Source organism: Lentzea rhizosphaerae (assembly GCF_042649515.1).
GTDB lineage: Bacteria > Actinomycetota > Actinomycetes > Mycobacteriales > Pseudonocardiaceae > Lentzea > Lentzea aerocolonigenes.
The window spans coordinates 112,981-170,651 of the sequence record NZ_JBHRZI010000003.1; the positions used below are offsets into that span (position 1 = coordinate 112,981).

At 68.9% G+C, this 57,671-nt stretch carries 46 protein-coding genes (2 of these 46 only partly in view); 28 read left to right on the plus strand and 18 right to left on the minus strand.

Annotated features, from left to right (window positions below; translation table 11 throughout):
• Positions 1-25, minus strand: the start of a protein-coding gene (locus ACFOWZ_RS01030) for a TetR/AcrR family transcriptional regulator (protein WP_382367226.1). The gene continues 659 nt to the left of window position 1, outside the view; only the first 25 of its 684 coding nucleotides appear in the window; the start codon lies at positions 23-25; its stop codon lies beyond the left edge, outside the window.
• A 61-nt stretch (positions 26-86) separates the two neighbouring features.
• Between ACFOWZ_RS01030 and ACFOWZ_RS01035 the strand changes: the two genes are divergently transcribed.
• Together ACFOWZ_RS01035 and ACFOWZ_RS01040 are read left to right on the plus strand one after the other, a co-directional pair.
• Positions 87-974 carry an AurF N-oxygenase family protein gene (locus ACFOWZ_RS01035; RefSeq protein WP_382367228.1) on the plus strand — a complete coding sequence of 296 codons (888 nt, stop codon included), beginning with the start codon at positions 87-89 and terminating at the stop codon, positions 972-974.
• Positions 947-1,729, plus strand: coding sequence for an alpha/beta fold hydrolase (locus tag ACFOWZ_RS01040; RefSeq protein WP_382367230.1), 783 nt, complete (start codon positions 947-949; stop codon positions 1,727-1,729). Before ACFOWZ_RS01035 ends, ACFOWZ_RS01040 begins: the two co-directional genes overlap by 28 nt.
• Positions 1,730-2,014: 285 nt before the next feature.
• Here the strand turns inward: ACFOWZ_RS01040 and ACFOWZ_RS01045 are convergent, their stop codons facing one another.
• The gene (locus ACFOWZ_RS01045; protein ID WP_030472736.1) at positions 2,015-2,644 is read right to left on the minus strand and encodes a TetR/AcrR family transcriptional regulator; all 630 of its coding nucleotides are present in this window, start codon (positions 2,642-2,644) and stop codon (positions 2,015-2,017) included.
• Positions 2,645-2,771: 127 nt separating this feature from the next.
• Here ACFOWZ_RS01045 and ACFOWZ_RS01050 point away from each other — a divergent pair, with 127 nt between their 5' ends.
• The 11 genes from ACFOWZ_RS01050 to ACFOWZ_RS01100 all read left to right on the plus strand — a co-directional run bounded on the left by ACFOWZ_RS01050 (position 2,772) and on the right by ACFOWZ_RS01100 (position 16,514).
• Positions 2,772-3,725 carry an alpha/beta fold hydrolase gene (locus tag ACFOWZ_RS01050; protein ID WP_382367232.1) on the plus strand — a complete coding sequence of 318 codons (954 nt, stop codon included), beginning with the start codon at positions 2,772-2,774 and terminating at the stop codon, positions 3,723-3,725.
• A gap of 40 nt (positions 3,726-3,765) precedes the next feature.
• Complete coding sequence (locus tag ACFOWZ_RS01055) at positions 3,766-4,758, plus strand: DUF3152 domain-containing protein (protein ID WP_382367234.1); 993 nt, start codon at positions 3,766-3,768, stop codon at positions 4,756-4,758.
• An 82-nt stretch (positions 4,759-4,840) separates the two neighbouring features.
• Positions 4,841-6,013, plus strand: coding sequence for an adenylyltransferase/sulfurtransferase MoeZ (gene moeZ, locus ACFOWZ_RS01060; protein ID WP_382367236.1), 1,173 nt, complete (start codon positions 4,841-4,843; stop codon positions 6,011-6,013).
• A 143-nt stretch (positions 6,014-6,156) separates the two neighbouring features.
• Entirely contained in the window at positions 6,157-6,954 is a 798-nt protein-coding gene (locus ACFOWZ_RS01065; RefSeq protein ID WP_382367238.1) for a TIGR02569 family protein, read from the plus strand.
• A 105-nt stretch (positions 6,955-7,059) separates the two neighbouring features.
• Positions 7,060-8,982, plus strand: coding sequence for a molybdopterin oxidoreductase family protein (locus ACFOWZ_RS01070; RefSeq protein WP_382367240.1), 1,923 nt, complete (start codon positions 7,060-7,062; stop codon positions 8,980-8,982).
• Complete coding sequence (locus ACFOWZ_RS01075; protein WP_382367242.1) at positions 8,979-10,481, plus strand: FAD-dependent oxidoreductase; 1,503 nt, start codon at positions 8,979-8,981, stop codon at positions 10,479-10,481. The genes ACFOWZ_RS01070 and ACFOWZ_RS01075 overlap by 4 nt, the downstream gene beginning before the upstream one ends.
• A gap of 100 nt (positions 10,482-10,581) precedes the next feature.
• On the plus strand, positions 10,582-11,886 hold the full coding sequence (locus tag ACFOWZ_RS01080) for an MFS transporter (protein ID WP_382367244.1): 1,305 nt from the start codon (positions 10,582-10,584) through the stop codon (positions 11,884-11,886).
• 113 nt (positions 11,887-11,999) lie between these two features.
• Positions 12,000-14,456 (plus strand): nitrite reductase large subunit NirB, encoded by a 2,457-nt coding sequence (gene nirB, locus ACFOWZ_RS01085; RefSeq protein ID WP_382367246.1) that lies wholly within the window; start codon positions 12,000-12,002, stop codon positions 14,454-14,456.
• A complete protein-coding gene (gene nirD / locus ACFOWZ_RS01090; RefSeq protein WP_030472727.1) occupies positions 14,453-14,767 on the plus strand; it encodes a nitrite reductase small subunit NirD in 315 nt (104 codons plus the stop codon). The genes nirB and nirD overlap by 4 nt, the downstream gene beginning before the upstream one ends.
• A complete protein-coding gene (locus ACFOWZ_RS01095) occupies positions 14,764-15,858 on the plus strand; it encodes a uroporphyrinogen-III synthase (RefSeq protein WP_382367248.1) in 1,095 nt (364 codons plus the stop codon). The genes nirD and ACFOWZ_RS01095 overlap by 4 nt, the downstream gene beginning before the upstream one ends.
• Complete coding sequence (locus tag ACFOWZ_RS01100; RefSeq protein ID WP_382367250.1) at positions 15,855-16,514, plus strand: sirohydrochlorin chelatase; 660 nt, start codon at positions 15,855-15,857, stop codon at positions 16,512-16,514. The genes ACFOWZ_RS01095 and ACFOWZ_RS01100 overlap by 4 nt, the downstream gene beginning before the upstream one ends.
• 377 nt (positions 16,515-16,891) lie before the next feature.
• Here ACFOWZ_RS01100 and ACFOWZ_RS01105 read toward each other — a convergent pair whose 3' ends face one another.
• From ACFOWZ_RS01105 to ACFOWZ_RS01115, 3 genes are read right to left on the minus strand one after another with little or no spacing between them, the layout of a single operon-like run.
• A complete protein-coding gene (locus tag ACFOWZ_RS01105; protein ID WP_382367252.1) occupies positions 16,892-17,209 on the minus strand; it encodes an MGMT family protein in 318 nt (105 codons plus the stop codon).
• A gap of 13 nt (positions 17,210-17,222) precedes the next feature.
• Positions 17,223-18,212 carry an alpha/beta hydrolase gene (locus tag ACFOWZ_RS01110; RefSeq protein ID WP_382367254.1) on the minus strand — a complete coding sequence of 330 codons (990 nt, stop codon included), beginning with the start codon at positions 18,210-18,212 and terminating at the stop codon, positions 17,223-17,225.
• An 18-nt stretch (positions 18,213-18,230) separates the two neighbouring features.
• Positions 18,231-19,544: a cytochrome P450 gene (locus tag ACFOWZ_RS01115; RefSeq protein WP_382367256.1), complete on the minus strand. Its 1,314-nt coding sequence runs from the start codon at positions 19,542-19,544 to the stop codon at positions 18,231-18,233.
• Positions 19,545-19,724: 180 nt separating this feature from the next.
• On the opposite strand from ACFOWZ_RS01115, the gene ACFOWZ_RS01120 reads away from it, so the two are divergent.
• Complete coding sequence (locus ACFOWZ_RS01120; RefSeq protein WP_382367258.1) at positions 19,725-20,543, plus strand: SAM-dependent methyltransferase; 819 nt, start codon at positions 19,725-19,727, stop codon at positions 20,541-20,543.
• A gap of 102 nt (positions 20,544-20,645) precedes the next feature.
• Positions 20,646-22,727: a putative bifunctional diguanylate cyclase/phosphodiesterase gene (locus ACFOWZ_RS01125; protein ID WP_382367260.1), complete on the plus strand. Its 2,082-nt coding sequence runs from the start codon at positions 20,646-20,648 to the stop codon at positions 22,725-22,727.
• Here ACFOWZ_RS01125 and ACFOWZ_RS01130 read toward each other — a convergent pair.
• Positions 22,724-23,719 carry an alpha/beta hydrolase gene (locus tag ACFOWZ_RS01130; RefSeq protein WP_382367262.1) on the minus strand — a complete coding sequence of 332 codons (996 nt, stop codon included), beginning with the start codon at positions 23,717-23,719 and terminating at the stop codon, positions 22,724-22,726. The two genes, ACFOWZ_RS01125 and ACFOWZ_RS01130, sit on opposite strands and share 4 nt — an antisense overlap.
• A 17-nt stretch (positions 23,720-23,736) precedes the next feature.
• Positions 23,737-25,050, minus strand: coding sequence for a cytochrome P450 (locus ACFOWZ_RS01135; RefSeq protein WP_382367264.1), 1,314 nt, complete (start codon positions 25,048-25,050; stop codon positions 23,737-23,739).
• 162 nt (positions 25,051-25,212) lie between these two features.
• Between ACFOWZ_RS01135 and ACFOWZ_RS01140 the strand changes: the two genes are divergently transcribed.
• Entirely contained in the window at positions 25,213-26,028 is an 816-nt protein-coding gene (locus ACFOWZ_RS01140; RefSeq protein ID WP_382367266.1) for an SAM-dependent methyltransferase, read from the plus strand.
• A 222-nt stretch (positions 26,029-26,250) separates the two neighbouring features.
• Positions 26,251-28,239, plus strand: a complete 1,989-nt coding sequence (locus tag ACFOWZ_RS01145) for a putative bifunctional diguanylate cyclase/phosphodiesterase (protein WP_382367268.1) — start codon at positions 26,251-26,253, stop codon at positions 28,237-28,239.
• Between the two features lie 241 nt (positions 28,240-28,480).
• Here ACFOWZ_RS01145 and ACFOWZ_RS01150 read toward each other — a convergent pair whose 3' ends face one another.
• Both ACFOWZ_RS01150 and ACFOWZ_RS01155 read right to left on the minus strand, forming a co-directional pair.
• Positions 28,481-29,476, minus strand: coding sequence for an alpha/beta hydrolase (locus ACFOWZ_RS01150; RefSeq protein ID WP_382367270.1), 996 nt, complete (start codon positions 29,474-29,476; stop codon positions 28,481-28,483).
• Between the two features lie 17 nt (positions 29,477-29,493).
• Entirely contained in the window at positions 29,494-30,804 is a 1,311-nt protein-coding gene (locus ACFOWZ_RS01155) for a cytochrome P450 (protein WP_382367272.1), read from the minus strand.
• Positions 30,805-30,966: 162 nt separating this feature from the next.
• Between ACFOWZ_RS01155 and ACFOWZ_RS01160 the strand changes: the two genes are divergently transcribed.
• Both ACFOWZ_RS01160 and ACFOWZ_RS01165 read left to right on the plus strand, forming a co-directional pair.
• Complete coding sequence (locus ACFOWZ_RS01160) at positions 30,967-31,779, plus strand: SAM-dependent methyltransferase (RefSeq protein WP_382367274.1); 813 nt, start codon at positions 30,967-30,969, stop codon at positions 31,777-31,779.
• A 105-nt stretch (positions 31,780-31,884) separates the two neighbouring features.
• Positions 31,885-33,999, plus strand: a complete 2,115-nt coding sequence (locus ACFOWZ_RS01165) for a putative bifunctional diguanylate cyclase/phosphodiesterase (RefSeq protein WP_382367276.1) — start codon at positions 31,885-31,887, stop codon at positions 33,997-33,999.
• A gap of 43 nt (positions 34,000-34,042) precedes the next feature.
• On the opposite strand, the gene ACFOWZ_RS01170 is transcribed toward ACFOWZ_RS01165, so the two are convergent.
• The gene (locus ACFOWZ_RS01170; protein ID WP_382367278.1) at positions 34,043-34,990 is read right to left on the minus strand and encodes a chitinase; all 948 of its coding nucleotides are present in this window, start codon (positions 34,988-34,990) and stop codon (positions 34,043-34,045) included.
• A 168-nt stretch (positions 34,991-35,158) separates the two neighbouring features.
• Here ACFOWZ_RS01170 and ACFOWZ_RS01175 point away from each other — a divergent pair, with 168 nt between their 5' ends.
• Both ACFOWZ_RS01175 and ACFOWZ_RS01180 read left to right on the plus strand, forming a co-directional pair.
• Positions 35,159-38,299: an ATP-dependent helicase gene (locus tag ACFOWZ_RS01175; protein ID WP_382367280.1), complete on the plus strand. Its 3,141-nt coding sequence runs from the start codon at positions 35,159-35,161 to the stop codon at positions 38,297-38,299.
• Between the two features lie 415 nt (positions 38,300-38,714).
• A complete protein-coding gene (locus ACFOWZ_RS01180; protein ID WP_382367282.1) occupies positions 38,715-42,068 on the plus strand; it encodes an ATP-dependent helicase in 3,354 nt (1,117 codons plus the stop codon).
• A 356-nt stretch (positions 42,069-42,424) separates the two neighbouring features.
• Here the strand turns inward: ACFOWZ_RS01180 and ACFOWZ_RS01185 are convergent, their stop codons facing one another.
• The gene (locus ACFOWZ_RS01185) at positions 42,425-42,964 is read right to left on the minus strand and encodes a hypothetical protein (RefSeq protein WP_382367284.1); all 540 of its coding nucleotides are present in this window, start codon (positions 42,962-42,964) and stop codon (positions 42,425-42,427) included.
• 77 nt (positions 42,965-43,041) lie between these two features.
• Complete coding sequence (locus tag ACFOWZ_RS01190) at positions 43,042-43,422, minus strand: DoxX family protein (RefSeq protein ID WP_382367286.1); 381 nt, start codon at positions 43,420-43,422, stop codon at positions 43,042-43,044.
• A 62-nt stretch (positions 43,423-43,484) separates the two neighbouring features.
• Here ACFOWZ_RS01190 and ACFOWZ_RS01195 point away from each other — a divergent pair, with 62 nt between their 5' ends.
• Positions 43,485-44,894 carry a M20/M25/M40 family metallo-hydrolase gene (locus tag ACFOWZ_RS01195; RefSeq protein ID WP_382367288.1) on the plus strand — a complete coding sequence of 470 codons (1,410 nt, stop codon included), beginning with the start codon at positions 43,485-43,487 and terminating at the stop codon, positions 44,892-44,894.
• On the plus strand, positions 44,891-45,931 hold the full coding sequence (locus tag ACFOWZ_RS01200) for a potassium channel family protein (RefSeq protein ID WP_382367290.1): 1,041 nt from the start codon (positions 44,891-44,893) through the stop codon (positions 45,929-45,931). The genes ACFOWZ_RS01195 and ACFOWZ_RS01200 overlap by 4 nt, the downstream gene beginning before the upstream one ends.
• Before the next feature lie 66 nt (positions 45,932-45,997).
• Here ACFOWZ_RS01200 and ACFOWZ_RS01205 read toward each other — a convergent pair whose 3' ends face one another.
• The 3 genes from ACFOWZ_RS01205 to ACFOWZ_RS01215 form a co-directional block, all read right to left on the minus strand.
• Complete coding sequence (locus ACFOWZ_RS01205; protein WP_382367292.1) at positions 45,998-46,519, minus strand: RICIN domain-containing protein; 522 nt, start codon at positions 46,517-46,519, stop codon at positions 45,998-46,000.
• Between the two features lie 243 nt (positions 46,520-46,762).
• Positions 46,763-47,215 carry a hypothetical protein gene (locus ACFOWZ_RS01210; RefSeq protein ID WP_382367294.1) on the minus strand — a complete coding sequence of 151 codons (453 nt, stop codon included), beginning with the start codon at positions 47,213-47,215 and terminating at the stop codon, positions 46,763-46,765.
• A 43-nt stretch (positions 47,216-47,258) separates the two neighbouring features.
• Positions 47,259-47,828 (minus strand): hypothetical protein, encoded by a 570-nt coding sequence (locus ACFOWZ_RS01215; protein WP_382367296.1) that lies wholly within the window; start codon positions 47,826-47,828, stop codon positions 47,259-47,261.
• 79 nt (positions 47,829-47,907) lie between these two features.
• On the opposite strand from ACFOWZ_RS01215, the gene ACFOWZ_RS01220 reads away from it, so the two are divergent.
• Positions 47,908-48,576, plus strand: a complete 669-nt coding sequence (locus tag ACFOWZ_RS01220) for a response regulator transcription factor (RefSeq protein ID WP_382367298.1) — start codon at positions 47,908-47,910, stop codon at positions 48,574-48,576.
• Positions 48,573-49,829 (plus strand): sensor histidine kinase, encoded by a 1,257-nt coding sequence (locus tag ACFOWZ_RS01225; RefSeq protein ID WP_382367300.1) that lies wholly within the window; start codon positions 48,573-48,575, stop codon positions 49,827-49,829. The genes ACFOWZ_RS01220 and ACFOWZ_RS01225 overlap by 4 nt, the downstream gene beginning before the upstream one ends.
• Before the next feature lie 24 nt (positions 49,830-49,853).
• On the opposite strand, the gene ACFOWZ_RS01230 is transcribed toward ACFOWZ_RS01225, so the two are convergent.
• The 3 genes from ACFOWZ_RS01230 to ACFOWZ_RS01240 form a co-directional block, all read right to left on the minus strand.
• On the minus strand, positions 49,854-50,747 hold the full coding sequence (locus ACFOWZ_RS01230; RefSeq protein ID WP_382367302.1) for a neutral zinc metallopeptidase: 894 nt from the start codon (positions 50,745-50,747) through the stop codon (positions 49,854-49,856).
• A 12-nt stretch (positions 50,748-50,759) separates the two neighbouring features.
• Positions 50,760-51,989, minus strand: coding sequence for a neutral zinc metallopeptidase (locus ACFOWZ_RS01235; protein WP_382367304.1), 1,230 nt, complete (start codon positions 51,987-51,989; stop codon positions 50,760-50,762).
• A gap of 128 nt (positions 51,990-52,117) precedes the next feature.
• Positions 52,118-53,209 carry a neutral zinc metallopeptidase gene (locus tag ACFOWZ_RS01240; protein WP_382367306.1) on the minus strand — a complete coding sequence of 364 codons (1,092 nt, stop codon included), beginning with the start codon at positions 53,207-53,209 and terminating at the stop codon, positions 52,118-52,120.
• A 252-nt stretch (positions 53,210-53,461) separates the two neighbouring features.
• Here ACFOWZ_RS01240 and ACFOWZ_RS01245 point away from each other — a divergent pair, with 252 nt between their 5' ends.
• The 3 genes in view from ACFOWZ_RS01245 to ACFOWZ_RS01255 are tightly spaced (at most 10 nt apart) and all read left to right on the plus strand, a layout consistent with a single transcriptional unit that may run on beyond the window.
• The gene (locus tag ACFOWZ_RS01245; protein ID WP_382367308.1) at positions 53,462-55,090 is read left to right on the plus strand and encodes a DUF2207 domain-containing protein; all 1,629 of its coding nucleotides are present in this window, start codon (positions 53,462-53,464) and stop codon (positions 55,088-55,090) included.
• A 10-nt stretch (positions 55,091-55,100) separates the two neighbouring features.
• A complete protein-coding gene (locus tag ACFOWZ_RS01250; protein ID WP_382367310.1) occupies positions 55,101-56,384 on the plus strand; it encodes a M16 family metallopeptidase in 1,284 nt (427 codons plus the stop codon).
• Positions 56,381-57,671, plus strand: the 5' portion of a protein-coding gene (locus ACFOWZ_RS01255) for a M16 family metallopeptidase (RefSeq protein WP_382367312.1). Its footprint extends 116 nt past the window's final position; only the first 1,291 of its 1,407 coding nucleotides appear in the window; it begins with the start codon at positions 56,381-56,383; the stop codon falls past the right edge of the window. Before ACFOWZ_RS01250 ends, ACFOWZ_RS01255 begins: the two co-directional genes overlap by 4 nt.

Consider the following 57,671-nt stretch of genomic DNA (forward strand, 5'->3'; position numbering starts at 1 on the left):
CCGGCCCCTTGACAGTGCGTGCCATGTGACGCACGCTACCAGAAGTAACCGTTACCTCAAGTAACACTTACCGGGGAGGGCAACCGATGAGGGTCGCCGATCGGGAGAAGACAGCGGAGAGGCTGCTCAAGTCGTCCGCCGAGAAGTTCTACGACCCCGAGGTGGACATCGACTGGTCCGCACCTCTGGTGGACGGGCTCTTCTACATCCCTGAACAGCGCATTTCGCTCTACGGCACGCCTCTCTACGACTCGTTGACGCACGAGCAGCGCATCGAGCTGTCCAAGCACGAGCTGGCCTCGATCGCGTCGGTCGGGCTGTGGTTCGAGCTGCTGCTCATGCAGATGCTGGTCAAGGTCGTCTACAACACGGACCCGACCTCGCGGCACGCCCAGTACGCGCTGACCGAGGTCGCCGACGAGTGCCGGCACTCGACGATGTTCGCGCGGCTCGTGGAGCGGATCGGGTGCCCGCCGTACGGGCCGGTTCGGTCGACCCACCGGTTGGGGAAGCTGCTGCCGACGATCGGGTACGGGCCCGCGATGTACGGCTCGATCCTGGTCGCTGAGGAGATCCTCGACCGGTTGCAGCGCGAGGCGATGAACGACGACACGATCCAGCCGATCGTGCGGATGGTGAACCGGATCCACGTGCTGGAGGAGGCTCGGCACGTGCGGTTCGCGCGTGAGGAGCTGGTGCGGGGGATGGCAGACCTTCGTGGTTTCGAGCTGCCGTATCAGAAGTGGCTGATCGGGTACGTGTCGATGATGATCACTCGGACGATCATCAATCCGGCGGTGTACGCGGCTGTGGGGCTTGATGTTCGGGAGGCTCGGCGGCAGGCGTTGGCCAATCCGCGGTTTCAGGAGACCATTCGCTGGTCTGGGGAACGGATCATGTCGTTCCTCGAGGAGGCTGGACTTGTCGGGAAGCCGGGGATGCGGTCGTGGCGTCGTTCGTTCTTGATCGGCTGAACGTTGTCGAGTCGGGGGATTCGTCGTCTGGTGTGACCGCGGTTCTGTTGCACGGGTGGACGATGGATCTGACGACCTGGGACCGGGTGGCTTCGGCGTTGCCCGGGCGGGTGGTTCGGTACGACGTGCGTGGGCACGGGAGGTCTGCTGGGGGTACCGGGACCATTTCCGAGCTGGCTGACGACTTGGCGGCGGTGCTGGAGGAGCGCGTCCCTACCGGGCGGATCGTGCTGGCCGGGCATTCCCTGGGTGGCATGACGATCATGGCGCTCGCCGAGCAGCGGCCTGAGTTGTTCTCGCGGGTTTCTGGGGTGGCGTTGATTGCCACTTCGTGTGGGGACCTGCCTGGGCAGAGTGGGGTGGAGCGGCTTGCTGGGCGGTGGTTGGGGAGGCGGGCGAAGGTCGGGTTCGGGCGGGTGATTGCGCCCGGGTTGCGGGTGACGTTCGGGCGTCGGGCTCGGTGGCGCGATGTTCGAGCGGCTGCGGCGATGGCTGGGAACACGTGTGGTTCGGCGTTTGTGGGGATTCGGGAGGAGTTGACGCTGCATCAGCGGCGGGAGGCGTTGGCGGTTTTGGCCGACGTTCCTACCGTTGTGATGGCTGGGTCTTGGGACGTTTTGACGCCTATGAAGCATGCTCGGGTGTTGGCGGAGGCGTTGCCTTCTGCGGAGTTCGTTATTTATCCGAAGGCTGGGCACATGTTGCCGTTGGAGCGGGCTGAGGATGTTGCTCGGCGGGTGGCTTCGTTGATGTGAGGGCCGCCTGTCGGCGGGGCGTGGTTGCGTCGCCGTGTTTGGTGCCGGTTTAAGGATTGGGGGCTCTGCCCTTACCCCGCCAATCTGATCAAAGACCGGCCAGCGCCATGCGCGGGTTGATGGCACGCCTGTTGCGTTGGGCGGCTTGCGGTTGCGTGGGTGGTGCGGTTCGGGCGGTGTGACGGGACCACACCGCCGGAACCTTCGCTTCAAGCCAAGACGGCCCTGCTTCGCCTTCGCGTCGGCTCGCCTTCGGCCTCGCCTTGAGGGGCGGGGCGGGCGTGGTCAGTGCTGCAGTGGGAAGCCGCCGCCGATGCCTCGCCATGCGAGGTTCGAGATCAGGGCTACTGCGTCTTCCTTCGGCACTCGGCGGTTGTCTGCCAGCCATGAGCGCGCGGTCACCTGGGAGAGGCCTACCAGGCCCACTGCGAGCAGGCGGGCGCGTTCCTCGTCCAGGCCCGCGTCCGCGGTGATGGTTTCGGTGATCGCGTCCACGGAGTCCGTGGTGGCGCGCTCGACGGCCTGCTGGACGGCCGGTTCGGAGCGCAGGTCGGATTCGAAGACCATGCGGAAGGCTTGGCCCTCGCCGTCCACGAAGTCGTAGAAGGCGGCTACTGCGGCGCGGACTCGGAGTTTGTTGTCCGTTGTCGAGCCGATCGCCGTGCGAACTCGGCCCACGAGCTCGTCCACATGGGACTCGAGGAGGGCCATGTAGAGCTCTAGTTTGCCGGGGAAGTGTTGGTAGAGCACCGGTTTGGACACGCCTGCTCGTTCGGCGATCTCGTCCATCGCTGCGGCGTGGTAGCCGTTCGTGACGAACACGTCCTGCGCCGCTGCCAGCAGTTGCGCGCGGCGGGCGGTGCGCGGCAGTCGAACGCCCCTTCCTGCGGGTGCGCTCTGCGCCGTCTCCGTCATGGTGCCTCCAGCACGAGTGTTCCGGCCGTCGGAGAGGGGTTGCCAGACCGCGGCGTGAGCGCAACCTTACTCGCTGGTAGCCCACATCCGGGAACCATCTGGTCGTTCTTTCCCGCATCCTGGTCTGGTGAGCACGCTGAACCCCGCCCCGCTGTCCACGGTCGCGCTCCCACCGCTGGACAAGTCGCAGACGCCGTGGCCTGGTGAATTCTGCCGGATTGACGATCATGAGGTGCACGTCCGGGTCACGCCAGGGGACGGGCCGCCTGCTGTGTTCGTGCACGGGCTTGGTGGGTCGGCTACCAACTGGACGGATCTGTCTGCACAGCTCAGGGAGCACGTGAGCGGGTACTCGATCGACCTGCCAGGGTTCGGGCGGTCGGAGCCGATTGCGGGTTACGACTTCAGCTTGGCCACGCATGCGCGGACGGTCGTCAAGTACCTCGAGACGCTCGGGGAGCCTGTCCACCTGTTCGGGAACTCGATGGGTGGGGCGATCTCCGTCATCGCGGCCGCAACCAGGCCTGATCTGGTTCGGACGCTCACGTTGGTGAGCCCGGCGGTGCCCGATCTGAGGCCTCGGCTGGACCGGATGTCGGATCCTCGGATGGCGCTTGCCGTGTTGCCGGTCATCGGGTCGAAGGTGCGGCGGGAGCTCGCCAAGCTGACTGCGCACGAGCGGACCAAACAGATGCTGGAGCTGTGCTTTGCCGATCCGAGCGTGGTGCCTGATCACCGGATCGAGGAGTCGATCAAGGAGAACGAGGAACGCGCGCGGCAGAGGTGGGCCGGGCACGCGCTCAACCGCAGCACCTTTGGGCTCATGCAGAGTTGGCTGACGCCTGGGCCCAAGTCGTTGTGGAGGCTGTTGCCGCTGGTCAAGGCGCCCACGCTGGTGGTGTGGGGGGAGAACGACAGGCTCGTCAGCGTTCGGAAGGGGCCACGGACGGTGCGGTTGCTCCCGAAGGGGCGACTGCTTGTACTTCCTCGGACCGGGCACGTCGCCCAGATGGAGCGGCCCGCGACCGTTGCGCGGGCCGTGCTGGGCATGTGGGAGGCGGTCGATCGACACACATGGTGATGAACGACGGCCATACGGGGGATGTGGGACCCTGGGCAACGTGAATCGCGCCCCCGAGCGAGGACGTCCTGTTCCGCCTGCTGACCGCTACCGTCGCGGCGAGCGCCGGACCAGCGCCGAGCCGCTCGCGGCCGCCTGGGAGCCGGAAGGCACCGCGCAGCTCAGACGCCCCCGCAGGCGCGGTGGTGTGAAGAAGCTCGTCTCCAACTACGGGTGGCGGATCTACGCGATCCCGGTGCTGCTCGTGCTGACCGCCCTCGTGGTCCTCGACACGGTGCAGCCGAAGACGCCCGCGCTGGGAGGCGCAGGCACGACGGTGGTCGAGACGCCGGGCAGCACGCCCGAGGCGCCGCCGTCCGAGGTGCAGGGGCAGAAGCCCAAGCTCGACGTTCCCACCGCCGAGCTGCCGGCCGGACCGGCGTTCTCCGAGAACGGTGTCGGCACCTGGCGGGCGATCGCGGGCGGCGGGAACAGGGTGGGCGAGGGGAACGCGCGGACGTTCCGCAAGTACGCCATCGCCATCGAGGACGGCGTGCAGCCCGGTGACTACAACAACGACGACGTGGCGTTCGCGCGGACCGTCGAGGGGATCCTGTCCGACCCGCGCAGCTGGATCGGCACCAAGCAGGTCGCGCTGCAGCGGGTCGAGGCGAACCAGAACCCGGACTTCACCGTCAGCCTGACCACGACGAAGACGACGCACACGATCTGCGGCCGGGAGATCCCGTTCGAGACGTCGTGCTACGACAAGCCGACCAAGAGGGTCGTAATCAACGTCGCCCGCTGGGTGCGCGGGGCCATGGCGTACGGGTCCGACATCACCGGCTACCGGACCTACGTGATCAACCACGAGGTCGGCCACGCGCTGGGCAACAACCACGCCGCGTGCCCGGACAACGACGCGCCGGCGCCGGTGATGATGCAGCAGACGTTCGGTGTGGCGAACGACTTCGTGTCGAAGCTCAACGCCGGTCAGGACGTCGTGCCCGCCGACGGCAAGATCTGCAAGACCAACCCGTTTCCCGCTGGCTGAGACGGCTTTCCAAGAAGGAAGAGTCGAGGCAGGGTAGACGTTGTCTCGGATACAGAGGCATGCAGTCGTCGAGGAGGAGCAAATGGCGCTTCCGCCGCTCGTTGAGCCAGCCGCGGAGCTGACCAAGGAAGAAGTCGCGCGGTACAGCCGTCACCTGATCATCCCGGACGTCGGGGTGGACGGGCAGAAGCGGTTGAAGAACGCGAAGGTGCTCGTCGTCGGCGCGGGCGGCCTGGGCAGCCCGGCACTGCTGTACCTGGCCGCGGCCGGGGTCGGCACGCTCGGCGTCGTCGACTTCGACGTCGTGGACGAGTCGAACCTGCAGCGTCAGGTCATCCACGGCCAGTCCGACGTCGGCCGCCCCAAGGCGGAGTCCGCGCGGGACTCGGTCGCCGAGATCAATCCGTTCGTCAAGGTCGTGCTGCACCAGACGCACCTCAACTCCGAGAACGCGCTGGACATCTTCCGCGACTACGACCTGATCCTCGACGGCACCGACAACTTCGCCACGCGGTACCTGGTGAACGACGCCGCGGTGCTGCTGGGCAAGCCGTACGTCTGGGGCTCGATCTTCCGGTTCGAGGGCCAGGTCAGCGTCTTCTGGGAGGACGCCCCGAACGGCCAGGGCCTCAACTACCGCGACCTCTACCCGGAGCCGCCGCCTCCCGGCATGGTCCCCTCCTGCGCCGAGGGCGGCGTGCTGGGCGTGCTGTGCGCGTCGATCGGCTCGATCATGGTCACCGAGGCGATCAAGCTGCTCACGGGCATCGGCGACCCGCTGCTGGGCCGCCTGATGGTCTACGACGCGCTGGAGATGTCGTACCGGACCATCAAGATCCGCAAGGACCCGGAGTCGCCGAAGATCACCGAGCTGATCGACTACGACGCGTTCTGCGGTGTCGTCTCCACGGACGCGCAGCAGGCCGCCGCGGGCAACACGATCACGCCGCTCGAGCTCAAGCACAAGCAGGAGTCCGGTGAGGACTTCCTGCTGGTGGACGTTCGCGAGCCGCACGAGTACGAGATCGTGAAGATCCCGGGCTCGGTGCTGATCCCGAAGGACAAGATCCTTTCGGGTGAGGCGTTCTCGGAGCTGCCGCAGGACAAGCCGCTGGTGCTGCACTGCAAGTCCGGCGCGCGTTCGGCGGAGGCCCTCGCGGCGCTGCACAAGGCCGGGTTCTCCGACGCCGTGCACGTCGGTGGCGGCGTGCTGGCCTGGGCTCGCGAAGTCGACCCGTCGCTCCCGACCTACTGATTGATGAACGGCGCTTTTGTCCACCTGAGGTGAACAAATGCGCCGTTCATCGCTAACGCAATGGGCTGTTCGGGTGGTGGAGTGAAAAAGCCGCGTGTCGGCGTCCACCACCCGGACGGCCCAGCCAGGTAGCGTGCGCGATCGTGACCCGGTCCCCCGAACCGCCCCCAGCGCACGTGCGTGCGGCGTTCGGGGCACGTGACGCCGAGCCAGAGCTCATCGACGGTGGCCCTGCGTGGCGGTGTGGTGATGCCACGATCCGGCCCGCACCCAAGCCCGCCGAGGCCACCTGGATCGCCAAGACCCTCGACGGCCTGGACGTGCCGAACCTGCGCGTCGGCAGACCGTTGAGATCCACCGACGGCCGGTACGTCGTCGGCGGCTGGTCGGCCACCAAGTTCCTCGCCGGTCGTGCCGAGGCCCGCCACGACGAGGTCATCGCCGTCGCCCAGCGCCTGCACCAGGCCACGGCCGAGCTGCCCAAACCCCGTTTCCTGGATGCCCGCACGGACGTGTTCGCCGTCGCCGACCGCCTGGCGTGGGGCGAGGAGACCGTGCCGCTCGACGCGGACCTCGGCGGCAGGCTGTTCGACCTGCTCAAGGAAGTGCAGAAGCCGCTCACCCTCTCCTCCCAGGTCGTGCACGGCGACCTCTTCGGCAACGTGCTGTTCGCGGGCAACGCCCCACCGGCCGTCATCGACTTCACGGCGTACTGGCGTCCTGCCGAGTGGGCGGCCGCCGTGGTCGCCGTGGACGCCGTCGCGTGGGGTGGCGCGGACCCCGGCCTGTTCAAGCGCTGGAGCCACCTGAGCGAGTGGACGCAGGTGCTCGTCCGTGCGATCTTGTTCCGCCTCGCGGTACACGCTCTTCACCCGTTGTCAACATCACAGTCCTTTGCGGGCTTGGAACGAGCTGCTCACCAGGTGACCGCACTGCTGTGAGCTGACAACGTTCCACGTTCGAAACATTGCGGAGCATCGGGTTAACGCGGGCTTCTTAGCGTCAGCGGGGTGACCCATTGCCCCTACTGCGCGCTGCAGTGCTCCATGAGCGTCATCGACGGCCAGGTGGCCCCTGGTCCCGGTGGGCTGTGCCAGAAGGGCTGGACGGCGGGGGAACTGCTGCGTCATCCAGGCCGGCTGACGACGCCTCTTCTGCACGGTGAGCCTGTTTCCTGGGACGAGGCACTCGACTTCGTCGCCGCGCGCATCCGTTCGTACGAGCCCGACGAGGTCGCCGTGTTCGGCGGCGGAGGGCTGACCAACGAGAAGGCGTACCTGCTGGGGAAGTTCGCCAGGGTGGCCCTCAAGACCTCCCAGATCGACTACAACGGCCGGTTCTGCATGTCCTCGGCCGCCGCGGCGGGCAACAAGGCGTTCGGGCTGGACCGCGGCCTGCCGTTCCCGCTGACCGATCTCAGGTCCGCCGACACGGTGCTGCTGGCGGGCTCGAACCCGGCCGAGACGATGCCGCCGTTCCTGCGCCACCTGGAGGGCGCACGACTGATCGTCATCGACCCGCGCCGCACGCCCACCGCCGAGCGCGCGACGCTGCACCTGCAGCCCGCGCCGGGCACGGACCTGGCGCTGGCGCTGGGACTGCTGCACACCGCCGTCATCGAAGGCGTGATCGACAAGGAGTACATCTCCTCGCGCACCAGCGGTTTCGACGACGCGTGGCGCATTGCCGCGCAGTGGTGGCCCGAGCACACCGAACGCGTCACGGGTGTCTCCGCGGCCGATCAACGCGCCGCGGTGCACATGCTGGCGGGACGGTCTTACATCCTGACCGGCCGCGGCACCGAGCAGCACGCGTCCGGCACCGACAACGTCTCCGCGTGGATCAACCTGGCGCTGGCGCTGGGCCTGCCCGGCCGCGCCGGCTCCGGGTACGGCTGCCTGACGGGCCAGGGCAACGGCCAGGGCGGGCGCGAGCACGGGCAGAAGGCCGACCAGCTGCCCGGTTACCGCAAGCTCGACGATCCCGTGGCACGGCAGCACATCATGAAGATCTGGGGCGTCGACTGGCTGCCCGGCGTGGGACGCAGTGCGTACGAACTGCTGAACGCCGACGACATCAAGGCGATGCTCGTGTTCGGCAGCAACCCGGTGGTGTCGGCGCCGCGCGCGTCGGGCATCGCGGACCGGCTGAAGGCGCTGGACCTGTTGGTGGTGGCGGACTTCGTGATGTCCGAGACCGCCGCGATGGCCGACGTCGTGTTCCCGGTCACGCAGTGGGCCGAGGAAGACGGCACGATGACGAACCTCGAAGGCCGGATCATCAGGCGCCGCAAGGCACTCGACCCTCCGGCAGGGGTGCGCAGCGACCTGCACCTCATCCACGGCCTCGCCGCGCGCCTCGGCTGCGCGGAGAAGTTCCTGACCGAGCCGAAGGAAGTCTTCGAGGAGCTGCGCAGGGCGTCCGCCGGCGGCCCGTCCGACTACTCGGGCGTCACCTACGAGCGGCTCGATTCCGAGCAGCTGCACTGGCCGGTGCCGTCCGTCGACCACCCCGGCACGCCGAGGCTCTTCCTCGACCGGTTCGCGCATCCCGACGGCCTCGCGAAGTTCATCCCGGTCGACCACCGCGGTCCGGCAGAGCCGCCGGACGAGGAGTTCCCGTTGCAGGCCACCACCGGGCGGGTCCTGCAGCACTACCAGTCGGGTGCCCAGACGCGACGGATCGGCGAGCTGATGAAGGCGGTTCCCGAGATGTACGTGGAAGTGCACCCCGACACGGCGTCGCGGGCCGGGCTCGAACCCAACGGGCTCGCGCACGTCGTGTCCAGGAGGGGCCGGGTGACGGCGACCGTGCGGTGCGTGCCGAGCATGCGCGTCGACGCGGTGTTCCTGCCGTTCCACTTCCCCGGTGAGGGGCGGGCGAACCTGCTCACCAACCCCGCGCTCGATCCGACGAGCCGGATGCCCGAGTTCAAGGTCTGCGCGGTGCGATTGGAGCGGGCAACATGAGGCGAGTCGTGATCGTCGGTTACGGCATGGCCGGTGCGCGTCTGGCGGACGAGCTGCGGCGCCGTGACCAGGACATCTCCATCACCATCATCGGGGCAGAGCCGCACGCCGCGTACAACCGCGTGCTGCTGTCGACGGTCGTCGCCGGGACCATGACGCCGGAGTCGACCCGCCTGCACGACGACAAGTGGGCCGCGGACCACAACGTCGACCTCCGCCTCGGCTACGAGGTCGTGGAGATCGACCGGGCGTCACGCACCGTAACCATCGAGTGCACGCGGGGAGCTTTCGTGCTCTCTGAGCGCACGCGGGGGCCCCGCGTGCCCCAGGAGGAAACGGGGGACTCCCGCGTTACCGTTCCGTACGACGCGCTGGTGCTCGCTACTGGGAGTACGCCGTGGGTGCCGCCGGCTGAGGGGCTGGTCGAGGACGGGCAGCTGGCGGCGGGCGTGGTGGCGTTTCGGACGCTCGACGACTGCTCCGAGATCGAGGCCAAGGCTCACAAGGGCGCACCCGTGGTCGTGCTCGGCGGCGGCCTGCTCGGCATCGAGGCGGCGCGTGGCCTGGCCGGACGGGGTTGCCTGGTCACGGTCGTCCACCCCGTCGGTCACCTCATGGAACGCCAGCTCGACCCCGGTGCCGGCGGCGTCCTCGCCCGCACGCTGGGCCAGCTCGGCATCGAGTTCCGCCTGAACTCCTTCGCCTCCAAGTACCTCCCCGGTGACGGCCTGGTCCTCGACGACGGCACGCACGTTCCCGCCGAGCTCGTCGTGGTGTCCGCGGGTGTGCGTGCCGAGACGTCGCTGGCCGTCAAGGCGGGCCTGGAAGTCGACCGCGGCATCGTCGTGGACGACCAGCTGCGCACCAGCGACCCGCGCGTTCACGCGATCGGTGACTGCGCTCAGCACCCCGGCACGGTCTCCGGGCTCGTGCAGCCCGCGTGGGACCAGGCCGCCGTGCTCGCGGACCGGCTGACCGGCGCGAACCCCGCGTCCCGCTACCGAGGCACGTCCGTCGTCACGCGGTTGAAGGCGCGGGACGTGGACCTGGCGGCGCTGGGGGACGTGCACACCGATGTGGACTGCCCGGACTCGGAAGTCCTGTGCTTCCAGGAACCTTCGCGCGGCCGCTACGCCAAGCTCGTGCTGCGCGACGACCGGGTGACGGGCGCGATCGTGCTCGGCGCACCGGATGCGGCCGCGACGATCACGCAGCTCTACGACCGGGGCATTCCCGCGCCGACCGACCGTTTGGCGTTGTTGTTGGGTCGTGCGCTTCCTGCGGAGGCGGCGTCACCGGCGGACTTGCCGTCCAGCGCGGTGATCTGCCGGTGCAACACCGTCTCCAAGGGACAGATCGTCTCGGCCTGGCGTTCGGGTGCGGAGTCGTTGCCGCAGCTCGCGGAAGCGACACGGGCGACCACGGGCTGTGGTGGGTGCAAGGACGCTGTGTGCGGGTTGCTCGACTGGCTCGGAGCCTCACAACCCGCCTCGGCGTGATGTGCGGCGGAGTTGCCTCCGCCGTCATCGGCCAGAACGCCTCGGTAATGCGAGGTTCTTAGCTTTTCCGGCAGTCGCCGAACCGCTGTGGAGGACATACATGAGCCGCTGGATCGAGCACTGGGAGCCGGAGAAGCCCGAGTTCTGGGAGAGCAAGGGCAAGCGGATCGCCCGCAAGAACCTCGTGTTCTCCATTCTCGCGGAGAACCTCGGCTTCAGCGTCTGGGTGCTGATGAGCATCGTCGTCGTGAGCCTGGGCTCCGTCGGCTTCAACTTCAGCGTGGGCCAGCAGTTCTGGCTGCTGATCGTCCCGAACCTGGTCGGCGCCGTGCTGCGGGTGCCCTACACGTTCGCGGTGCCGAAGTTCGGCGGGCGGCTGTGGACCACGATCAGCGCCGGCCTGCTGCTGATCCCGACCGCGATGCTCACTTACGCGGTGACGACGCCGGGCACCCCGTACTGGTTCTTCCTGCTCACCTCGGCTGCGATGGGCCTCGGCGGTGGCAACTTCTCGTCGTCGATGGCCAACATCTCGTTCTTCTACCCGGAGGGCAAGAAGGGCCTGGCGCTCGGCCTGAACGCGGCCGGCGGCAACCTCGGCGTCGCGATCACGCAGCTCATCGTGCCGATCGTGATCACCATCGGCACCGGCATCCACCTCGCGTACGCCGCGCTGATCTGGATGCCCTTCATCCTGATCGCCACCGCCTGTGCGTGGTTCTTCATGGACAGTCTCACGCAGGCCAAGCCGGACGGGCAGTCGTACAAGCTGGCCATGTCCAACAAGCACACCTGGGTGATGTCGTTCCTGTACATCGGCACGTTCGGATCGTTCATCGGGTACTCGTTCGCGTTCCCGTCGCTGATCAAGATCAGCTTCGTGGACTACAAGAGCTGGGTGGCGCTGGCCTTCCTCGGTGCGCTGATCGGCTCGATCGCCCGTCCGGCCGGCGGGTGGCTCGCGGACCGGATCGGCGGCGCGAAGGTGACGCTCTGGACGTTCGTCGGGCTCGGACTGGGCACGATCGGCGTCATGACCAGCGTGGACATGAAGAGCTTCCCGCTGTTCTTCACCTCGTTCATCGCGCTGTTCATCCTGGCGGGCGTGGGCAACGGCTCGACCTACCGGATGATCCCGGCGATCTTCAAGACGCAGTCGGACGACGACAAGTCGGCCAAGCGGCAGGCCGCCGCGGTGGTCGGCATCGCGGGTGCGATCGGCGCGGCCGGTGGCGTGCTGGTGAACCTCGTCTTCAAGTTCTCGCTGGAGGGCAGCAAGACGCTCACGCCGGCGCTGACCGCGATCCTCGTCTTCTACGGTCTGTGCCTGGTCACGACGTGGTGGTTCTACCTGCGGCGCACCGTGTTCGCGGAGCGTCCTTCGCTCGCCTACGCGGGCGTGTGACGCACATCGCCTGAGCTGCGGCGAGAGTTTCCTTTAACACCCGCGAAATATTGCGGACCTTGGGATGACACGCCGCCCGGTGAGCATAACCGGGCGGAAGGAGGAGATGCCCGATGACTCAGACCCTGGTCGTGATCGGCAACGGCATGGTCGGCCACCGGCTCGTCGAGATCCTTCGTGACTCGTCCTGGCGGATCGTGGTTTTCGGCGAGGAGGCTCGCCCGGCGTACGACCGGGTGGCGCTCTCGTCCTATGTGGACACGTGGAGCTCTGCCGACCTGGAGTTGCCGCCGCTGACGGGCTGTGAGCTCCGTCTTGGTGAGAAGGCGGTGTCGGTCGACCGGGAACGTCGTGTCGTGGTGGGCGCGTCCGGCATCGAGGTGACGTACGACGCGCTGGTGCTCGCCACCGGTTCCGTGCCGTTCGTGCCGCCGGTGCCCGGTCGCGACCTGCCCGGATGTCACGTCTACCGGACGATCGACGACCTCGACGACATTCGTGCGACGGTGAAGGCCGCCGACCGTCCCGGCCGGCACTCCGGCATGGTGCTCGGCGGTGGTCTGCTCGGCCTGGAGGCCGCCAACGCGTTGCGCGGCATGGGAGTGTCGCCGCACGTCGTGGAGCTGGCGCCGCGGTTGATGCCGATCCAGGTGGACGAAGGCGGTGCGGGACTGCTGAAGCGGCTGGTCGAGAAGCTCGACCTGACCGTGCACACCGGCACCTCCGCGTCCTCGATCGAGCGCGACGGTTCGCGGTTGATCGCCAAGCTGGCGAATGGTCTCGAGCTCGACCTCGACGTCGTGGTGTTCAGCGCGGGCATCAGGCCGCGCACGGACCTCGACCTGGGGCTGGAGCTCGGCCCGCGCGGCGGGTACCTGGTCGACGCCGCCTGCCGGACCGCCGACCCGCGCGTGTACGCGATCGGCGAGTGCGCGGCCGTCGAAGGTGTGGCGTACGGGCTCGTGGCTCCCGGTTACTCGATGGCCGAGGTCGTCGCGGACCAGCTCTCCGGTGGTACCAAGGTGTTCCCCGGCGCGGACCTGTCGACGAAGCTGAAGCTGCTCGGTGTGGACGTGGCGTCGTTCGGTGACGCGCACGCCACCACCGAGGGTGCGCTGGAAGTCGTCGTGAACAACGCCGTCGCGGGCACGTACAGCAAGCTCGTGGTGTCGGACGACGCTCGCACGCTGCTGGGTGGTGTGCTCGTCGGTGACGCTTCGTCGTACCTGTCGCTGCGGCCGTTGGTGGGCAAGGAAGTTCCTGCCGCGCTGCTGCAGCCCGGCGGGGCCGTCGACGTTGAAATGCCTGCCGACGCGCAGGTCTGCTCCTGCCACGCCGTCACCAAGCAGACGATCACCGACGCGATCCAGTCCGGTGTGGCGTGTGACGTCGCCGAGCTGAAGGCGTGCACCAAGGCGGGTACGGGCTGCGGTTCGTGCGTGCCGATGCTGAAGAAGCTGCTGACCGACTGCGGTGTCGAGCAGTCCAAGGCGCTGTGCGAGCACTTCACCCACTCGCGGGCGGAGCTGTTCGAGATCGTCCGTGCGACTCGGATCACCACGTTCACGGCGTTGGTCGAGAAGCACGGCACCGGTCGCGGCTGCGACATCTGCAAGCCCGCCGTGGCCTCGATCCTGGCGTCGCTGAACAACGGGCACATCCTCGGCGAGGCGCAGGTCTCGTTGCAGGACACCAACGACAGGTTCCTGGCGAACCTGCAGCGCAACGGCACGTACTCGGTCGTGCCGCGCATCCCCGGCGGTGAGATCACGCCGGAGAAGCTGATCGTCATCGGTGAGGTGGCGCGCGACTTCGGGCTCTACACGAAGATCACCGGTGGTCAGCGCATCGACCTGTTCGGTGCGACGGTCGACCAGCTGCCGCAGATCTGGCGCCGGCTGGTGGACGCGGGCTTCGAGTCGGGTCACGCGTACGGCAAGGCGTTGCGCACGGTGAAGTCCTGTGTCGGCACGACCTGGTGCCGTTACGGCGTGCAGGACTCCGTCGGTCTCGCGATCGAGCTGGAACTGCGCTACCGCGGCCTGCGGTCGCCGCACAAGCTCAAGTCGGCCGTCTCGGGCTGTGCCCGCGAGTGCGCCGAGGCCCGCGGCAAGGACTTCGGTGTGATCGCCACCGAGAACGGCTGGAACCTCTACGTGGGCGGCAACGGCGGCTTCACGCCGCGCCACGCGGACCTGCTGGTGTCCGATGTGGACACCGAGACGCTGATCAAGGTCATCGACCGGTTCCTGATGTTCTACATCCGCACGGCGGACCGGTTGCAGCGCACCTCGGCGTGGCTGGAAGGGCTCGACGGCGGGCTCGACCACCTGCGCGAGGTCGTGGTCGACGACAAGCTCGGCATCTGCGACGACCTGGAAGCGGCCATGGCGGCGCACGTCGAGGACTACGCCGACGAGTGGCGCGGTGTGCTCGAAGACCCGGAGAAGCTCGCGCGGTTCACGTCGTTCGTCAACGCGCCGGGCACGCCCGACCCCACGATCTCGTTCCGCGCTGAGCGTGGTCAGCGCGTTCCCGTCCAGCTCGGCATTCCGGAGGTCGTCAGGTGACCGTTGTCTGTGACTTCGAGGTGTTGCGTCCGGAACAGGGCGTCGCGGCGTTGCTGCCCGACGGCACACAGGTCGCGGTGTTCCTGACCGCGGACGGTTCCCTGCACGCGTTGGACAACATCGACCCGTTCAGCGGCGCCGCGGTGCTGTCGCGCGGCATCGTGGGCGACCGCGGTGGCGTTCCCGTTGTGGTGTCACCGGTCTACAAGCAGGCGTTCGAGCTCGCGACCGGCAAGTGCCTGGACGAGCCCGAGGTTTCGGTTGCCGTGCATGGCGTGCGCGTGCGTGACGGTGTCGTGGAGCTGACATGACCGGACCGCTGGCGGGCTTCACGATCGGTGTGACCGCGGCCCGCCGCGCCGACGAGTTCGGCGCCCTGCTGGAACGCAAGGGTGCCACCGTCATCCACGGCCCGGCCATCCGGATAGTGCCGTTGCCCGACGACGCCGAACTGCACGCCGCCACCCAGCACCTGGTGTCCACGCCGATCGACGTGGTGGTCGCCACCACCGGGATCGGGTTCCGCGGCTGGTTCGAGGCCGCGGAGGGCTGGGGCCTGGCAGGCCGCCTGCACCGCGCGCTGGAGAACGCCGTGGTGCTGCCCCGCGGCCCGAAGGCGAAGGGCGCCGTGCGAGCGGCGGGCCTGGTCGAAACGTGGTCGCCGTCGTCGGAGTCGAACGCCGAGCTCCTGCAGTACCTGTTGCGAATGGGCGTGTCCGGCAAGCGGGTGGCGATCCAGCTGCACGGCGAACCGTTGCCGGACTTCGTGAACACGCTGATCGCGGCCGGCGCCGACGTGGTGGAGATCCCGGTCTACCGCTGGATGCCGCCCGCGGACACCGGCCCGTTGCACCGCCTGCTGGACGCGGTGCTGGCGGGCCAGGTGGACGCGCTGACGTTCACCAGCGCCCCGGCGGCCACCTCGGTGCTGCGCGAGGCGGGCGACCGTCACGCGGACCTGGTGTCGGTGCTGCGCCGAGACGTCCTCGTGGTCGGCGTCGGCGCCATCACCGCGGGCCCGCTGGTGGCCGCGGGCATCCCGGTCGTGCAGCCCGCGCGGGCCCGGATCGGTTCGATGGCACGGGAACTGGCTCTGGAGCTGCCTTCGCGCGCCACCCGGTTGCGAATCGCGTCCAAGGACATGGAGATGCGGGCGCAGGCGGTGGTGATCGACGGCGAGCTGCGCCGCGTGGCCCCGGCCCCGATGGCCGTGCTGCGAACCTTGGTGGCGGCGCGCGGACGTGTCGTGTCGCGCCAGGACCTGTTGGCGGCCTTGCCTTCCGGCGGCGAGGAGCACGCGGTCGAGACGGCGATCGGCAGGCTGCGGACGGCGCTGGGCTCGCCGCAGATGGTGTGCACGGTTGTGAAGCGCGGATATCGACTCGCCATGGAGCCCGCATGAAGCTTGTACTGGCCTTCCACGGCACGCGTGATCCCCGCGGTGCCCTGGTGTGTGAAGAGATCGCTTCGCTGGTGCGTTCGTCGGTGGACGTTCCGGTCGAGGTCGCCTACGCCGATGTGCGGCAGCCGGACGTACGGTCCGTCGTGGACGGTCCGGCTGTGGTGGTTCCCGCCTTTTTGGCTGCCGGGTACCACGTTCGTGTGGACATCCCGCAGCAGATCGGGTCGCGCCCGGACGTCGTGGTGACGCCGCCGTTGGGTGTGGACGCGGTGGCGGCGGTTCGGGATCGGTTGCGGGAAGCAGGTTTCCGCCGCGGCGACGCAGTTGTGCTCGCCGCGGCGGGTTCGTCTGATGTTCGTGCTTTGGCGGATGTTCGGCGGGCTGCTGGGTTGTTGGGGACTTCGGCGGTCGGGTATGTGGCTACTGCTACGCCGCGTGTGGGTGATGTGGTGGCTGAGGTTCGGGAACGGCGTGGGATGCGAGGGCGTCGGGTTGCCGTTGCCTCGTGGCTCCTGGCACCCGGGGTGTTCCACGGGTCGCTGGCCGAGTGCGGTGCAGACTTGGTTTCTGGGCCGATCGGGGCGCATCCTCTGGTGGTCGATGTGTTGGTGCGCAGGTATTACGAGGCTCGGGCTGTGTTGCTGCAATCTGCGTGAGTGAGCGTTGCAGGTGCGCAGGTCCTGACGAGCTTTGGTTGCGTCATCGCCGCTTCGCGACGATCGCGATTGGGGCTTGACTTCGGGGCCCTTGCGAGGCGCTGCATCGGGCGTAAAAGGGCAGATGCTTCGCACCCGTCCGATCCGCGAAACGGTAGCACCTCGCTCCCAAAGTCAAGCTCCATCGCAAGCGTGCGTGGTTGCGTCGGGTTGTTCGGCCTACGTCATTACCGCTTGCCCGATGACGCATAGCCCTGTCCGGCTCGCCGTCGCCTGCGCTGCGGCGCGAGTGGTCACTTTGCGGGTCGCCTCGGTGATCACCGTGTTGCGTTGTCGGGTCGGCGTGCCTTGCCGCGCAGCCCTCCCCGCGCCAGCGGCTACCAGAGGCCCTGCTCTTCTTCCTTGCGCGCGTCCTCCCACCGGTACTCGCGCAGGTTCACCTTGCCGTCCAGGTTCGGCACCCCCTCCTCGTGCAAAAGCTGCAACTGAGTGTCGCGGAGATGGGGAGCGCACGTGCCGTCGGCCTTGAGGACGCGTTGCCACGGCAGGTCGTGGCCGTCCTCGTTGAGGATGCGGCCTACCAGCCGTGGCGACGGGGCCTTGGCGAGATCTGCGATGTCGCCGTACGTGGCGACACGTCCGCGGGGGATGGATTTGATGGTGTCGCGGACTCGCTCGTGGATCTCTTCGTCCATCCCCCGAGTCTAGCTAGATGCTTCCAGCCCAGGAGGCGACTACGGCGTGGTAGTCGGGGGCGTTCGGGGCGTAGTTGATGGAGTGGCCGTAGCCGTTCAGGACGTAGGTGTCCAGGCGCGGTACGGACGGGAAGAACTGGCCCTCGTCGGCCTTCAGGGCGGCGGGGGAGGAGCAGTCGCTGCCCATCAGCGGGAGGCCTGCGCTGCAGAAGTGCGTGTCGTTGCCGACCACGATGAGGACGGGAACGGTGATGTTGCGGGAGATCGGGATGATGACTGTGTTGAGCAGGATGGTGTCCACGGCTTCTGTTGCGGAGAAGACGTCCTTCGTGGACTCGTCGAACGAGATCGCGCCGGGGACCAGCGGGCCCGGTTTGTGGAACGCGTTGTAGCGGGTGTCCGGCATCGTCGTGAGGTAGCCGAGGTCGAGGCCTGCCGGGATCATGTTGGCCAGCACCGGGACGACGGTTATGTAGTTCATCTTGTGCGTGAAGCCGGTGACCAGGACGCCGTCCACGTCGCGGTAGGTGCCTGCTTCGATCATGGCCATCGCCGAGCCGATGGAGTGGCCGGCGACGATCACCTTGGAGAAGCGGGGTTTCAGCGACGCGATGACCTGGTGGACTGCGCTTGCCTGGGTTGAGGCGGTGACGAACGTGCTCAGGGGCTTGGAGCTCAGGCCGGTGCCCAGGCGGTCCAGGGCCAGGGTGGCGAAGCCCGCGTTGTTCTGGGCTCGGGTGAACGAGTGGGTCGAGGGTTCGAAGCCGACGTCCCAGTACGTCCTGTCGTAGGTGCCGCCGGGGATCAGGACCTGGACCGTGGTGGCGCCGTCGGGGACGCACAGCCTGCCGGCCATGGTCTCGAGCGATGTCACCAGCGGGGTCAACCCGATTCGGACGGGGTAGCTGACGTTCTGGCAGGAAACGGCGGCGGAGGCGGGCAGCGGAGCTAGCAGGGTTCCGGTTGCCAGCAGAGCCGCGGCGCACAGCCTGCGGAAACGCATGGTGGAACGACCTCCAACTTAGTTGTTGCGGGGGACGGTCTTCATCAGCAGGCCGTCTGGGTACGGGGCGGACGTGAACTTCACGCGCGCCGGACGGGTGGGGACGAGTCGCCAGCGCGTCGCGACGGTCGCGAGGGTGATGACGATCTCCGTGTGGGCGAAGGTGTTGCCCAGGCACTGGCGGGTGCCGCCGCCGAACGGGACGTACGCGCCGCGTGGGAGGGAAGCGGTGAACTCCGGTGTCCAGCGGTTGGGCGAGAAGCGGTCCGGGTCCGGGAAGAAGCGCGGGTCGTGGTGCAGCGCGTGCGGGCTCACGATCACCTCGGTGCCCGCGGGCAACGTGACGTCGCCCAGCTGGACTTCGACGAGGGTTCGGCGCATCACGAACCAGATCGGGTACTTCCGCAAGGTTTCCTGCACGACCTGGGCGGTGTAGGTCAACGAGCTCACGTCGGCGAACGTGACCTGGCGGTCGCCGACCACCGAGTCGACCTCTTCGTGTAATCGGCGTTCGATCTCGGGGTTCAGGCCCACCTCGTACAGCGCCCAGGCCAGTGCGATCGCGGTGGTCTCGATGCCGGCGGTCAGCAGCGTCAGGACCTCGTCGTACACCTGCTGGTCCGTCATGCCGACGCCGTCCTCCTGCGCCAGCAGCAACATCGACAGCACGTCGCCGTGGTCGGTGCCGTCCGCGCGCCAGCTCTCGATCACTTGCAGCACAACGGCTTTCATGCGGGCGATCGCGGCGTCGAACTCCCGGTTGCCCGGCAGCGGGAGCTTCTCGACGAACGACGGGGACAGCGCGCGGATCATGCCCTGCTGGATCACCGTGAAGATCGAGCGGCGGACCTCCTCGACCGCGCGTTCTCCCATCTCCGCCGAGAAGAGCGCCTCGCCGACGATGGTGACCGCGAGCTCCTGCATGTCGTTCTCGATGACGCGAATCTCGCCTGGCCGCCACCTCTCAACCAGCGCAGAAGCAGCACGAGCCATCGTCGAGGCATACGCTTGGATCCGTTCCCGATGGAACGCCGGCTGCATCATCCGGCGCTGTCGCAGGTGGTGTTCGCCGTTCGACAGCAGCAGTCCCGTCCCCAGGTACGGCTGGAACTTGTCGAACATCGCGCCCTTGCGGAACTTCGAGCCTTGGGAGACAAGAACTTCGTGGGTCAGCGCCGGACTGGTGACGAAGTACGCGCGCAACGGGCCGAGGTCGAGGCGCACCACGTCACCGTGCTCGTGCAACGCGTCGGTGAACCCGGCGCGCCGGGTGAGCATCGCCGGGGTGTGCCCGAGTAACGGCCAGCGGCGGGGAGCCACCGGGACGGGCATTCGGACTCCTGGGGAGTTGGGCCGAATGGGGACGGACCACCCTAGGAGCCGTTTGGGGGAAGACGACAGTGCCTGATCGGGTGGTTCCGCATCACTCTGTTGGTTCAGTGTGCACGCCGCTCGGGTGACTAAGCTCGTGCGTCTTCCCCCGATCGCCACGAAACCGAAGAGGTGCTTCCCGTGGCAGAGACCCAGGACTGGGTGCCGCTCGGTATCGACACCAACGTGCCGAGCATGGCCCGCGTCTACGACTACATCCTCGGCGGCGCCCACAACTTCGCCGCCGACCGGCAGGTCGGTTCCCAGATCGAGAAGCTGGTCCCCGGCCTGCCCAGCGTCGCCAGACTCAACCGGCGGTTCCTCGGCCGCGCGGTGAACTTCCTGATGGACCAGGGAGTTCGCCAGTTCCTCGACATCGGTTCCGGCATCCCGACCGTCGCGAACGTGCACGAGGTGGCGCAGGAACGCGACCCGTCGGCCAGGATCGTCTACGTCGACAAGGACCCCGTCGCCGTCGCGCACAGCCAGTTGATGCTGTCCGGCAACGACAACGCCGCCATCGTCCAGGCCGACATGCGCGACCCGGAGGGCGTGCTGGCGAGTCCCGAGGTGAGGCAGCTGCTGCGCTTCGACGAGCCGATCGGGCTGTTGATGCTGCTCATGCTGCACTGGGTGCCGGACGAGGACAGCCCCGAGAAGCTCGTCGCGCACTACCGGGACGCGCTGCCCGCCGGCAGCTTCATCGTGATGACGCACGTGGCCAAGGACCAGATCGACGAGAAGGTCGACCAGGCCGCCGAGGTCGTGAACCGCAGCAAGAGCGCCGACCAGATGCACATGCGCACGCACGACCAGGTCAGCGCGTTGTTCGACGGGTTCGAGCTGGTCGAACCGGGTCTCGTCGGCTGCGGGGAGTGGCGTCCGGACGGTCCGGGGGACTTCGCGGACGAGGCGTCCATGAACATGTTCCTGTACGCCGGGGTCGGTCGTAAGGGATAAAACCACACTGTAGTGTCGGAGGTTCACACTGTCGGCGCAGCGTGCGTCGACTGCCGGTAGGTAAACTGCCGGACACTCTCCAACCCATACAGGGCAACGGGAATGACGAATCCGAGCCGAAGACCCGATGCCGCTCCACCGCCGGACCACGCCGCCGTCCGCGCGCGAGAAGCCTTGTCGCGCAAGTGGAGCTACCTGCTCAGCAGCGTCATCGTCGTCGCGCTGAGCAGAGACGAGCTGGACGCCGAGCTGGGCGGCCAGCTCGGCGTGTTGTGCGCGGCGCTGCACAGCGAGCCGTTCGACCCTGCTCCGTTCGAGGAGGTGGGCGAGCGACTCGTCGCTCTCGGCTACGTCAACGAGCCCGGACTCCGGCGCACCGTCGACGTGCTGGGCAAGGGCCTGCTCGCGCTGGAGGAGTTCCAGGAGATCGAGCACTTCCCGGTGCGCGTCGTCGGTGGCCTCGGCGCGCTCGCCGCGGGGTTCTCGCTGGCACGCGGCCGTTCGATCCTGGACCAGCAGGAGAGCATGCAGCGCTCGCTGCTCAAGGCCGCCCGTGACGCGCAGTGGGACCAGCGGCAGAGCGAGGCCAAGTTCGCGGGCATCGCGATCTCGTCGACGAACGGCATCCTGATCGTCGGACTCGACGGCAGGATCGTGTGGGCGAACGAGGCGATCGGCGAGATCATCGGCCGCCGGCCAGAGCCGGGCGTCCGGCTCATGGAGCTGATCGCGCCGAACTCGGTCGTGGCGTTCCGCGAGATGATGGAGAAGGTCCTCGCCGAACGCGACGAGTTCGAGCGCGAGCCGATCCAGTTGCTGCGCGGCGAGGACGACCTGGCCAAGGTGACGCTGACCGCGTCCCTGCTGCGCGACGGCGACGACAAGCCGAGCCACGTGCTCGTGGTCGCCGACGACGCCACGGAACTCGCGCTCCTGCAAGGAGAACTGCGCAGGCAGTCGCTGCACGACGTGCTGACGGGCCTGCCGAACAGGCAGTTCTTCACCACGCACCTGGAAACCGTGCTGCGCCGCGCCGACCCCGAGTTCGGCGTGACCCTCTTCCACCTGGACCTCGACGCGTTCGGCCTGGTGTGCAACAGCCTCGGCGGCCGCGTCGGCGAGAAGCTGCTGCAGCACGTGGCGCGCAGGCTGCGGGCGTTGATGTCCCACGAGCAGGCGATGGTCGCACGGTTCGACGGCGACGAGTTCGGCATCGTCGTGGAGAACACCGAGACCACACCGGACATCGCGACGATCATGACCGCGATCAACGCCGACCTGGCCGAACCGATCTTCGTGGACGAGCACGGGCTCGCGGTCTCGGTGAGCGCGGGCGTGGTCCACCGGCCGTCACCCGACGTCGAGCCCACGGAACTGCTGCGCATGGCGGACCTCGCGTTGCGGCAGGCCAAGAAGGACCAGCGCGGCCAATGGGAGTTGTTCCACAGCAACCAGGACACCGAACGCAGGCGCGACCACGCGCTCGCCGTCGTGATGCCCGGCGCGTGGGAACAGGGCGACATCGGCGTCTGCTACCAGCCCGTGCGCGTGCTCGCGACCGGTGAGCTCGCCGGCGTCGAGGCCGTGCTGCACTGGGACCTCTCCGACCGGTGCGCCGAGCTCGCCGACCAGACAGGACTGATCCTGCCGATGGGCGAGTGGCTGATCAGGATCGCGACCGGCCAGGCGCAGTGGTGGCGGCAGCGCGGTGAGCTCGACGCGCAGTTCGGCGTCCGGCTCACCCGGCACCAGGCGACCGACGCGGACCTGGTGTCCCGCGTGTCGAAGGTGCTGGAGGAGACCGGGATGCCGCACGACCGGCTGACGCTGTGCATGCCGGTCGGCGTGCTGGGCGTGGCCGACGCGGCGGAGAACCTGAACACGCTGGCGGACACGGGCATCCGGATCGCGCTCGAGGACTTCGGCCTCGGCCCGCGGGACCTGGCGTGGCTCTCGGAGCTGCCGATCGTGTCCGTCTGCGTGCCGAAGGACCTGGTGCACCGCCAGGACCCTCGTTCGATCGCGCTGGTCTCCGCCGTGCACGAGTTGGGCGTGAACATCTGCGTCGACGGCATCGAGACCGCGGAGCAGGCGAAGTGGTGGACGGAAGCGGGCGCCGACCTCGCGATCGGCGCCCACTTCGGTTCACCCGAAGCCGCGGGTGACCTGCTGAAGAACCTCTAGATGCTGCGCTGCCACGCGACGACCGCCGCGTGGTAGGCGTCCGAGTTCGGCGCGAAGTTGAAGCAGTGCCCGTACCCGGTGAGCACGAACGCGTCCAACCGCGGTGCCTGCGGGTAGAACGGCCTTTCGGACGCCACCAGCCCCTCGGCGGACGAGCAGTCGGCGCCGAGCGGCGGAGTGCCGCAGAAGTAGTCCGCTGACGTGAGGACGTTCATCACGGGCGCGTTGATGCCACGGCTGGCAGGGATCACGACGTTGTTCATGAGAATGGTGGTGACGGCCTCACTGGACGCGAACACGTCCTTTGTGGACTCGTCGTAGTCGATCACTGCGGGGTTCACCGCGCCGGGGGCGTGGAACATGCCGTAACGGGCGCCCGGTGCGGTGGTCAGGTAGCCGGGGTCCAGGCCGAGCCTGCTCAGTTTCGGATCGAGCGTGACCGGGATGGCGTTGGCCAGCGCGGGCACCACCCTGGTGTAGTCCCACTGGTTGGCCATGCCGGTGACCAGCACGCCGTCGACGTCGTGGTACGTGCCGGCCTCGGCGATCGCGACGCCGGAGCCGATGGAGTGGCCTCCGACGAGCACCTTCTGGAAGCGGGGGCGCAGGCTCTGAACGACGTGGTGCACCGCTTCCGCCTGGGCCTGGGTGCTGATCAGGACACTCAGCGGTTTGCTGCTCCTGCCGGTGCCGATCCGGTCCACCGCCATGGTGGCGATGCCCGCGTTGTTCATCGCCAGCCGGATCGAGCGGACTTCGGGGTCGACGGGGATGTCCCAGTACGCGCTCGTGTACGAGCCACCGGCGACGAGAACCTGGACGGTCGTCGCGCCGTGCGGCACGCAGAGCTTGCCGTACATGGTCTGCTCGGTGAGCCCGAAGCGCACCGGGGTGTAGACGTCCTGGCAAGTGGTCTGGGTCGCGTTCGCGGGAGTGGGCGCCGTGACGAGCAACGTGAGCATTGCGGCGGCACAGAGCCGGCGGAGACGCATCGGGGAACAACCTCCAACTAACGGCGGACGGCCTTCATCAGAAGGTCGACGGGGTAGACGGCGTTGGTGAACTTGGTGCGAACCGGCTGGACGGGGACCAGCCGGTAGCGGCGGCAGACGGTTGCCACCGCGATGACGATCTCGGTCAGCGCGAAGTGGTTTCCGATGCACTGGTGGACGCCCCCGCCGAACGGGACGAACGCGCCCTTCGGCAGCTGCTTCGCACGTCCGGGGACCCAGCGGTCCGGGTCGAACCGTTCCGGATCCGGGTACTGGGCGGGGTCGTGGTGCATCGCGTGTGGGCTGAGGATCAGCTCGGTGCCAGGTGCCAGCAGGACACCGCCCAGGTCCACCTCTTCCAGGGTGCGGCGCATGAGCAGCCAGAGCGGGTACTTCCTGAGGACCTCGTGCGCCACTTGGCCCACGTAGGTCAGCTCGGGCACGTCGTCGAACGTCACCGGGCGTCCTGCCAGCACCTCGTCGACCTCGGCCAGCACCCGCCGCTCGACCTCAGGATTCGCGGCGATCTCGTGGAAGATCCAGGCGAGCGCCAGTGCCGTGGTCTCGATCCCGGCGGTGAGCAGCGTGATCACCTCGTCGAAGACCTGCTGGTCGGTCATCGGTTCGCCGGTCTCGTCGTCCCTCGCCAGCATCAGCGTCGACAACAGGTCTCCGTGGTCGGCGTCATCGGCACGGCGGCTGGCGATGACGTCCTGCACGATCGTGCGCATCCTGGCGATGGCGGCGTCGAACTCCCGGTTGGCTCGGATGGGCAGCTTCTCGACGAATCCGGGCGAGAGCGCGCGCACCATGCCGTTCTTGATGATCACGAAGATCGACCGGCGGGCTTCGTCGATCGCGTGTCTGCCGATCTCGGTGGAGAACAGCGACTCGCCGACGATCGTGACGGCGAGGGCCTGCGTGTCCTCCTCGACCCGCCGCACCTCGTCCGGCCGCCACCGGTCCACCAGGTCTCGTGCCGCCTGAGCCATGATCTCGGCGTAACCGGCGATCCGGTCGCGGTGGAACGCCGGCTGCATCATCCGGCGCTGCCTCAGGTGGAAGGAGCCGTTCGACATCGCGAGCCCGTTGCCGATGAACGGGCGGAACTTGTCGAACATCCTGCCTTTGTTGAACTTCGACGCGTCGGTGACCAGCACCTGATGCGTCAACTGCGGGCTCGTCACGAAAAAAGTTCGCATCGGGCCGAGCTGTACTTCAACGAGATCGCCCTGACGTCGTAAATTCGAGGTGAACTCGAATCTTTTGAGCAACATCGGCAGGGTGTGCCCGAGAAATGGCAGCCTGCCGGGCGCCACCGGGACGGACATCATCACTCCTCGCGAGTGGAAAGAGATGGACCACAATAGGAGTCATTCGGGTGAGCCTGACAGTGCCCGATCGGGTGGCATGTGTTCACACCGACGGATCAGCGCTATCTGCTCTGCCGGGTGACTAAGCTTGTGCGTCCTCAACCTGAAGAGGTGGTTGCCGTGCCCGTCGAGCAGAGCTGGGTTCCGCAGAGCGTGGACGTGTCGGTGCCGAGTGCGGCCCGTGTCTACGACTACATGTTGGGTGGCGCGCACAACTTCGCCGTGGACCGTCAGATGGGCGAGAAGCTCGAGAGTGTGATGCCGCACGCGCGCAGTGCCGCGAGGATCAACCGGGCGTTCCTCGGTCGTGCGGTGCGGTTCATGGTCGACGAGGGCGTGCGCCAGTTCCTGGACATCGGCTCCGGTATTCCGACCGTGTCCAACGTGCACCAGGTCGCACAGGCTGTGGCGCCCGAGTGCCGTGTGCTCTACGTCGACCGGGATCCGGTGGCCGTCGCGCACAGCGAGCTGATCCTCGCGGGTGTCGAGGGCACCGGCGTGCTGCAAGCCGACCTGCGTGATCCGGAGAGCATCCTGGAGAGTCCTGTGGCGCGCCGGGTGTTGAACTTCGACGAGCCGATCGGTGTCCTGATGCTGTTCATGGTGCACTGGGTGCCCACGGAAGCGGACCCGTGGGGGCTGCTGAAGCACTATCGCGAGGCTCTGCCGAGCGGTAGTTACCTGGCGATCTCGCATCTCACCGGTGAGCACGAGAACGCGGGTGCGAAGGCCGCAGCGGTCAGGATGAACCAGGCGGGCGGTGACCAGGTCGTCGAGCGCGGCCGGGACGAGATCCTCGCGTTCTTCGGAGACTTCGAACTGGCCGAGCCGGGACTGGTCGGATTCGCTGAATGGCGAACCTCCGGCCCCGGCGACATTTCCGTTGATCCGACCATGAACAGGATCGCGTTCGCAGGGGTTGCGCGCAAACCATAGAGAATCCCCATCGAGTGGGACCGATTCACCCTGCCGGTCGACCGGACGCTGACTGTTCGTGGGTAAACTGCCGGGCAATCTGAGCCCATGGTGAGGCAGCACCGAATGCCCAAACCGAGTCGAATACCAGGCGCGTCGCCACCGCCCGAGGACAATGCCCGGGCGCGGCTGACGCTTGCTCGCACTTGGTCATATCGGCTGCTCAGCACGGTCGCGATTCCGATGGGCAGCAATGATCTCGACGCGGAACTGAGCGGTCGGCTCGACGCGTTGTGCGCGATGCTGCACGAGGAACCGTTCACCACAGCGTCCGTCGAACAGGCCGGCGCGGATCTCGCGCGCCTCGGGCACCTCGGCCGGGAGGGCCTGAAGTGCACCGCGGAGGTGCTCGGCAAGGGGTTGCTCGCGCTGCCGGAGTTCCAGCCCGTCGAGCGGTACGCGGAACGGGTCGTGCTCGCGATGGGCGCGCTCGGTGCCGGTTTCACCGCCGCGAACACCGAGTCGGTGCTCACGCAGCAGGAGGGCATGCAGCGGTCGTTGCTGAAGGCGGTGCGCGACGCGAACTGGAACCTCAGGGAGAGCGAGGCCCGGTTCAACGAGGTTGTCACGTCGTCGACCAACGGCGTGCTGATCGTCGACCTCGAAGGCAGGCTGCTGCGGACCAACGCGGCGACCGGTGACATCCTCGGGTACGCCCAGGAGGAGCTCGTCGGGGTGCCGCTGCTCGATCTCATCGCTCCCGGCTTCGCCGAGATGCTGCGCAACGCGATGGCCGAACTGGTCGACGGTGCGGTGGAGCGGGTCAGCCAGTCGCAGCGGATGGTGCGCAAGGACGGTGAGATGGCGCAGCTGACGCTGACCGCGTCGCTGCTGCGTGGTGCCGACGACGCGCCTGCCCACTTCGTCGTGGTGGTGGAGGACGGTACGGAACTGGCGCTGCTGCAAGGTGAGCTGAAGCGACAGTCGTTGCACGACGTGCTGACCGGGCTTCCGAATCGCCAGTTCTTCACCACGCAGCTGGAGATCGCGCTGCGGAACGCGGACTCCGAGCACGGCGTCACGGTCTTCCACCTGGACCTCGACGCGTTCGGCATGGTCTGCAACGGCTTCGACGGCCGCGTTGCCGAACGGTTGCTGCAGCACGTCACCCAGCGGCTGCAAGTTCTGCTGGCGGGCGAGAAGGCGATGATCGCCCGGCTCGGCGGTGACGAGTTCGGCGTCCTGATCGAGAACACGGCGGCCACGCCGAGCATCGGCGTGATCATGAAGAGCATCAACGACGACCTGCTCGAACCGGCCTATGTGGACGGTCGTGGTCTCGCGGCGTCCGTGAGTGCGGGTGTCGTGCACCGGCCGGACCCCGCCTGGGAACCGGGTGATCTGATGCGCGCGGCGGAACGAGTGCTGCGCAAGGCCAAGAAGGGCAGACGTGGGCAGTGGGAGCTGTTCCACGCCGGCCAGGACGCCGAGGACCGCCGCAACGACGCGGTGGCCGTGGAGATGCCGGGTGCGTGGGAGAACGGCGAGATCGTCGTGCGGTACCGCCCGGTGGTGCGCCTTGCCGACGGTGAGATCGGCGGCGTCGAGGCGGTGCTGCACTGGGATCGGCCGGATGCCGGCCCGCTGGAGCACGACTGCTGCGTGGAGCTGGCCGAGGCGACCGGGTTGATCCTGCCGCTCGGCGAGTGGTTGCTGCGGGTCGCGGCAGGCCAGGCGGCGTGGTGGCGGCAGCGCGGGCAGTTCGACCGGCCGCTCGTCGTGCGGCTCACCGCGCACCAGTCGGCCGACGCTGATCTGGTCTCACGTGTGGTGGGAGTGCTCGAGGAAACCGGACTCCCGCCCGACCGGCTGATGGTCAGCATGCCCAGCCCGGTTCTGCCGATGGCCGACGCGGCCGACAACTTCACGGTGCTCGACCGCATCGGCGTCCTGACCGCGATCGACGACTTCGGGCTCGGCCCGCGGGATCTGGCGTGGCTCTCGGAGCTGCCGGTGAGGTCGGTGCTGGTGCCGCCGGACCTGACGCGGAGTCAGGACTCCCGTTTCGCCGCGCTGGTCCCGGCCGTGCACGAGTCGGGTGTGCGGATCTGCGTGGACGGCATCGAGACCGCCGACCAGGCGAAGTGGTGGACGGAAGAGGGCGCCGACCTCGCGATCGGCGCCCACCTCGGACTTCCGCTGGACGCGGGAGACTTCCTGAAGAAGCTCTAGTAGTGCGTTCTCACTGTGCCGTGTCCGCCAGTTGGCTGTACTCGGCGGCGAATGCAATCGTCCTGCTGATCACGCCAACTATCACCAACTTCGCAGGTAGAGGCACTACTAGGACCTGTATCGAAGCCAAGCGGGTCAGGCACATACTTTTGGCGCGAAAAGCACGTTCGGGCCATCTATCGGCCCGAACGTGCTTTTCGCGCCAAACAGCAGGCGCTCGGTGCCGGCTTCGACACAGGCTCTAAACGCTGCGCTGCCAGGTGACGACCGCGTCGTGGTAGCCGGCCGAGTCGGGCGCGAAGTTGAAGCAGTGGCCGTAGCCGGTGAGGACGAACGCGTCGACCCGCGGTGCCTGCGCGTAGAACGGCCTTTCGGACGCCGCCAGCGCTTCGGAGGACGAGCAGTCGGAACCGAGCGGCGGGGTGCCGCAGAAGTAGTCGGACGGCGTCTGGACGCTCATCACCGGCGCGGTGATGGCGCGACTGGCCGGGATCACGATGTTCACCATCAGCGGCGTCGTGATCAGTTCACCCGCCGCGAAAACGTCCTTTGTGGACTCGTCGTAGTCGACGACGGCCGGGTTCAGCGCACCCGGCTTGTGGAACGAGTTGTAGCGGGATCCCGGCATCGTCGTCAGGTAGCCGGGATCCAGGCCGAGCCTGCTCAACCGCGGGTCGAGCGTGACCGGGATCGAGCCGGCGATCGCGGGCAACGCCTTGACGTGGTCCCACTGGTTGGTCATGCCGGTGACGAGCACCCCGTCGACGTCGCGGTACGTGGCCGCCTCGGCGATCGCGACCACGGAGCCGAGGGAGTGGCCGCCGATGAGCACCTTCTGGAACTGCGAGCGCATCCGCTGGACCACCTTGTGCACCGCGTCGGCCTGGCTCGGGACGGTGACGAGCGCGCTCAGCGGCCTGGTGCTCCTGCCGGTGCCGATCCGGTCCACCGTCATGGTGGCGATGCCGGCGTGGTTCATCGCGAGCCGGACGGAACGGACCTCGGGGTCGAGCGGGATGTCCCAGTACGCACTGGTGTAGGTGGCGCCGGGAACGAGGATCTGGACCGTGGTCGCGCCCCGGGGGACGCACAGCTTGCCGTACATGGTCTGCTGGACGAGGCCGGAGCTCACCGGTGTGTAGACGTCCTGGCAGGTTGTCTCGACCGCGTTCGCGGGAGTCGGCACGGGGACGAACAAGGCGAGCACTGCGACGGCACAGAGCCGACGGAGACGCATGTGAGAACAACCTCCGGCTAACGGGGAACGACCTTCATCATGAGGTCGATGGGGTACACGGCGTTGGTGAACTTGGTGCGCACGGGCCGGTCGGGGACGAGCCGGTAGCGCGAGCAGACGGTCGCCACCGCGATGACGATCTCGGTCAGCGCGAAGTGGTTCCCGATGCACTGGTGGATCCCGCCGCCGAACGGGACGAACGCGCCCTTGGGCAGTTGGCGGGCGCGTTCGGGGGTCCAGCGGTCGGGGTCGAAGCGCTCGGGATCGGGGTAGTGCTGGGGGTTGTGGTGCATGGCGTGCGGGCTGATGATCAGCTCGGTGCCGGGCGGCAGGTGGACGCCGCCCAGGTCCACCTCCTCCACGACGCGGCGCATGAGGAGCCAGAGCGGGTACTTGCGCAGGACCTCGGTGGCGACCTGACCGACGTAGGTCAGCTTCGGCACGTCGTCGAACGTCACCGGACGGCCGGACAGCACCTCGTCGATCTCGGTCAGCACCCGCTGCTCCACCGCGGGATCGGCGGCGATCTCGTGGAAGATCCACGCCAGCGCCAGCGCGGTGGTCTCGATGCCGGCCGACAGCAGGGTGATGACCTCGTCGAAGACCTGCTGGTCGGTCATCGGTTCGCCGGCCTCGTCCCTGGCCAGCATCAGCGTCGACAGCAGGTCGCCGTGATCGGTGCCGTCGGCCCGCCAGCTCGCGATGACCTCCTGCACGATCGCGCGCATCCGGGCGATCGCCGCGTCGAACTCGCGGTTGGCCGGGATGGGCAGCTTCTCGACGAACCCCGGTGAGAGCGCGCGCACGATGCCCTTCTCGACGATCGTGGAGATCGAGCGGCGCGCCTCGTCGATCGCGCGCTCGCCGATCTCGGTCGAGAACAGCGCCTCGCCGACGATCGTGATCGCGAGGCCCTGCATGTCCTCTTCGATTCGCCGCACCTCATCGGGCCGCCAGTCGTCCACCAGTTCCCGCGTCGCGCGGATCATGGTGTTCGCGTAGCCCGCGATCCGGTCGCGGTGGAACGCCGGCTGCATCATCCGGCGCTGGCGCAGGTGGAAGGCTCCGTTCGACATCGCGAGCCCGTTGCCCATGAACGGCCGGAACTTGTCGAACATCCGCCCTTTGTGGAACTTGGGTGCGTCGGTGACCAGCACCTGGTGCATCAGCTGGGGGCTTGCCACGAACAACGTGCGCATCGGCCCGAGATAGATTTCGACCAGATCACCTTGAGCACGTAAATTCGAGGTGAATTGGAATCTTTTCCGCAACATCGGCAGAGTGTGCCCGAGAAATGGCAGCCTGCCGGGCGCCACCGGGACAGACATCATCGCTCCTCGCGACGTGGAAAGAGAAAGCCAACCCTAGGAGTCATTCGGCCCACAGTGACAGTGCCCGATCGGGTGGCGTGTGTTCACACGTGCGGACCAGCCGTGCGTCCGTCATGCCTGCCTAAGCTTGTGCGTCCGCAACCTGAAGAGGTGGTCGCCGTGGCCGACGAGAAGAGCTGGGTTCCGCAGAGCGTGGACGTCTCCGTGCCGAGCGCGGCGAGGCTGTACGACTACATGCTCGGGGGTGCGCACAACTTCGCGGTCGACCGCCTGGCGGGTGACCAGATGGAGGCCGTGATGCCGCACGCGCGCAGTGCGGCCAGGGTGAACCGGGCGTTCCTCGGCCGCGCGGTGCGGTTCATGGTCGACCAGGGCATACGTCAGTTCCTGGACATCGGTTCCGGCATTCCCACCGTGGCCAACGTGCACGAGGTCGCCCAGGAGGAAGCTCCGGAGTGCCGTGTCGTGTACGTCGACCGCGATCCGGTGGCCGTCGCGCACAGCGAGCTGATCCTCGCCGGCAACGACCGCGTCCGCGTGCTGCAGGCCGACCTGAGGGATCCGGACAGCATCCTGAACAGCCCGGAAGCGCGTCTGCTGGACTTCGACCAGCCGATCGGCGTGTTGATGCTTCTGATGCTGCACTGGGTGCCGACGGAGTTCGATCCGTGGGGGCTGTTGAAGCACTACCGCGAGGCGCTGCCTAGCGGGAGCTACCTGGCGATCACGCACTTCGCCGACGACCACGACTACGAGCCCGTCAAGATCGCGGCCGCGAACATCAACAAGGCGGGCGGGGACCAGGCGGTCGAACGCAGCCGGGACGAGATCGCCGCGTTCTTCGGTGATTTCGAGCTGGTGGAGCCGGGACTCGTCAAATTCGCCGAATGGCGACCCTCCGGACCGGGGGACATGTCCACCGATCCGGCGATCAACCGGCTCGCGTACGCTGGGGTCGCACGCAAGCCATAGAGAATCTCGATCGAGCGACGTTGATTCACACTGCCGGTCGAGAAGAAACCAACACTCCGTGGGTAAGATGCCGGGCATCTGAGCCCATTGCGAGGCAGTCCTGAGATGGTCAACCCGAGCCGCATTTCAGATGTCACGCCCTCGCCCGAGGACATCGCCAGGGCGCGGCTGACGCTTGCCAGGACGTGGTCGTACCGCCTGCTCGAAACCGTGGCCATCCCGATGGGACGCGACCTCCTCGACGAGGAACTGAGCACCCGGCTGGACGCGCTGTGCGCGATGCTGCACGAGGAGACGTTCGTCGCCGGCGCGGCGGAGCAGGCCGGTGCGGAGCTGGCGAACCTGGGGTACCTCGGGCACCTCGGGCTGCGGTGCACCGCGGAGGTGCTGGGCAAGGGGCTGGTCGCCCTGCCGGAGTGCCGGCCCGTCAGCCGGTACGCGGAACGGATCGCGCTCCTGATCGGCGCGTTCGCGAGCGGCTTCACCAAGGCCAACACCGAGTCCGTGCTGGCACAGCAGGAAAGCCTGCAGAAGTCGTTGCTGAAGGCGGTGCGCGACGCGAACTGGAACCTCAAGGAGAGCGAGGCCCGGTTCAACGAGGTCGTGACGTCGTCGACCAACGGCGTGCTGATCGTCGACCTCGAAGGACGGCTGCTCAGGACGAACGCGGCGGTGGGCGACATCCTCGGGTACGCCCAGGACGAGCTCATCGGCGTGCCGCTGCTCGATCTCATCGCGCCCGGCTTCGCCGAGATGCTGGGCAAGGCGATGAAGGAGCTGATCAACGGCAGCGCCGAGCGGATCAGGCAGTCGCAGCGGATGGTGCGCGAGGACGGTGAGCCCGCGCGGCTCTCGCTCACGATCTCGTTGCTGCGCGGCGCGGACGACGGGCCCAGCCACTTCGTCGTCACGCTCGAGGACGGCACCGAGCTGGAGCTGTTGCAGAGCGAGCTCAAGCGGCAGTCGTTGCACGACGTGCTGACCGGACTGCCGAACCGGCAGTTCTTCACCACGCAGCTGGAGATCGCGGTGCGCAACGCGGACCCCGAGCACGGTGTCACGATCTTCCACCTGGACCTCGACGCGTTCGGCATGGTGCGCAACAGTTTCGGCGGCCGGGTCGCGGAGCGGTTCCTGCAGCACGTCGCGCAGCGGCTCAGGGTGGTGCTGGCCGGTGAGCAGGCCATGATCGCCCGGTTCGACGGCGACGAGTTCGGCGTGCTCGTGGAGAACACGGCGACCACGCCGGGCATCGGCGCGATCATGAAGAGCATCAACGACGAGCTGCTCGAACCGACCTATGTGGACGGTCACGGGCTCGCGGTGTCGGTGAGCGCGGGCGTGGTGCACCGGCCCGCGGTGGACGCCGAACCTGTCGACCTGCTGCGTGCCGCGGACACCGCGTTGCGCCGGGCCAAGGTGCGCAGACGCGGGCAGTGGGAGGTGTTCCACCCCGGTCAGGACGCCGAGGACCGTCGCGACCACGCGATGGCCGTGACGATGCCGGGCGCGTGGGAGAACGGCGAGATCACCGTGCGGTACCGCCCGCTCGTGCGGCTGGCCGACGGAGAGATCACCGGCGTCGAGGCGGCCCTGCGCTGGGACCGGCCGGACGCCGGCCCGCTGGAGCACGACCGCTGTGCGGAGCTGGCCGAGGCGACCGGGTTGATCCTGCCGCTCGGCGAGTGGCTGCTGCGCGTCGCTGGAGGGCAGACGGTGTGGTGGCGGCAGCGCGGGCAGTTCGACCGGTCGCTCGTCGTGCGGCTCACCGCGCACCAGTCGACCGACGCGGACCTCGTGTCACGCGTGGTGGGAGTGCTCGAGGAGACCGGGCTGGCGGTGCAGGACCTGGCGGTCAGCATGCCGGCCGAGGTGCTGCCGGTGACCGATGCGGCCGACAACCTCGCCGTGCTCGCGGGGCTCGGCGTGCACGTGGGGATCGACGACTTCGGGCTCGGGCCGCTGGATCCGGCGTCCGTGCCGGAGCTGCCGGTCCGGTCGGTGCGGGTGGCGCGCAGTCTGGTCGCGCGCCGATCCCCTTACGTGACGGCGTTGCTGCCGTTGGTGCGCGAGGCCGGCATCACGGTCGCGGTCGACGGGATCAACAGCGAGGAGCAGGCGCAGTGGTGGCGTGAGGCGGGAGCGGACTTCGGGACCGGCGACCACTTCGGCGCGGCGGGGACGTCGGGCGACTTCCTGAAGAGGCTGGAGCCCCGGTGACCGGACGGGGTCTCCGGTCACATCCGGTCACCGGAGGAGTCTGCTAGCCGGTGAACTTCGCCAGCGCCTTGGTGAACTCGTAGGTCTGCTGGTTGATGCCGCTGCACGACGAGCTCATCGCACCGCAGTTGCCGCGGTCCCGGTTCACGGCCCAGAACGACACCCGCGAGAGGTGCTTGGAGTTCGCCCACGTCACGATGTCGCGGAAGTTCTGCGGGGTGACGGTCTCGCCGGTGTCGGTCTTGCCGTTCATCGACGACAGACCGCTGCGCCGGTACGCGGCGTCGTCGGTGAGCCCGTAGGTCGCCTTGACGTGGTTCTTCAGGCCATCGACCGCGCTCTTGGTGTAGGCGAACATGTCGCCGCCGCTGCCCCAGTCGAACGGCATGACGGCCCACGTGTCGATCGGCGCGCCGAGCTGCTTGGCGCGGGTGATCAGGCGCTTGCCCCAGGAGTTCGGGCCGGTGCGGTCGGTCGGCATCGTGATGACCGTCTTCACGCCGGGGTTGTTCTGCTTGATGATCTTCAACGCGCCGAGCACGCGGTCCTGGGTGGTGTTGTTCTCGAACTCGGCGGCCTCGATGTCGATGTCGATCGCCTTGAGCTGGTAGGCGTTGATCACCTTCTGGTAGGCGCCGGCGAGTGCGCTGGCCGAGGTGCAGAACTGGCCGAGCTTGTTGCCGGACCAGCCGCCGATCGACGGCACCGCGTCGCCGCCGGCCGCGCGGATGTTGCTGATCAGGGTGGCGTCGGAACCGGTGAGTGAGCGGGTGCCGTCCCACTTCGGGTTGCAGGTGCCGTCGCTGAGGATGAACGCGAGGGTGAAGGCTTTGATCCCGGTCTGCTGCATCACCGTCTGCGGGTTGGGCGCGCTGCCCCACTGGTAGAGGTAGGGCGCGGCGAGGACGGGGTTCACCGCGGCCTGCGCCTGTGCGGGCAGGAGCATCGCCGTGCACGCGGCAGCGACCGCGCCGACCAGGAACCGCTTCATCAGTCCTCCAAGACTGCTCGTTCCAGGGCGGCGGAGCTGGCAGGCTTGCAACGTCCTCAAAAATGGACTAGACCACCGCTATCTGTCAAGAAGGTAGTCGAAAGCCGGGTACTGCTCCGTCCGGCGGGCATCGCTGATCTTGTCGGTGCAGCGTGGTGAAATCGGGACGTGGCACTCGCACCCCAGCTGGTCCGCCGGAAGCCGGAGACGCGCCCGCGTCCCCGGTGGGACGACGCTGCCCAGCGCGTTTTCTCGCACGAGGGCGGTTTCCTGCGCGTTCTCGGAGGACCGGGCACGGGCAAGACGACGTTGCTGGCCGAACTGGCCGCGCACGTCGTGCTGGAGCAGGGGGCCGATCCGGAGAACGTGCTGGTGCTCACCGCGAACCGGCGCGCGTCGGTGGCGTTGCGCGCGCACATCACGCGGTTGCTGACAGGTCGGTTGTCCGCTGTCCGCGAACCACTGGTGCGGACCGTGCACTCGTACGCGTTCGCGGTGCTGCGCAACCAGGCGGTGCTGCTCGGTGAGCCGCCGCCGCGGCTGTTGTCGGGCCCGGACCAGGACGCGATGGTGCGTGAGCTGCTCGCCGGTGACGTCGAGCTGGGCGCGGTGAAGTGGCCCGAGCGGTTGCGGCCGGCGCTGGAGCTGCCGGGGTTCGCCCACGAACTGCGCGATCTGCTGCTGCGGGCGGCCGAACGCGGTCTCGGGCCGGAAGACCTGATCGAGCTCGGCGAGGAGCACGGGCGGGACGAGTGGGTGGCCGCCGGCCGGTTCGGTGCGCAGTACGAGGCCGTGAACCTGTTGTCCGGCATGGACTCCGCCACGGCGTACGCGCCCGCGTACGACGCCGCCGAGCTCGTGTCCTCCGCGTACGCCGCGTTCGTGAACGACGAGGAGCTGCTGTTCACCGAACGCCGGCGGGTGCGGTACCTGCTGGTGGACGACGCGCAGCACCTCGACCCGATGCAGTACTCGCTGATCAGCTCGCTCGGGTCGGGGGCGGCGCGGTTCGTGCTGGCCGGTGATCCGGACCAGGCGATCTTCACGTTCCGCGGTGCCGATCCGGAGATCCTGCGGGACGTTCCCGGTGAGACGGTCGTGCTGCGGCAGTCGCACCGGATGCTGCCCGAGATCCGTGACGCGGTGGCCCGGCTGGCGGCCCGGCTGCCCGGTGCTTCGCCTGCTCGTGTGGTGCTGCCGGTCGACGGTGAGGGGTCCGTGCAGGTGCGGCTGCTCGCCTCGTCCGCGCAGGAGGCGGCGTGGGTGGCGGACCAGCTGCGCCGCTCGCACCTGGCGGACGAGGTGCCGTGGTCGCAGATGGCCGTGATCGTGCGGTCGGCGACGTTGTCGTTGCCCGTGCTGCAACGCGCGCTGCTGGCCGCCGGTGTGCCGGTGGCGGTGCCGTCGGACGAGCTGCCGTTGGCGCAGCAGCCTTCCGTGCGCCCGCTGCTGGCTCTGGTGCGGGCGGCGGCGGTGCCGGGTTCGCTGGACGAGGACACGGCGGCGATGCTGCTGTCGTCGTCGTACGGCGGTGCGGATCCGTTGGCGCTGCGGCGGTTGCGGCGTGGTCTGCGGCGCCTGGAGATGGCCGCGGGTGGGGACAGGCCGAGCGGTGAGCTGCTCGTCGAGGTCGTGGAGACCTCGGACAGGCTGGCCGCGCTGGAGGACGCGGAGTCGTTGCCCGCGCGGCGGATCGCGCACCTGCTGGCGTTGGCGCGCAAGGCGATCGAGGCGGGGAAGTCCGTCGAGGTGGTGCTGTGGGAGCTGTGGACGGCCACGGGTCTGCAGGACCGCTGGGTGGCACAGTCGGCGCGGCGCGGCATGCCGGGAATGCAGGCGGATCGCGATCTGGACGCGATCGTGGCACTGTTCGAGGCGGCGGCGAAGTACGTCGACCGGCTGCCGGGTTCCGGCGTCGCGGGCTTCGCGGACTACCTGGAGTCACAGCGGATCGTCGGCGACACGCTGGCCGCCGCGGCCCCGACCGGTGAGGCGGTGTCCGTGCTGACGGCGCACTCGGCGGCCGGGCGCGAGTGGGAAGTCGTCGCGGTGCCTGGGGTTCAGGAAGGAAGCTGGCCCGATCTGCGGCTGCGCGGCACGGTTCTGGGCGTCGAACGCATGGTGGACGTGCTGGCCGGTCTCGAACCGTCGGTGTCGGCGGTGGCACCGATCCTGGCCGAGGAACGCCGGCTGCTGCTCGTGGCTGCCTCGCGGGCGCGCTCGAAGCTGCTGATCAGCGCCGTGCGGGGCGAGGACGAGCAGCCGTCGCGGTTCCTCGACGAGATCGAGTCGTCCGCCGAGGACGAACGGAAGCTGCACCGTCCGCAGCGCGGTCTGGTGCTGGGCGAGCTCGTCGGCGAGCTGCGCCGCGTGGTGTGCTCGGACTCGGAGGACCCGTCGCGGCGCTCGCGTGCCGCCGTCCAGCTGGCCCGCCTGGCCGAGGCCGGCGTGCCGGGAGCGCATCCGGAGTCCTGGTACGGCTTGGCAGACGTGTCGGTGGACGCTCCACTGTGGACCGAAGAGCAGAAGGTCAGCGTGACGCCGTCGACCATCGAGGTGATCACGAAGTGCCCGCTGCGCTGGGTGGTGGAACGGCACGGCGGCCAGGACCCGGCCGAACTCGCCTCGGTGACAGGCACGCTGGTCCACGCCCTGGCGCAGGCCGCGGCGTCCGGTGCCGACGCGGCCCAGCTGAGGGTGAAGCTCGACGAGGCGTGGGCCGCGGTCGACGCGGGCGCACCGTGGTTCTCCCGCCGCGAACGCCTGCGCGTGGAACGCATGCTGGACACGTTCCTCGCCTGGCTGACCATGAGCCGCAGCCAGCTCACCCAGGTCGCCGTGGAGGAAGAGATGGTCGTCGAGGTCCCGAAACGCGACGGAGGCCCGTGGCTGCAGGTCCGAGGCCGCGTCGACCGCCTGGAACACGACGAGGACGGCCGCCCGGTCGTGATCGACATCAAGACCGGCAAGAGCCCGGTGTCCCGCGACGCCTCACAGGAACACCCCCAACTCGCGGTCTACCAGCTGGCGACGTCCCTGGGCGGCTTCACCCACATCGGCCTGGGCACCGAACCCGGCGGCGCCCGCCTGCTGTACGTGGCGAAGGAGGACAAGAAGACAGGAGCCGTAGAACGCACCCAGGCCCCGCTGGACGAACAGGGCGTCCGCGCCTGGCTGGAAGTGGTCCAGGGCGCCGCCGAGTCAGTCCTCGGCCCGGAGTACACGGCCCGGGAGAACGCCGACTGCGACCGCTGCCCGGCCCGCACGACCTGCCCGGTCCACCCGTCGGGGCGACAGGTGAGTGAATAGGTTGACCTGCACGTTTCGCTCGTCCGACCGGCCGGCGGACACACCGGGCCGGGCGGTGCGGCCGGCCGTGAGGCAGGTAGGAAGATGTGTCGGTGACGTTGCACAGCGCCCTTGACCGGACTGCCCACTCGCGGGGAGTGCGGTCCGGGGCGTTCGAGCGGCGCGCGCCGGGCGGGTGCTTCACCCCGCGCTGCTCCCGTCCGGCCACCAGCGGCCGCCCCCTGGGCTGGTCCTGCGCCGCGGCAACGCCTCCCGCCCGTCGCTCGCTCCGTCCCGCCGCGCCGCACCTCCTTCCTGCCCGCGGCTCGCTCCGCCCCGCCACCCCAGACCTCGTCCCCGCCCACCGCTCGCCCCACCCCTCCGCCACTCCACACCCCCTTCCCACCAGCCACCCGTCCCACCACGAGCTCCCCCGATGACCGTCAGCCCCTTCGAGATCGCCGAAGCCCTGGGCCTGAACAAACCGACCCCCGAACAGGCCGAGGTCATCGCCGCGCCCGCCCAGCCCGCGCTGGTCGTCGCGGGTGCGGGTGCGGGCAAGACCGAGACGATGGCCGCGCGCGTGGTGTGGCTGGTGGCGAACGGTCTCGTGCTGCCCGACCGGGTGCTGGGCCTCACGTTCACACGCAAGGCCGCGCGGCAGCTCGCGGACCGGGTTCGGGCCCGTTTGCGCAGGCTGGCCGGGTCGCCGTTGCTGGACGAGCTGGATCCGAGCGGCGAGCGGAAGATGGCCGTGCTGACCGGCGAGCCCGTGGTGCTGACGTACCACGCGTACGCCGGGCGGCTGGTGTCCGAGCACGGGCTGCGGCTGCCGGTCGAGCCGGGCGTGCGGCTGCTGACCGAGACGGCGTCGTGGCAGCTCGCGCACCGGGTGGTGTCGACGTGGGCTCGCGACCTCGACACGGACAAGGTGCCGGCGACGATCACCGGGTACCTGCTGCGGCTCGCGGGGGAGTTGGGCGAGCACCTCGTGACGCCCGAGGCGTTGGAGGCGCACGCCGCGGAGTTCTGTGCGTTGGTCGAGAACGCGCCGCGCGCGCCTCGCCAGCGGGACGCGTTGCCGGAGAAGCTGCGCGAGGTCGTTGCGGCACAACGACTCCGTGTGGCTCTGCTGCCGTTGCTGGAGGCCTATCAGCAACGCAAGCGCAAGGAGGCCGCGCTCGACTTCGCTGACCAGATGTCGCTGGCCGCACAGCTCGCCGGGTTCAAGGAGGTGGCGTCCGGCGAGCGCGAGCGGTACGGCGCGGTGCTCCTCGACGAGTACCAGGACACCGGGCACGCGCAGCGCGTGTTGCTGCGGTCGTTGTTCGGCCTCGGTGAGCCCATGCCGGTCACGTCCGTGGGCGATCCCGCGCAGGCGATCTACGGCTGGCGCGGGGCGTCCGCCGCGAACCTGCCGCGCTTCGCCGAGGACTTCCCGCCGACGCGGAAGTTCGGGCTGCTGACCAGTTTCCGCAACCCTCCCGAGGTGCTGGAGCTCGCGAACGCGGTGTCGTTGCCGCTGCGGGAGGCCGGGCTGGACGTCGAAGAGCTGCGCGCGCGTCCTGGTGCAGGCCCCGGTGACGTCCGGCTGGCGTTGCACTCCGACATCCGGCAGGAGCTCGACTGGCTCGCGGACAACGTTGCGGCGCAATGGGAAGCGCACCTCGACGCCGAGGGCGTGCCACCGACGGCGGCGGTGCTGGTGCGGCGGCGGTCGGACATGGCGGCGATCGCGTCGGCGTTGCGCGAGCGAGGGTTGCCGGTCGAGGTCGTCGGCCTCGGCGGGTTGCTGGACGAGCCCGAGGTGCGGGACCTGGTGTCGGCGCTGCGAGTGCTCGTGGACCCCTTGGCGGGAACGGCGGCCGCTCGCCTGCTGACCGGCTCGCGCTGGCGGCTGGCCGCGGTCGACCTGGCGGCGCTGTGGTCGCGGGCGCGGGAGCTGGCGGGCGTCGCGCCACGACAGTCCGTTGTGGACGATCCACTGCTGGTGCTCGCGGACGCGTTGCCCGGCGAGCACGCGGAACAGGCAGGCCTCGCCGACGCACTCGACGACCCCGGAGACCCCGACGCCTACTCGCAGGACGGCTACCGGCGGATCCGGCGGCTGGGCGGCGAGCTGGCCGCGTTGCGGCGCAGGCTCGACCAGCCGTTGCCCGAGCTCGTGGCGGACGTCGAACGCACGCTGCTGCTGGACATCGAGTCGATGTCGCGACCGGGCATGGTCGGCCGCGCTCACCTCGACGCCTTCTCCGACGTGGTGACGGACTTCGCGGCCGCGTCCCCGTCGGCGACGCTCCCGTCGTTGCTCGACTACCTCTACACCGCCGAGCACGCGGAAGACGGCCTGGAGCCGGGCGAGGTCGAGGTGTCCGAGGACCGCGTGCAGATCCTGACCGTGCACTCGGCGAAGGGCCTGGAGTGGCACATCGTCGCGCTGCCGCACCTGGTGCGCGACGTGTTCCCCGGCCGCAAGAAGTCGTCGTGCTGGCTCAAGGCCGTCACGGAACTGCCGGCCCCGCTGCGAGGCGACGCGGCCGACCTGCCGTCGCTGCGGCTGTCCGCGGGCTTCAACCGCAAGGAGGTCGACGAGGCGCTGACCGTGCACGCCGAGGAGTTCGAGGACCGCAGGCTGGTCGAGGAACGCCGCCTCTTCTACGTCGGCGTGACGAGGGCCGAACACAGCCTGCTGATGTCGGGCCACTGGTGGGCCGAGGCGGGCGACAAACCCAAGGGCCCGTCGGTGTTCCTGCAGGAGATGCACGAGGTCCTGCAACGCGACAACCCGCCGGGAGACATCAGTCTCTGGGCCCCCGAGCCCGAGGCGGACACTCCGAACCCGCTCGCCGAGGACGTGAAGAGCTCCCAGTGGCCGGCCGACCCCCTGGGCAAACGCCGAGACGCCGTGGTCGAAGGCGCCGAGATGGTCCTGGCCGCCCTGGACGCCCTGCGCAACGCCCCGCCAGAGCCGTTGCCGCTGATCTTCGAAGAGCCGGCCGTCGTCGTCGACGACTACCCGCCGCCTCCCGACGAGCCGCCGGACGACGACTTCCCGCCGGAGCCCGAACCGCTCCCGGACGACGTGGTGCCCGACGACCCGGAGATGCCGGAGGACGACGACCCGGAGGGCTGGGCGCGAGACGTCGACGTGCTGCTGGCCGAACGCGCGGCCTCCCAGAACCGCCGCGAACAGGTGGAGCTCCCCGACCACCTGTCGGTCTCGCAACTCGTGGAACTGGCCAAGGACCCGGACCTGCTGGCCCGCAGACTCCGCCGCCCGCTCCCGTTCCCCCCGAACCCGCTGGCGCGCCGAGGCACGGCCTTCCACACGTGGCTGGAAAACCGCTTCGGCGCCAGCCGCCTGCTCGACCTGGACGAACTACCAGGCGCCGGCGACGCCGACGCCTCCCCGGACGCAGACCTGGAACGCCTGAAGGAGGCGTTCCTGCAGAGCGCGTGGGCGGACCGAACCCCGCACGACGTGGAGGTGCCGTTCGAGACGGAGTTCGAGGGCATCTCGGTGCGCGGCCGGATGGACGCCGTGTACCGCGACCCGGACGGCTGGACAGTAGTCGACTGGAAGACCGGCGCGGTGCCGGACGCGGAGGCGCTGCCGGCCCTGTCGGTGCAGCTGGCGGCATACCGGCTGGCGTGGGCGGCGTTGACGGGGGAGCCGTTGGAGCGGGTGCGGGCCGCGTTCCACTACGTGCGGCACGATCACACGGTGAGGCCGGCGGATCTGCTGGACGAGCAGGGGTTGAAGGACCTGATCCGGTCGGTGGAGTCGTGACAGGCGGCGCTCGCTGCCGGAGTCGTGAGGGGCGCGTTCGGCTGGAGTTGTGACGGCCAGATGCGGTAGCTGCGGAGTCGCGGCGCGCGGTTGGCCGCTGGGGGTCTACCGCTGTGGAGTCGTGAACTGGCGGAGTCGGTCGCGGTGTCATGATCGCGAGTTGTCCACAGGGTGCGGCTTTTTGACCTGCGAATATGGGTGCTCGGCTAAGCTGTGGACAGCCGGGAACCCAAAGCGGTTTTCAATCGTTGCGTGACAAGGAAGCGCGCGGGGGAGCAGCAGGCGAGCAGGGGCTGCTCAGCTTCGTCTCCGCGCGCGGGCAGGGACGGCGGGCTCGTTCCGATCGCCCGCGCGAGTCAGGACTGCTGGCGAGTCCCGGCCGGCGCGTGCGACTCCTTCAGCACCCGCTCGTACAGCACCTCGAGCAGCCAGCGTCCGAACAGCGACGGTCCGAACTCCGGTGAGCGGTCCTCCGGCGGGACCATCAGGTCGGCTGAGGTGTCGTCGCCCATCACCACGCCGATGCCGTAGTAGTCGAGCTCTATGTACGACCAGGCCTGGGACTCGTCGGAGCGGGGGAGCATCACCGCGCACGGGGCCAGGGTCAGGAGGGTGCCGCACGACTGGAGGGCGCGGTCCGTCGTGGACTCGCTCACCAGGACGCCGACCAGTTCCACCGCTGCCACCGGGAGGCGGTCGTGGGCCGCTGGCTCGAACCACGAGCGGAACCACGACGGGTCGGCGCGGGGTGGCCAGCCGTTCTGGGTTCTCCACTCGTGCACTTCCGGCAGCAAACGCACCACCGCGGACACCTGCTGGCCCAGGACGGCTACGTCGGGTACGACGACTCCGTCCCAGCCGAGCGCGGTTGCGGCGCGCTGAAGAAGCGTTTGCACAGGGCGCATCCTAAGGGTTCCTCGCGCGGAAAATGACATCGTTTGCGGGATACTCGGTTAAGGATTACCCAGGGTGGTCATGGGGCCGCTTTGGCCACTTTCCAGGCCCAAGCGACGAGTGGGATCTGCAGTGGCAGGCGACCATACGCCAGGGCGCGGGCTTTCGGCGACTTGTCGCGGAAATCCAGAGCCATTTTCACGTTTGCGGGGAACACCGCGATGAACAACGCGGCGGCTGCCAGGGCTCCCAGGCGGCGGGTTCGCGGGGTTGCCACGGCTGCGGCTACGGCGAGTTCTGCGGCGCCGGACGCGTAGGTCCACTGCCTCGGGGTGCCGGGGAGGGCTCGCGGGACGATCGCGTCGTAGTACTTCGGCCTGGTGAAGTGGGTGGTCCCCGCCAGGCTCAGCAGTGCGGCGAGCGCCATCGCCGACCGCGCTCGGGAACGGTTCGGTTCCATGCGGTCACCCTGTCATGCCTACGCCGCGTAGGCGAGATCGGGCTGGCCTATTCTCCACGAGCGTGGCAGGTGATTCTCATCATCCCGAACGCGCTGCTGTTGCCGCGCTGAGCGATTCCTTCGTCGCGGGACTCTGCGAGTGGATCAAGATTCCGTCAATCGGCGCCGATCCGGCGCACGTGCCTGACGTGCAGAGATCTGCCGAGTGGCTGGCTGCCCAGCTCAGGGCGGACGGCTGGCCTGAGGTCCGGGTCTGGAACGACGGGCCGGCGCTTCCCGCCGTGTTCGCCTGCTGGCCCGCCGCGGATCCCGATGCGCCGACCGTGCTCGTCTACGGCCATCACGACGTGCAGCCCGTCGATCCTGTCGAACGCTGGCAGCATCCGCCGTTCGAGCCCGTGATCAGCGGCGACGAGATCAGGGGGCGTGGCGCGAGCGACGACAAGGGGCAGGTCCTGATGCACCTGCTCGCGGTCAAGGCGCACCTGGCGGCGACCGGGCGGAATGCGCCGGACGTCACGCTGAAACTCTTCGTCGAAGGCGAGGAGGAATCCGGATCACCGCATCTGCGAAAGCTCCTCGACGATCACAGGAATGATCTCGACTGCGATCTTGTGGTGTTCACGGACACCGCACTTCACGAACGGGACGCGCCGACGGTCAACACCGGGCAGCGCGGTGTTCTCGCCGGCGAGATCACGTTCTTCGGCGGCACCGACGACGTTCACTCCGGGCGCGCGGGCGGTGCGATTCCGAACCCCGCGACCGCGCTCGCACGACTGGTCGCCGCGCTGCACGACGAGGACGGCCGCATCCAGCTCCCAGGCTTCTACGACGACGTCCGCGAGCCGACCGCGAAGGAGCGCGAGGACTACGCGGCGCTGCCGTTCGACGAGCAGAAGTGGCTGGCGCACAACGGAGGCGGCGCGCAGGCGCTGCACGGCGAGCCCGGTTACACGACGCTGGAACGGATCTGGGTCAGGCCGACCGCCGAGGTCAACGGGATCAGCGGCGGCTACACCGGTCCCGGCTTCAAGACGATCGTCCCCGGGAGCGCCAGGGCGAAGATCAGCTTCCGGCTCGTGCCCGACCAGCTGCCGGAGAACGTCGCCGACCAGCTCAAGGAGTTCGTCGCCAAGCACACGCCGCCGGGCATCAGGGCGGAGGTGAGCTTCCGCGGCGACGGTGTGCCGCCGTACGCGATCAGCCCGGACGACCCGGCGAACGCGACGGTCAAGGAGGCGGTGGAGCTGGCGTTCGGCGGTCCCGTGCGGTTCGCGCGCGCCGGCGGGTCGGGGCCCGCTGCGGTGCTGCAGGCGTGGCTCGGGGTGCCCCTCGTCTACCTCGGCGCCACCTTGCCGGATGATCGCGTTCACGCGCCGAACGAGCGCGTTGTAGTGCCGTTGCTCCTCAAAGGTGCGGAGGCGGCGGCTCACCTGTGGCGGATGTTGCCCGAGAGGTTGTCTCGATGAGCCTGACTGACGAAGCGTCGCACTCGCTCGTCGGCGTGATCAGGATGCCGGACCAGGTGCAGAGCCCGGTCCGCGCCATCCTGAAACGCGTCATCGGCGCGATGGCGGCGTTGTTGCTCGCGGTGCTGATCGTCTACCTGGACCGCGACGGCTACCGGGACGTCAACGAAGACGGTGTCTCGCTGCTCGACGCGTTCTACTACGCGACGGTGTCTCTCTCGACGACCGGCTACGGCGACATCACGCCCGCGTCGTCGTCGGCGCGACTGATCAACGTTCTGGTCATCACGCCGTTGCGGGTCCTGTTCCTGATCGTGCTGGTCGGCACGACACTAGAAGTTCTCACCGAGCGCTCCCGTCAGGCGTTGCGCATTCAGAAGTGGAGGCGGGTCGTGCGGGACCACGTCGTCGTCGTGGGTTATGGCACGAAGGGGCGATCAGCGGTCGCGGCGCTGCTCGGCGACGGTGTCGAGCCCGGCTCGATCGTCGTCGTGGACACCGTCCAGGAGTCGCTCGACGCCGCCTCCTCCATCGGGCTCGTGACGGTGCATGGCTCCGGTACACGCAACGACGTGCTGAGGGTCGCCGGCGCGGCCCGTGCGCGCGCGATCGTCGTTGCGCCGAACCGGGACGACACGGCCGTGCTGGTGACGTTGACCGCCCGCGAGCTTGCGCCCAAGGCACAGATCGTGGCGTCGGTGCGGGAACGCGAGAACGAACACCTGCTGAAGCAGTCCGGTGCGGACTCGGTGGTCGTGTCGTCGGAAACGGCGGGCCGGCTGCTCGGCATGGCCACGGCGACGCCGTCCGTGGTCGCGATGGTCGAGGACCTGCTCACGCCCGACGCAGGCCTGGCGATCGCCGAACGCGACGTCGAGGCGAGCGAGGTCGGAGGGTCGCCGCGGCACCTCTCGGACATCGTGCTGGGTGTGGTGCGGGGCAAGACGCTCTACCGGGTGGACGCTCCCGAGGCGGATGCGATCGAGCCGGGTGACCGGCTGCTCTACGTCAAGAAGGTCACGCCCGCAGGGGAGTGACCGACGTGCCGGTACCCGCCTCGGCGAGGCGGGTACCGGGGGGTGGCTGATCAGGTCAGCCGGTTGCTACAGCGGCGGCCAAATGCGCCACGCCTGGTCGATGTACGACGTGCAGGGGAACTGCACCAGCCGGGTGCCGTCGTTGCCTCCGCGGACGACCAAGCACTTGCCGCTGTTGACGTTCCTGACCCACAACCACTCGCTGCCCACGATGTTGTCGTAGTAATAGAACTCCCAATACTGGTCGGCATAGTTCAGACACGAGAACTGGACAGCCGGAGCCTCGTTGTCAGTACCGCGGACGAGCAGGCACTTGCCGCTGTTCCGGTTGCGCAGCTGGTACTGCCCGTTGCCCTTCTCGACGAAGTCCCACTTCTGGTCTGCGTAGTCCAGGCACTGGAACTGCACGGCGGGGTTGTTGTCGGCAGCGCCCTGCACCAGCAGGCACTTCCAGCTGTTGTGGTTCTGCAGCCAGCGGTTGGTGGGACCCGCCGCCGCGCCCACCTGTGCCAGATCGACCTTGTCCGACAAGGAAACCGCCGGTTCCGCGCCGGCCGGCTGGATGGCGCCGGCCAAGGCGAAGATCAATCCGAAAAATACGATCGCGATTCGATTTCTTGCACGCTTCAAAGGAGCCCCCAGGCTTGTGAAGGTGTCGCAACAGAATCGATCAGAGCATCGCAGCAGCAGCTCACAGAATTCATCGGGGGTGCAGTCATTGCTGCGTTGCGAAGTTCCCCGGCGGACCTCGATGCCCCCAAATCGGGTCCAAGAACCACGGTATTGCGGAATCCTGTACAGCGAAAGCGGCCGAACGGCCGAGACGGTTGCTCAGGAAACCGGGGCCTGCCGGGGACTGGGCATCACGGCCGGCGCGCGCAGAGGCGCGTAGCGGAAGAGGAACGCGTAGAAGCCACCCGCCAGCGCCGCCATGCAGAGCAGCAACGCGGTGAGGCGGCGCCCGACCGGTAGTCCGGCGGGGAGCGACGACGCGGAGGACACCATGTCGGTGCCGGTCGTGACGACCTCGAGGGTCTCGCCCTTGCGGTGACCGCAGCCGTCCAGTTTGGCCTGCTTCTTCTGGCCGCCCGCGTCCCATTCGACGGTGTCCGTGCCCTGGCCGCAAGCGCCGGTCTCGACGACGGTCGCGGCCACGGGTCTGGGAGGTTCCGAGGCGCCGAGCACCTTGGCGGGCGCCAGAAGCGCGACCGCGACACCGATCCCGACCAGTCCGACGACCAGCAGGATGAACACCCATCTGTCGGGGCTTCGCGGAACCGCCACACTGCGATGTTCGCAGACGCGGCGGTCCGCGTGGAGCCCAGGTTTATTTCGGCAGCTGACGCAGCTGCTCGACCTTGATGGTCTTGCCGTCGGACACGGTTCCGGTCACCGCCACGAGGTCGCCGTTCTTCGGCTTCTCGCTCACAGACGACAGGTCCAGCGGGGTCTGCAGGCCGTCGACCTGGATCAACGTCGCGTTGTTGCCGTTGACGTCCTTGATCGTGCCCTGCTCGTGGGCCTTCGCCAGCGCCACGTTCAGCGCCTTGCCGTCCTTCACGCGCACGGTCACGCGCTGGTCGGCCTTGAGCCCGGCGAGGTCGCCGCCACGGAGCTTCGTGGAGCCGTCAGTGGTCAACGACACCTCGCTGCCGTCGTCCTTGGTGATCGTGAGCTTGCCGCTCTCGACCGACTTCACCCGGCCGACGACCAGGGTGCTGTCCTTGAGCTTCGCCTTGTCCGGACGGCCCGGCTTGCCGGGACCGCCGGGGTGGCGCTCCGCGAACGCCGCGGGAGGGCCATCGGGGTTGTCGGCCGCAGTCGCGACCGCGATGCCGCCGACGGTGAGCCCGACGGCCGCGACGACGGCGCCGGCCCACGCAGATTTCTTCGACATGCGCTCAGGGTGCGCGCGCAATCTGAGCGTGAGCTGAAGGCGAGTCGCCCGAACTCCGGATGATCAGCAGAATGGTGAGGTGTCCGCCAGGGTGTTGGTGATCGAGGACGCCGAGGCGATCGGCGCCGCGGTGTCGTCCGCGTTGCGCGAGTCGGGTTACGAGGTGCAGCACCGCCTGGACGGGCGTCAGCTGGAGGCCGATCTCGGCCGCTTCCGCCCCGACCTGGTCGTGCTCGACGTGATGCTGCCCGGCCGCGACGGCTTCGCGCTGCTCGAGGTCATCCGCCGTTCCTCCGGCGCCGGGGTGGTCATGCTGACCGCCCGCGACGGCGTGCCGGACCGGTTGCGCGGGCTCTCCGGCGGCGCCGACGACTACGTGGGCAAGCCGTTCGTGCTGGCCGAACTGGTGGCGAGGGTGTCTGCCGTGTTGCGCCGGCTCGGGCGCACGCCGTCGACGGTGCAGGTCGGCGACCTGGTCGTGGACGCCGACGCCGGTGTCGTGATGCGCGCCGACCAGCCGATCGAGCTGACCGCCACCGAACTGCGGCTGCTCGTGTACCTGGCGGCCCAGCGCGGCCGCGTGGTGTCTAAGACGCAGATCCTCACGGCCGTGTGGGGGTATGAGGACTACGACCCGAACCTGGTCGAGGTCCACGTTTCCGCCGTGCGCCGCAAGACCGAGGAACACGGGCCACGGCTCGTGCACACCGTGCGTGGTCTTGGGTACGTGTTGCGGGCTGAGGAATGAACCTCCGCACGGTCTCGTTGCGGCGGCGGGTCGCCGTGTCGGTGCTGCTGGTGCTGTTCCTGGTGCTCGTCGCGTTGGTGATCGCGGTCGACCGGACGTTCGCCGGGCAGTCCTCCCGTGACGTCGAAGGGGTGCTGCGGGACCTCGAGACGCGCGCGATCACCTCGGTGGTGCGGGGAGCACAGCCACGTGAGGTTGTGCGGCAGCTGTCCAAGAAGAACGGCATCCGGGTGACCGTGGAGCTGCCGAACGGGACGCAGTTCGGTGATTCGCCGGAGGACGGGCAGTACCAGCGCAAGTCGCGCACCATCAACGGCAACAGGTTCACGTTCTACGCGGACACCGAGGCGATCTCGCAGGCGCAGGTCCGGTTGCGGAAGCTGCTGGTGCTGCTGGGGCTCGGGGCGATCGCCGTCACCGGGCTGCTGATGATCGTGGTGGTGCGGCGGGCTTTGGCGCCGTTGGACGCCATGACCTCGTTGGCGCAGGCCATTGCCGCCGGGCACCGGGGTGGACGGCTGAACCCCTCACGCACCGACACCGAACTGGGGCGCACCGCGGCCGCTTTCGACGGGATGCTGGACTCGCTGGAGGGGTCCGAGCAGCGGACGAGGCGGTTCGTCGCGGACGCTGCCCACGAGCTGCGCACGCCGATCACCGGGGTGCAGGCCGTCGCCGAGGCGCTGGTGCAGGCGCCGGTGGACTCGCCCGACCGGGACCAGATGTCGTTCCTGCTGGTGCGGGAGGCGCGGCGGGCCGGGCGGCTCGTGGACGACCTGCTGGCGCTGGCCCAGCTGGACGCCGGGTACGAGATGCAGCGCGAACCGGTGGACCTGCTCGGGCTGGCCGAGGCCGAGGTCGCCAGGACCCGGTACGTGGCACCCGACTTCGACATCGCCGCCGAAGGCGTCTCGGTCACCGTTCACGGCGACGGGCAGAGGCTGGCCCAGGTGCTCGCGAACCTGGTGGACAACGCCCGGCAGGCCACCGGTCCGTCCGGAACTGTGCGCATTCGCGTCGACATGACGGGATTCACCGTCTCCGACAACGGGCCCGGAGTGCCCGAGACCGAGCGCGAGCGGATCTTCGACCGGCTCGTGAGGCTCGACGACGCCCGGGACCGCCGGTCCGGCGGGTCCGGGCTGGGGCTCGCCATCGCCCGCGGGGTGGTGCGGGCTCACGGTGGCGAACTGACCTGTGAGCCTTCGGAGACCGGGGCCGTGTTCCGGGTGACCCTGCCGGTCGCGCTTTGACGATGAAGGGAACCTTCATCCCTGTTAGGCGACCTCGTCCGCCGATGCCGCGAAGGTGTTGCACGCCGTCGTCGTGTTGCTCTTGAAGCCCGCTGCCGCCCACTGCGCCTGGTTCGCCGCTGAGCCGTGAGCGTTGTTCTCCGGCTTCTCCTCCACGGCGTACTGGAAGTCCTCCTGCGCTTGGCGGGCCAGCTTCGTCGTCACCGAGCCCCTGCCCTGTGCGCTGGTGAGGAACATCCCGGCGAAGCAGTTCGCCTGCAGCTCGATCCGGCGCGACATCTCCAGGCCCGCCGGCGTCTTCTCGCCCGCGTCGGTGATCTTCAGGTCCGCTGCCCGCAACAGACCTGTCAGCGCCTGGACGTGGTGGCCGTACTCGTGGGCCAGCGTCGCCAGGTGGGTGGCCGGGGCGTCACCGCCGCCGTTCTCCCGCAGGCGGCTGGTCGGCATGTAGATCGTGCGGTTGCGGCCGCAGTAGTAGGCCACCGCGTGGTCCGCCTCCGGAGCGGCGCCGCACGGGCCGTCCTTGAGGTCAGGAGAGGCGTCCAGGGACGGCTTCTCGAACGGCATGTTCGCCGTCGTCAGGAGCGGGCCCCAGGCCGCGTCGAGGCACTCGACGCCCGCCGCGTAGTACGCCGCCAGCTGCTTGTCCGTGGTGGCGAACTGGGGGAGCGTGCAGGTGATCGGCGCCAGGGAGGCCGCGTTCACCAGGACCGGGTGGTCCGCCAGGCGGTAGACGGCCCGCGGGCGGACCGGGGTCGAGGGTTCCGTCGACGCGACCGGCGCCGGGCGGGACCCCGCCAGGGCGTGACCCGTCACCAGTCTGGGACTGCTCAGTTGACCGATTCCGAGGACGAAAGCGACCACCAGCACGAACACTCCCGCGAGGACCACCGGGTTGTTCCTGGCCGGTTGGGTCACGTTCGCCCCTTTCTAGGAGACAGAACCCGGGTCCGCTGCCCAGGTGTTGCACTCCGACGCCTTGTTCGATTTGTAACCGCGGTCGACCCAGGTGGCGTTGTTCTCCGGTGTGCCGTGGTCCTTGGTCGGGTAGATGTCGTAGTCGCCCCGGTTGCCCGCGTCGGTCAGACCCACCCGGATCACGTCCATGGGCACCGCTCCGTGCGAGAGCGGGGCCAGGGTCATGCCTCCGAAGCAGGTTGCTTGCAGCTCCATCCGGCGGTTCAGGTCGAGGCCCTTCGGAGTATCCCACCCTCCCGCGTCGTACTGCGCGCGGTCCGACGCTTTCAGCATTCCGGTGAGCCACTGGATGTGGTGGCCGTACTCGTGAGCGAGCTGGCCCAGGTACTTGCCGGGGTGGTTCGGGTTGTTCGGGTTGCGTTCGGCGGCGTAGGCGTTGGCCGTCCAGTAGATGCCGCCCTGGCAGTACCGCGCGGTCTGGTCGGGGCGCACGGTGCCGCACGGGTACTGCGACGTCTCGGTGACGACGTGCAGCTCAACGGGCTGGTACGGGAGGTTGGCCGCCTGGAGGGCCGGCTTCCACATGCTCTCGATGCACGGCAGTGCCGCCCGCAGGAAGCGGTCCTGGCCCGCCGGCGAGTAGTCCATCGCCGGGAGCGGGCAGCCGGAGATCGTGTTCGCGCCGAAGGCAGGCTTCAGGAACGGGTGGTCGGCCAGCGCGTAGATGGCCTTGGGACCCGCCTGGGTCGGCTGGGACGTCGGCGTGCGGGAGGCCGACGTGCGTGACGGCGCCGTCGTCGTGGTGGCCTCGGTGGTGGTGGGGGCAGCCGTGAAGGTCGGGCTGTACGTCGTGTAGTTCGAGTAGCCCGCGTCGCTGGAGTTGGCGTTCAAGGTCGCCGCGAAGACGCCGATCGCTCCCAGGCCGAGGATCACCACACCGCCGAGGATCAGCGCGACCATCGGGCCGTTGTTCTTGCGGCGCGGCGGTGGCATGACCGGGTACGGCGCATAGCCGTTGGGCGGTGCGCCCCACGTCGGTTGCGGCGGCGGCATCACCTGGACGGGTGGCGGCGGACCGTAGTGGCCGTACTGGCCAGGAGGGGGTCCCTGTGGTGGTGGCGCGCCGTACGGAGGAGGTGGCGGGCCTTGTGGCGGACGCTGCTGCCCGAGTGGTGCGGGCATCGGTGGCGGGCCGACCGGGCGTGGCGGTGGCCAACTGCCCGGCGGCGGTGGTTGCGTCATCGCCTGAGGTCCCCCCATTGGTGAGCCTGGGTCGGGTACGAGCATAGGCGGACAGAGATCGCGCGTCCCCCGACCGGGCTAACGCGTCCCGTCCACGTTTCTTCAGACGCGCGGGCCGGCGGATCGGTTCACGAGACGTCCGCGGAACTCGCCGCCCAGGTGTTGCAGGCCTTGATGTTGTTCTGCTTGTGGCCGTGCATCACCCAACGCTCGTTGTTCGGTGCACTGCCGTGGTCTGGCGTGCGGTTGTAATCGCCGCGTTGGCCCGCGTCTGTCAGACCGGTGTTCACGACGTCCATGGGCACGACGTTCTTGTGCGAGAACGGCGCCAGCGTCATGCCGCCGAGGCAGGTCGCCTGGAGCTCCAGCCTCCGGTTGAGCTCGAGACCCTTGGTGGTGTCGAAGCCGCCGACGTCGTACTGGGCCTGGTCGGCGGCGCGCATCATGCCGGTGAGCCACTGGACGTGGTGGCCGTACTCGTGGCCGAGCTGACCGAGGTACACGCCGGGGTGCCGGGTCCCGTTCTGCTCGTTGGCGTAGAAGTTGCCCGGCCAGTAGATGACCCCGCGGCAGAACATCGCTGTCGTGTCGGCCCTTCGCGAGCCGCAGGGCGTCTGCGTGCTGCCGGTGAACACCTGGAGCTCCACCGGCTGGTACGGCAGGTTGGCCGCCTTCAACGCCGGCTGCCACGCCTTCTCGATGCACGGCAGCGCCGCCGACAGGAACCGCTCCTCGCCCGCCGGGTTGTACTCCATCTTCGGCAGCGGGCACGAGTCGAAGTCGTTCGCGCCGACGTTGGTGGCGAAGATCGGGTGGTCGGCGAGCTTGTAGACGGCCTTCGGACCTGCCGGGGTCGACGGGGTGGATGTCCTGGTCGACGACGTGGTTGTCGTGGTGGTCGTTGTCGTCGTGGTGCTCGTGTAGGAGTAGGTGGGGCTGTACGTCGTGTAGTTCGAGTAGCCCGAGTCCTTCGTCTTGCTGTTCAACGCCGCTGCGAACACACCTACTGCGCCGAGGCCGAGGATCACCACGCCGCCGAGCACCAGGGCCAGGATCGGGCCGCTGCTGCTCCTGCGTGGAGGCATGACCGGGTACGGCGCGAATCCGGGGTGCGGGTGGTGGCCCCAGGTCGGCTGCGGTGGGGGCATGACCGGACGCGGCGGCGGCATGACCGGGTGGGGTGCGCGGCCGGGTGGAGGGCCGTACGCGAAAGGAGTCATCGGGGGCCGTGGACCCATCGGGGGCGGCGGTGGTCCCACAGGCGGACGCATGCCCGGCGGCGGCCCCTGAACCGGGCGGGGAGGCATCGGCGGCCCGTACGGCGGTGCTGCGGGCACAGGCGGTGGGCCCACCGGGCGTGGTGGCGGAAAACTGCCCGGCGGCGTTGGCGGTGTCATCGCCGAAAATCCCCCAGATGGCGTCTGTTCGAAAGTCCGCCGGAGCATATGAGGACTCCAGTATTGTCCGCAGCCGTGTTGAAGAACTGGGGAGTGGCGATCTTCGTCGCAGCCGCGCTGACGTCCGTGACGGCTGCCGGCGCGCTCGCGCAGCCGCTGCCGGGAACCGTCAGCACCGAGGTGCGGATGAAGCTGGAGCGCGACTCCAGGCTGTCCGTCACCGAGGCCGTCCACGTGCCGGACGGCAAGACGGTGAAGCGGACCGTCCCCTTGCGACTCGCGGTCGGCAACGACCTCGAGCGCCAGTACCAGGTCATCGACGCGAAGGTCGAGGGCAAGGGCAGCGCGGCCGTCAGCGGCGACGAGTTCTCCGTCACGCTCGAGGGCGGGCAGGCCACGCTGACCTACACGGTCGTCGGCGCGGTCGCTCCCGTCGGTGACGCGCTGGAGGTGCGCTGGCAGGTCGCCGGTGGCTGGGACACCGAGCTCGACAAGGTCGCCGTCACGTTCTCCGCACCGGACTCCCCGACGTCGGTCAACTGCCTCGCGGGGCCTGTCGGCTCGTCGCAGCCGTGCACGAGCGCGGACCTCGCGGACGGCAAGGGCGTGCGGGCGCAGGAGATCAAGCTCGGCGCGGGTGAACGGGTCGACGTCGCGATCGGACTGTCCGCCGGGGTCGTGCCGCCCAACGCCGTCGTGGTCGAGCAGTCCGGGCTGGCCGCGGCCTTCGCGCTCACCCCGGTCAGCGGTGCCGCGCTCGGCGGGCTCCTCGTGCTGTTGCTCGGTGGTGTCGCGCTGCTGTGGTACCTGCGCGGCCGTGATGCGGCGGCGCTCGCCAGCGAGGTCGGCGCGGTCAGCGTCCTGGTGCGCGACCAGAACAACAGGGTCGCGTTCGCCTCACCCGACGGCGTGCTGCCCGGCCAGGTCGGCACCGTCGTCGACGAGCACGTGGACGTCGTCGACGTGACCGCCACGGTCATCGACCTCGCCGTGCGCAACTACCTGTGGATCGCCGAGATACGCCAAGAGGATGGTTTCAGTCACGACTGGCAGATCGTGCGCCGCAACCCCGCCGACGCCTCGCTGTCCGGCTACGAGCGGGCCGTCTACGAAGCCCTTCTGCCGCAGGGGGTCGACGCCGTGACGGTGTCCGAGCTCCGCGGCCGGCGGATCGATCTCGCCCTCGTCCGCGACGAGCTGTACGCGGACGTCGTGGAGAAGCGCTGGTTCGTGCGCCGCCCGGACGCCGAGCGCAGCCTGTTCTGGTGGGTCGGTGTCGTGATCGCGGTCCTCGGCCTGGTCGCGACCGTCGTGCTGGCGCTGACGGTCGGCAACGCGCTGTTCGGGCTCGCCGTCGCGGTCGGCGGTGTCGCGCTGGCGTTCGGCGCGCGGTCGATGCCCGCCCGCACCAAGCGCGGCAGTGAGCTGCTGGAGCACGTCCGGGGCCTGCGCGGGTACCTGCACGGCGTGAAGCCGGACGACGTTCCGGAGGAGGACCGCGAGCTCGTGTTCTCGCGCTCGCTGCCGTACGCGGTGGTGCTCGGCGAGACCGAGGGGTGGCTGACCAAGTTCGGGCAGCAGGACCTCTACTGGTACGGGAACGCGTCCGACTTCCGGCGCAGCTTCCCCGCGTTCCTCGGGGCGCTCGACGGCGTGCTCGCCCAGGCGGGCCACCTTCGATCGCTCCGGGCGCCGAACCCGTAGGCTTGCCTGCATGGCCTCACCCGAACTGCACAGGTTCACGTTGCCCAACGGCCTGCGGGTGGTGCTCGCCCCCGACGCCAGCGCACCGGTCGTCGGCGTCAGCGTGCACTACGACGTCGGCTTCCGCTCCGAGCCGGAGGGGCGCACCGGCTTCGCGCACCTCTTCGAGCACCTGATGTTCCAGGGCAGCGAGAGCCTGGAGAAGCTGGCCCACTTCCGGCACGTGCAGTCGTCGGGCGGCACGTTCAACGGGTCCACGCACCCGGACTACACGGACTACTACCAGGTGCTGCCGAGCGCGGCGCTGGAGCGGGCACTGTTCCTCGAAGCCGACCGCATGCGCGCGCCGAAGCTCACCGAGGAGAACCTCCGCAACCAGATCGACGTGGTGAAGGAGGAGATCCGGCTCAACGTGCTGAACCGCCCGTACGGCGGGTTCCCCTGGATCCTCCTGCCCGCGGTGCTGTTCAAGACGTTCGCCAACGCGCACAACGGCTACGGCGACTTCGTCGACCTGGAGAGCGCCACGGTCGACGACTGCGCGGAGTTCTTCGACACCTACTACAGCCCGGCGAACGCGGTGCTGACGGTGGCGGGCGACCTCGACGTCGAGGCCACGAAGGCGTTGGTGGAGAAGCACTTCGGCGACGTGCCCGCACGTCCGAAGCCGGAGCGCCCGTCGTTCGCCGAGCCCGCCCCGCAGGGCGAGGTGCGCCACGAGCACGGCGACGCGCTGGCCCCGCTGCCCGCGATCGCGATCGGCTACCGCGTGCCGGACCCGGTCACCGACATCGACGGCTACCTCGCGTACCTGGTGCTCGCCGGCGTGCTGACCGACGGTGACAGCTCCCGCCTGCAGCAGCGCCTGGTGCACCGCGAGGGCATCGTGATCGACCTGAACGCCGGCTGCGGCTTGTTCGGCCCGCTCGAGGCCCGCGACCCGGACACGTTCAGCATCACCGCGATCCACACCGCCGAGGTCTCGCCCGACCAGGTCATCGCGGCCATCGACGAGGAACTGCAGAAGCTCGCGCAGGAACCGCCGTCGGCGGAGGAGCTCGCGAAGGTCACGGCCCGCTGGGCGTCGACCATGCACAAGGAGCACGACCGGCTCACGAACCGCACGCTGGGCCTCGGCTCCGCGGAGCTGCTGTTCGGCCGCGCCGAGCTGATCTACGAACTCCCCCGTCGGATCGCCTCGGTGACCGTGGACGAGGTGTCCGCCGCGGCCAAGGCGCTGCGTCCCGACGCCCGCGCCCTTCTCTTCGTCAAGCCCACCGGAGGAGCTCAGTGACTGTCTCAATTTCCTCTCCGGGGCGTAAGACCCACCGGACGGCCGAGGAGATCGGACGCACCGAGGTCGGCCCGCGTCCGCTGCCGGAGCTGGGCTCGCAGAAGGCGGCCGCTGACCTGTCCACTGTGGACACGGTGCTGCCGAACGGGTTGCGCGTCATCGCGATCAAGCGCGCCACCGTGCCGATGGTCGAGGTGCGGCTGCGCGTCCCGTTCGCGGACCCGGCGACGTCCAGCGAGGGCTCGGCGCACTCGGCGCAGGCGGAGATCCTCGCGAACACCGTGCTGACCGGCACCGCGACCCGTTCGCGCGTGCAGATCGACACCGAGCTGGCGCTGGTCGGCGGCGAGCTCGACTCCGTGGTCGACCCGGAGCGCCTCAGCTTCACCGGCAACGCTCTGGCCACGGGCCTGGGCACCGTGCTGGACGTGCTCCGCGACGTGCTGACGTCGGCGGCGTACCCGGCCGACGAGCTGGAGCGCGAACGCGCCCGTCTCGTCGAACGCATCACGCTCGCCCGCTCGCAGCCGAACGTCATCGCGCGCGAGGCGTTGCAGAAGAAGCTGTACGGCGACCACCCGTACGCCAAGGAGATGCCGGAGGCCGACGAGGTCGCCGCCGTCACCCGTGACGAAGTGGTGGCGTTGCACGCCAAGGCGTTGCTGCCGCGCGGCTCGGTCTTCGTGATCGTCGGCGACGTGGAGCCCGCCGAGGCCGTCGCGCAGGTCGGCGAGGCGCTGGGCGCGTGGCAGGGCGAGGGCGAGGCCGTCCAGCTGCCGCCGCTGCCCGCCGTCGAGGGCGGCGACGTGCTGCTGGTGCACCGCGCCGGTGCCGTGCAGTCGCAGATCCGCCTCGCCGCGCAGGCGATCCCGCGCACGGACGAGCGCTACCCCGCGTTGCAGCTCGCGAACCTGGTCTACGGCGGGTTCTTCTCGTCCCGCCTGGTCGAGAACATCCGCGAGGACAAGGGCTACACCTACAGCGCCCGTTCGCACCCCGAGTTCACGATCCACGGCGCCACGCTGCTGATCGACGCGGACACGGCGTCCGACGTCACGGCCGCGGCGCTGCTGGAGACCCGGTACGAGCTCGCGCGGCTCGGCATGGTGCCGCCGTCGGAGTCCGAAGTGGACGTCGCGCGCCGGTACGCGATCGGCACGCTGCTCACCAGCACGTCCTCGCAGGGCGGCCTGGCGTCGTTCGTCGTGAACCTCGTCGCGCTCGGTCTGGGCATCGACTGGCTGGTCGCGCACCCGCAGCGGTTGCAGGCCGTCACGCCGGAGCAGG

Coding starts and splice junctions, on each gene's coding strand:
- ACFOWZ_RS01035 (WP_382367228.1), top strand. CDS start 87: ATGAGGGTCGCCGATCGGGAGAAGACAGCGGAGAGGCTGCTCAAGTCG.
- ACFOWZ_RS01045 (WP_030472736.1), bottom strand. CDS start 2,644: ATGACGGAGACGGCGCAGAGCGCACCCGCAGGAAGGGGCGTTCGACTG.
- moeZ (WP_382367236.1), top strand. CDS start 4,841: ATGGCGCTTCCGCCGCTCGTTGAGCCAGCCGCGGAGCTGACCAAGGAA.
- ACFOWZ_RS01070 (WP_382367240.1), top strand. CDS start 7,060: ATGAGCGTCATCGACGGCCAGGTGGCCCCTGGTCCCGGTGGGCTGTGC.
- ACFOWZ_RS01075 (WP_382367242.1), top strand. CDS start 8,979: ATGAGGCGAGTCGTGATCGTCGGTTACGGCATGGCCGGTGCGCGTCTG.
- ACFOWZ_RS01080 (WP_382367244.1), top strand. CDS start 10,582: ATGAGCCGCTGGATCGAGCACTGGGAGCCGGAGAAGCCCGAGTTCTGG.
- nirB (WP_382367246.1), top strand. CDS start 12,000: ATGACTCAGACCCTGGTCGTGATCGGCAACGGCATGGTCGGCCACCGG.
- ACFOWZ_RS01095 (WP_382367248.1), top strand. CDS start 14,764: ATGACCGGACCGCTGGCGGGCTTCACGATCGGTGTGACCGCGGCCCGC.
- ACFOWZ_RS01100 (WP_382367250.1), top strand. CDS start 15,855: ATGAAGCTTGTACTGGCCTTCCACGGCACGCGTGATCCCCGCGGTGCC.
- ACFOWZ_RS01105 (WP_382367252.1), bottom strand. CDS start 17,209: ATGGACGAAGAGATCCACGAGCGAGTCCGCGACACCATCAAATCCATC.
- ACFOWZ_RS01110 (WP_382367254.1), bottom strand. CDS start 18,212: ATGCGTTTCCGCAGGCTGTGCGCCGCGGCTCTGCTGGCAACCGGAACC.
- ACFOWZ_RS01115 (WP_382367256.1), bottom strand. CDS start 19,544: ATGCCCGTCCCGGTGGCTCCCCGCCGCTGGCCGTTACTCGGGCACACC.
- ACFOWZ_RS01125 (WP_382367260.1), top strand. CDS start 20,646: ATGACGAATCCGAGCCGAAGACCCGATGCCGCTCCACCGCCGGACCAC.
- ACFOWZ_RS01130 (WP_382367262.1), bottom strand. CDS start 23,719: ATGCGTCTCCGCCGGCTCTGTGCCGCCGCAATGCTCACGTTGCTCGTC.
- ACFOWZ_RS01135 (WP_382367264.1), bottom strand. CDS start 25,050: ATGTCCGTCCCGGTGGCGCCCGGCAGGCTGCCATTTCTCGGGCACACC.
- ACFOWZ_RS01145 (WP_382367268.1), top strand. CDS start 26,251: ATGGGCAGCAATGATCTCGACGCGGAACTGAGCGGTCGGCTCGACGCG.
- ACFOWZ_RS01150 (WP_382367270.1), bottom strand. CDS start 29,476: ATGCGTCTCCGTCGGCTCTGTGCCGTCGCAGTGCTCGCCTTGTTCGTC.
- ACFOWZ_RS01155 (WP_382367272.1), bottom strand. CDS start 30,804: ATGTCTGTCCCGGTGGCGCCCGGCAGGCTGCCATTTCTCGGGCACACT.
- ACFOWZ_RS01165 (WP_382367276.1), top strand. CDS start 31,885: ATGGTCAACCCGAGCCGCATTTCAGATGTCACGCCCTCGCCCGAGGAC.
- ACFOWZ_RS01170 (WP_382367278.1), bottom strand. CDS start 34,990: ATGAAGCGGTTCCTGGTCGGCGCGGTCGCTGCCGCGTGCACGGCGATG.
- ACFOWZ_RS01180 (WP_382367282.1), top strand. CDS start 38,715: ATGACCGTCAGCCCCTTCGAGATCGCCGAAGCCCTGGGCCTGAACAAA.
- ACFOWZ_RS01190 (WP_382367286.1), bottom strand. CDS start 43,422: ATGGAACCGAACCGTTCCCGAGCGCGGTCGGCGATGGCGCTCGCCGCA.
- ACFOWZ_RS01200 (WP_382367290.1), top strand. CDS start 44,891: ATGAGCCTGACTGACGAAGCGTCGCACTCGCTCGTCGGCGTGATCAGG.
- ACFOWZ_RS01215 (WP_382367296.1), bottom strand. CDS start 47,828: ATGTCGAAGAAATCTGCGTGGGCCGGCGCCGTCGTCGCGGCCGTCGGG.
- ACFOWZ_RS01225 (WP_382367300.1), top strand. CDS start 48,573: ATGAACCTCCGCACGGTCTCGTTGCGGCGGCGGGTCGCCGTGTCGGTG.
- ACFOWZ_RS01235 (WP_382367304.1), bottom strand. CDS start 51,989: ATGACGCAACCACCGCCGCCGGGCAGTTGGCCACCGCCACGCCCGGTC.
- ACFOWZ_RS01240 (WP_382367306.1), bottom strand. CDS start 53,209: ATGACTCCTTTCGCGTACGGCCCTCCACCCGGCCGCGCACCCCACCCG.
- ACFOWZ_RS01250 (WP_382367310.1), top strand. CDS start 55,101: ATGGCCTCACCCGAACTGCACAGGTTCACGTTGCCCAACGGCCTGCGG.